Consider the following 56,466-nt stretch of genomic DNA (forward strand, 5'->3'; position numbering starts at 1 on the left):
CATCCGAGACTCCGTATTCGAACAGCGATGGGGCCGCGCGACCGCGCCGGAGCTCTTCCAGGACCGCTCCCGGGCCCTTCCGGAACGCTCCACTGGGGTCTTCGGGACGGTTCCCGCGTCGCTCGCGCGGCGCTGAGGATCGCTCTCAGGGAACGGCTGAGGGCGCCCCGGGAAGCTCCCGGGGCGCCCTCAGTGGTGCGTGAGCGGCCCGCAGCGGCCGTCCGTCAGCCGTTCTTGATGCGGTTCGTCAGCTCGGTCACCTGGTTGTAGATCGACCGCCGCTCGGCCATCAGCGCGCGGATCTTGCGGTCCGCGTGCATGACCGTCGTGTGGTCACGGCCGCCGAACTGCGCGCCGATCTTCGGCAGCGACAGGTCCGTGAGCTCCCGGCAGAGGTACATCGCGATCTGCCGGGCCGTCACCAGCACCCGGCTGCGCGAGGCTCCGCACAGGTCCTCCACCGTGTGCCCGAAGTAGTCGGCGGTCGCCGCCATGATGGCGGGCGCGGTGATCTCCGGCGAGGCGTCCTCGCCGCCCGGGATCAGGTCCTTGAGGACGATCTCGGTGAGCCCGAGGTCGACCGGCTGCCGGTTCAGGCTCGCGAAGGCGGTGACCCGGATGAGCGCGCCTTCCAGCTCGCGGATGTTGCGCGAGATACGGGAGGCGATGAACTCCAGGACCTCCGGCGGGGCGTTGAGCTGTTCCTGGACAGCCTTCTTGCGGAGGATCGCGATACGCGTCTCCAGCTCGGGCGGCTGCACGTCCGTGATCAGACCCCACTCGAAGCGGTTCCGCAGCCGGTCCTCCAGGGTCACCAACTGCTTGGGCGGCCGGTCCGAGGACAGCACGATCTGCTTGTTCGCGTTGTGGAGCGTGTTGAACGTGTGGAAGAACTCCTCCTGCGTCGACTCCTTGCTCGCGAGGAACTGGATGTCGTCGACCAGCAGGATGTCCATGTCGCGGTAGCGCTTGCGGAACGCGTCCGCCTTGCCGTCGCGGATGGAGTTGATGAACTCGTTGGTGAACTCCTCGGAGCTCACATAGCGCACGCGCGTGCCCGGGTAGAGGCTCCGCGCGTAGTGCCCGATGGCGTGCAGCAGGTGGGTCTTGCCCAGCCCCGACTCGCCGTAGATGAAGAGGGGGTTGTACGCCTTGGCCGGCGCCTCGGCGACCGCCACCGCGGCCGCGTGCGCGAAGCGGTTGGACGCGCCGATGACGAAGGTGTCGAAGAGGTACTTCGGGTTCAGCCGGGCGGTCGGCTCGGCCGAGCCCGCGGAGGACGCCGGCTTCGACACGAGCGGACCGGACGTGCCACCGGACGCGGGCGGACCGCCCTGGCCGCCCCGGCCGTGGGTCTCGGGCAGCTCACGCCGCTGCGGCGGCTCGTACGGAAGGCGCTCGGGCTGCTGGGGGCGGTAGTCCTGCTGCTGTTCGTACGGAGCGTGCTGCTGGCCGTTGTGCGAGGCGTACGGATCGCGCTCGGCCTCCTGGAAGCCGCCGAGACGGGGCTGCTGCCAGCCGTAGTCGCCGCGGTCCCCGCGGTCCGGCGCGGACGGCCCCTGATGGCGCGGCCAGGCGCCCGGCTCGGCGCGGGGCTGCTGGTAGTCGGGGTACGCGGGGCGGACGGACGGCAGCTCGTCGGCGGGCGACTGGCGGCCGTAGCTCTCCCGGCCGTCGTAGCCGCCGTGGCTGTCGTAGTTCTCGTAGGTGTCGCGTGCGTCACGGCTCTCGTACGCCTCGCGGCCCTGGCCGCCGGAGTGCGGGCCCGTGGGCTCCTCGTAGCGCGACTGCTGGGGGGCCTGCTGCCGCTCGGGGGGAGGCTCGCCGGCGGAGTCGTCGACGGTGATCGCGATCCGGATGGGGCGGCCGCACTCACGGCTCAGGGTCTCGCTGACGATCGGCGCGAGCCGGCCTTCGAGTACGCCCTTGGCGAATTCGTTGGGCACGGCCAGCAGCGCGGTGTCGGCGACCAGCGCGAGCGGCTGGCACCGCTTGATCCAGTGCTCGTCCTTGCCCTCGACGCCCTGGCCCCGGCCCTCGCCCAGGAGCTGTTCGAGCACGCGCGGCCACACTGCGGCAAGATCGGCAGGCAGGTCAGCCACAGGGCACGCTCTCTCAGTCAGCGGGGGGCGCCCCCCAGTCCCACGAAGGTGTGGTTCTCGGGACGGGCGGGAAGGATTCAGAGTTCAGCCACGGTAGTCAGGCCGAGGTGTGCGGTTCAAGTCGTTGTCCACAGGGTGTGTACAAATGTGCCATGGCGTGAGGCGTGGCACCTCCCCGGCCTGTGGGAGGCTACGGTGTATCCCTGGTGCACTGCCGGTTTGACCGAATGGCGTAGCCGCGCGTACCGTGACCAGGTCGAGTTGTCGATGGCTGCTGCCGCCTGCCTCCGATGGGCAACGGCTACGTTCCACCAGGATCGTGGTCATGAAGCGGTGCACTCGGGCGTATTGCGAGCTTCTCGTGGGCGCACGGTGACAGCCAGGCGATGTCCCGCCATCACACGATTCATTTCTGGAGCCCCCGAGTGAGCAAGCGCACCTTCCAGCCGAACAACCGCCGTCGCGCGAAGACCCACGGCTTCCGCCTGCGCATGCGCACCCGTGCCGGCCGCGCGATTCTCGCGTCCCGCCGTGGCAAGGGTCGCGCCCGCCTGTCGGCCTGACCAGCCCGACGTCAAGGTCCATGACGTGCTGCCTTCCGAGTCTCGGCTGAGGCGGCGCGAGGACTTTGCGACCGCGGTTCGCCGAGGGCGCCGGGCCGGCCGCCCGCTCCTCGTCGTCCACCTACGTACCGGTACCACGGACCCGCACACGCCTGGGGAGACTGCTCCCCCGGCGCGTGCGGGTTTCGTCGTGAGCAAGGCCGTCGGTGTAGCCGTCGTACGCAATCTGGTGAAGCGAAGGCTGCGCCACCTCATGCGTGAACGGCTGGATCTGCTGCCCGCCGGTAGCCTGGTGGTGGTACGGGCCCTGCCCGGAGCGGGTGAGGCGGACCACGATCAGCTGGCCCGCGACCTCGACACCGCACTGCAGCGGCTGCTGGGAGGGGCGCCGCGCTGTTCCGGTCCCCCGGGGGAGACTCCCCGGAACCCCGGCCGAGGCCCGGGAGGGAGCGCACAGTGAAGTATCCGCTGCTGTGGTTGATCAAGATCTACCAATGGACCATCAGCCCGCTCCTGGGCCCGGTCTGCAAGTACTACCCGTCGTGCTCGCATTATGGCTACACAGCCATTGACCGGCACGGCGCGGTCAAAGGAACGGCGCTGACGGCCTGGCGCATCCTGCGCTGCAACCCGTGGTCGCTCGGTGGCGTCGACCACGTTCCTCCCCGGAAGCGTCCGGTCTGGCACCAGCGGCTGAGGAGCCGACTGGGTGGGCATCCCGCCGTGGGTCCCGCCGCACAGCCCGAGACTCAGCCCAACGCCCAAGGAGCCTGATTCGTGGACACGATCCTCGGTCCTCTCTATACCGCTGTTTCCTGGATCATCGTCCAGTTCCACTCGTTCTACAGTCTGATCTTCGACAAGGACAGTGGCGCGGCGTGGGGTCTGTCCATCGTCTCGCTGGTGGTACTGATCCGTATCTGCCTGATCCCGCTCTTCGTGAAGCAGATCAAGGCGACGCGGAACATGCAGGCGCTCCAGCCGAAGATGAAGGCGATCCAGGAGCGCTACAAGAGCGACAAGCAGCGCCAGTCCGAAGAGATGATGAAGCTCTACAAGGAGACGGGCACCAACCCGCTCTCGAGCTGTCTCCCGATCCTGGCCCAGTCGCCCTTCTTCATCTCGCTGTACCAGGTCCTGAACCACATCGCTCAGGGCAAGGTCGTCGGTGTCATCAACACGGACCTGCTGAACAGCGCGCGTAAGGCGCACATCTTCGGTGCCCCGCTGTCCGTGAAGTTCATGGACTCCGCGTCCAAGGTCGAGGCGCTGGGCGCCACGCTGACCGACGTCCGGGTCGTCACGATCATCATGATCGTCCTGATGTCGCTGTCGCAGTTCTACACCCAGCGCCAGCTGATGACGAAAAACGTCGACCTCTCGGTGAAGACGCCGTTCATGCAGCAGCAGAAGATGCTGATGTACGTCTTCCCGATCATGTTCGCCGTCTTCGGCATCAACTTCCCGGTCGGTGTCCTCGTCTACTGGCTGACCACCAACGTGTGGACCCTGGGCCAGCAGATGTTCGTCATTCGCCGCAACCCGACCCCGGGCAGCATCGCCTTCAAGCAGCGCCAGGAGCGGCTGCGGGCCAAGGGCAAGCTCAAGGAGGACCCGGCGGAGGTCGAGGCGAAGAAGGCCGCCGAGGTCGCCCGCGCCAACCGGCAGCAGCCCAAGCGGCAGCCGAAGGCGAAGCGCCAGCTCGCGAGCACGCCGCAGGCCGAGCAGCAGTCCGGTGCCGAGGAGCAGAAGTCCTCGCCCTCGCTGGAGAAGCAGCAGCCCGGTGATGCCAAGCCCAAGCAGGGCGGCGGCTCCTCCCGCACCGCCAAGTCCGGGCAGCGCAAGGGCCCGCAGCGACCCAAGCACCCGTCCAAGAAGTAATGAAGGAGTCCACCGTGACGGACACGCAGCGTCAGACCAGTGAGGTCGCCGCCGAGGGCACCGACACCCTGTCCCGCCTGGAGCAGGAGGGCGAGATCGCGGCCGACTACCTCGAGGGTCTGCTGGACATCGCCGACCTCGACGGCGACATCGACATGGATGTCGAGGCCGACCGCGCTGCCGTGTCGATCATCAGCGACTCGAGCAGCCGCGACCTCCAGAAGCTGGTCGGCCGCGACGGCGAGGTGCTGGAGGCGCTCCAGGAGCTCACCCGGCTGGCGGTGAACCGGGAGACCGGTGACCGCAGCCGCCTCATGCTCGACATCGCCGGCTTCCGGGCGCGCAAGCGCGAGGAGCTGGCGCAGGTGGGTGCCAAGGCCGCGGAAGAGGCCAAGAGCACCGGCGAGGCCGTCAAGCTCGACCCGATGACGCCCTTCGAGCGCAAGGTCGTCCACGACGCGGTGGCCGCCGCGGGGCTGCGCAGCGAGTCCGAGGGCGAGGAGCCGCAGCGCCGCGTGGTCGTCCTCCCGGCCTGATCTTTACCCTTCTTCATCCCACTTCCAGGTGGGTACGGCCCCGTCTGCTCGCAGGCGGGGCCGATCCTTGTCAGCCTGATATTCAGACTCTGACTCTCAGAGACGTCGTACGGAAGGACGGTTCCCCGTGGAAGAGGCAGCGGAGCTCCCCCCGGCGCCCCCGGAGGCGCAGGCGGTTTTCGGCGACCGCCTGCCAGAGGCCGTCCGGTACGCGGAACTGCTCGCGGACGCGGGCGTGCGGCGCGGACTGATCGGCCCCCGTGAGGTGCCGAGGCTCTGGGAGCGGCACCTGCTGAACTGCGCGGTGCTCTCCGAGGCCGTGCCCGACGGCGTCTCGGTGTGCGACGTGGGCTCCGGTGCCGGACTCCCCGGCATCCCGCTGGCCCTGGTGCGCCCGGACCTCCAGATCACCCTGTTGGAGCCGCTGCTGCGACGCACGACGTTCCTCCAGGAGGTCGTCGAGCTGCTGGGTCTCGACCATGTGACGGTCGTCCGCGGCCGTGCCGAGGAGATGCTCGGCAAGGTGCAGCCCGTCCATGTGGTGACGGCTCGCGCGGTGGCCCCGCTGGACCGCCTCGCCGGCTGGGGCGTGCCGCTCCTGCGTCCGTACGGCGAGATGCTGGCCCTCAAGGGCGACACGGCCGAGGAGGAGCTCAAGGGCGCCCGCGCCGCACTGAGCAAGCTCGGCGTCGTGCGCACTTCGGTGCTCCAGGTCGGCGAGGGCGTGGTGGACCCGATGTCCACCGTCGTCCGGGTCGAGGTCGGGGAGAGCCCCGGCGGTGTGCGCTTCGCGGCGAAGCGGGCCAAGGCGGCCCGGGTCGGCCGGACCACGCGTCGGCGGCGCTGACCCGCAGGCCCGCCGTCCGGCAACCTGACCGTGCTCCATACAAGCTGCCAAAACTACCCATTACGGAGTGTCGTGACGCCGTAGCGGGGCGTCCGGTGCATCGTGTTTCACGTGAAACGTCGCTCCTTGCTGCTGGGAATCATCGGTCGTGGTCGCATGGAGGAGACTCCGCGCGACCATCCGGCTTCCGGAAGCCCAGGTTCATCCACAGGCTCGGTGGATTCATCCACAGGAGAACGGGCCTCGCTGGTTCACGACCCCGAAAGCATGGCAGGCTCTGTCTACTGCGAGCCTGATGTCGAGGAGAGTGAATCCTTGCGGTCCGACGCCAATATCGCGGGGCCGATGGCCGACCCGGTCCCCGGTCCCCGTCCTGCCGACACCGAGCCAGGGATCGACCCCGGTCCCCTGGCCACCGGTGAGGTCGTTTCACGTGAAACGCCACCGCCCCCGATGCCCCGGCCGGACCAGACCCGGGTGATGGTGGTCGCCAACCAGAAGGGCGGGGTGGGGAAGACCACCACGACCGTGAACCTGGCGGCATCGCTGGCGCTGCACGGCAACCGCGTGCTGGTCATCGACCTGGACCCCCAGGGCAATGCTTCGACGGCACTGGGCATCGACCACCACGCCGATGTCCCGTCGATCTATGACGTCCTGATCGACAGCCGGAAGCTCTCCGATGTGGTGCAGCCGGTGCGTGATGTGGAAGGGCTCTTCTGCGCCCCGGCCACCATCGATCTCGCGGGTGCCGAGATCGAGCTGGTCTCCCTGGTGGCCCGTGAGAGCCGCCTGGACCGGGCGATCCAGGCGTACGAGCAGCCACTGGACTACATCCTCATCGACTGCCCGCCCTCGCTCGGCCTGCTGACGGTCAACGCCCTCGTCGCCGGCGCGGAGGTGCTGATCCCGATCCAGTGCGAGTACTACGCGCTGGAGGGGCTGGGCCAGCTGCTGCGCAACGTCGAGCTGGTGAAGGGGCACCTCAACCCCAAGCTCCATGTGTCGACGATCCTGCTGACCATGTACGACGGCCGCACCCGGCTGGCTTCCCAGGTGGCCGACGAGGTCCGCACCCACTTCGGCCATGAGGTGCTGCGCACCAGCATCCCCCGGTCGGTGCGTATCTCCGAGGCGCCCAGCTACGGGCAGACCGTCCTCACCTATGACCCGGGTTCCAGTGGGGCGCTGTCCTATCTGGAGGCGGCCCGGGAGATCGCGCTGCGGGGGGTCGGCGTGCGCTACGACGGCAGCAAGGCCCACGTGGTGGGCCGTCAACCACAGCAAGACCAGCACAGCATGTCGGAGGGGCTTCAGTGAGCGAGCGACGTAGAGGACTGGGCCGGGGGCTCGGTGCGCTGATTCCGGCGGCGCCGAAGACCCCGGACAGCGCGGGGGCGACCGTGGGGCCCGGCGCGACGTCGCCGACCGCGGTGCCGGTGCTGACGGCAGAGCGCACCATGACGGCATCGAGGATGACGTCCCTGTCTGTGGAGGACGGCGCCGTTTCACGTGAAACGGAAGCGGCGCCGTCCAAGGCGGCCGCGTCGATGGAAGAGGGGACCGTGGCCGGTGCTCACTTCGCCGAGCTGCCGCTGGACTCCATCACGCCCAACCCCCGTCAGCCCCGCGAGGTGTTCGACGAGGACGCCTTGGACGAGCTGGTCACCTCCATCCGCGAGGTCGGACTGCTCCAGCCGGTGGTCGTCCGGCAGCTGGGCCCCGAGCGCTATGAGCTCATCATGGGTGAGCGTCGCTGGCGGGCGTGCCGTCAGGCCGGCCTGGAGAAGATCCCGGCCATCATCCGGGCGACCGACGACGAGAAGCTGCTGCTCGACGCGCTGCTGGAGAACCTGCACCGGGCCCAGCTGAACCCCCTTGAGGAAGCGGCCGCTTACGACCAGCTGCTCAAGGACTTCAACTGCACCCATGATCAGCTGGCGGACCGGATCGGGCGGTCGCGCCCGCAGGTCTCCAACACGCTGCGACTGCTGAAGCTGTCACCCGCGGTGCAGCGTCGGGTCGCGGCGGGCGTGCTGTCCGCCGGGCATGCCCGTGCCTTGCTGTCCGTCGACGACTCCGCGGTACAGGACGACATCGCCGCGCGTATCGTCGCCCAGGGGCTGTCGGTGCGTGCGGTCGAAGAGATCGTGACGCTGATGAGGTCGGAGGCCCGGAGCTCGGCGAAGCCCAAGGGGCCGCGTGCCGGCGCTCGGGTCTCCCCGGCGCTCAACAGCTTGGCCTCGCGGCTGTCGGACCGGTTCGAGACCCGGGTGAAGGTCGACCTCGGGCAGAAGAAGGGCAAGATCGTCGTCGAGTTCGCCTCGATGGAGGACCTTGAGCGGATCCTGGGCACGCTCGCCCCTGGCGAGGGCCGGGTGCTGGAGCAGAAGCTTGCCGCCCAGGACGAGGCTGATACGGCGTAGGCCGTCGGAGCGTGGTGACTTCGGGCGGGTTGTGTTTCACGTGGAACACAACCCGCCCTTTGCCTTCCTCCGCTTTTCGCCCAATCGCCGCCCGGATACGATGCGTTGGGTATGGCGCATCCACGTTGGACACAGTTCACGGAGGGCGGGTCCATGCGAACGGTGAGCCGGACCGGACTGGTGGCAACGGGCCTCGGCCTGGGGGCGATCGGCGGTTTCGTCGGCAGCCTCTTCAGGGAGCGCAGCGCGCTGAGCGCAGCCCGGGGTGTGGCACACGACGGAAGTGAGGATTTGGCTCCATGGGGCGTCGGCTCGTACCGCTCACGCTGGACAACCTCCCAGACCTCCCCACACGCTGTCGCTCCTGCGTCTTCTGGGAGCTGGATCCCGTCAGCGGCGAAGCCGCGCTGAAGGCCGGTCGCCCGGAGCTGGAGAAGGAAGCCTGGATCTCGGCCGTCCTGTTGGAGTGGGGGTCCTGCGGCAGGGTGGTCTATGTCGACGAGGTACCGGTGGGCTTTGTGCTCTACGCCCCGCCGGCTTACGTCCCCCGTTCGGCGGCGTTCTCCACCAGTCCCGTCGCCGCGGATGCCGTGCAGTTGATGACCGGCTGGCTGGCACCGGCCTATCAGGGCCAGGGGCTGGGACGGACCATGGTGCAGACGGTCGCCAAGGATGTGCTCCGGCGTGGTTTCAAGGCGATCGAAGCGTTCGGCGACGCCCATTGGAAGGAACCGGCGTGCGTGCTGCCGGCGGACCATCTGCTGGCGGTGGGCTTCAAGACGGTGCGGCCGCACCCTCGGTACCCGCGTTTGCGGCTGGAGCTCCGTACGGCCCTCTCCTGGAAGGAGGACGTCGAGCTGGCCCTGGACCGGCTGCTCGGCGCCGTGCAGAAGGAACCGGCGCTGCGACCGCTGTAGGCGGGAGCGGCTGAGCGGACTGTAAGAACATCAAGCGAACGGGCCCGCCCTCGGAAGAGGGCGGGCCCGTTTCACGTGAAACAGCGGGCCTCGATCAGGCGCCGATGAACGGGTCCAGGTCGCGCTCGAGGGCGGCCTTGGGCTTGGCGCCGACGATGGTCTTGACGACCTCGCCACCCTGGTAGACGTTCAGCGTCGGGATCGACATGACGCCGTACTTGGCGGCGGTCGCCGGGTTCTGGTCGATGTTCAGCTTGACGATCTCGATCTGGTCGCCGTGCTCGGCGGCGATGGCCTCCAGGGACGGGGCGATCTGGCGGCACGGGCCGCACCACTCGGCCCAGAAGTCCACCAGGACGGGCTTGTCGCTCTTGAGAACGTCCTCGTCGAAGGACGCGTCGGTTACGGCCTTGAGAGCCACGGAGGTCTCCTCATCTTCTGCGGGGTGTGGGGTGGGGGTCAGGCGGTCTTCTCGGGCTCCGCGACCTTCTCGCTGTCCGAGAGGGACGCGAGGTAACGCTCGGCGTCGAGAGCGGAGGAGCAGCCGGTACCGGCGGCGGTGATCGCCTGGCGGTAGGTGTGGTCCACGACGTCACCCGCGGCGAAGACGCCGGTCAGGTTGGTGCGCGTGGAGGGGGCGTCGACCTTGAGGTAGCCCTCGTCGTCCAGGTCGAGCTGGCCCTTGAACAGCTCGGTGCGCGGGTCGTGGCCGATCGCGATGAACAGACCGGTCACCGGCAGCTCGGAGGTCTCACCGGTCTTGAGGTTGCGCAGGGTCAGACCGGAGAGCTTGTTCTCGCCGTGGATCTCGGCGACCTCGCTGTCCCACACGAAGGAGATCTTCGGGTCCGCGAAGGCACGCTCCTGCATGGCCTTGCTGGCGCGGAGGGTGTCACGGCGGTGGACGACGGTGACGGACTTGGCGAAGCGCGAGAGGAAGGTGGCCTCTTCCATCGCGGTGTCGCCGCCGCCGATCACGGCGATGTCCTGGTCCTTGAAGAAGAACCCGTCGCAGGTGGCGCACCAGGAGACGCCACGGCCGGAGAGCTCGTCCTCACGCGGCAGGCCCAGCTTGCGGTGCTGGGAGCCGGTGGTGACGATGACGGCCTTGGCACGGTGGACGGTGCCGGCGGAGTCCGTGACGGTCTTGATCTCGTCGCTCAGGTCGACCGCGATGACGTCGTCCGGGATCAGCTCGGCGCCGAAGCGCTCGGCCTGGGCCCGCATGTTATCCATGAGGTCGGGGCCCATGATCCCCTCGCGGAAGCCGGGGAAGTTCTCCACGTCGGTGGTGTTCATCAGTGCACCGCCGGCGGTCACGGCGCCCTCGAAGACCAGCGGCTTCAGGGAGGCACGGGCGGTGTAGAGCGCGGCGGTGTAACCCGCGGGCCCGGAACCGATGATGATCACGTTGCGGACGTCGCTCACGGGAGTCTTCCTTGTCTGCCGACTGCTGTCTCGGGTCCTTGCGGGGTCTCACCCCACCCAACGGATCCTACGGGGCGAGCATTCCCGAGAGGTGCCGGCAGTGCTTGGGAGCGACTCAGTAGCGAGGCAGCGTCTGCTTCAGCAGGACCTTGCCCGGCGCCGTGGGAGTGGTGCCGACACAGGCCGAGGCCACGACATAGGCATCGACGAGCGATACGTCGGTGGGATGTGGCATGACCACCAGATAAGCGCTCTCGCCCTTATAGCTGTCCGGCTGTGCGGCGAGGGAGGGTTCCGAGCGGCCGATGCCCTGCTGGACGCAGGCGGGGGCGTCGGTGCCGTTGTCGCGCAACATCGTCTCGGGAGCGTTCTCCGAGCTCTTGCCCCGAGGCTCTGTGGCCTTGAAGGACACCTTCAGCAGATCGTGCACCCGGGTCTTGAGGTCACCCGAGGCGAGGGCGACCGGAGACGGGCTCTCCTGCTGTGCCTGGGGGCTGTGGTGGCCTTCGCCGCCTCCGGACGGGAGGAAGAGGCTGCCTACCCCGAGCACGGCGGCGGCACACGCGGTGCCGAGGAGAACCCTGGGCCACCGTCGGGAGCGACCCGGGCGGGGCCTGCCGGGTGACGGGGTCTGCCGGCCCGGCCCGGTCGCGGTCCGAGGGCGTCCGGCTGGGCGGCGGTCGCTGGTTTCACGTGAAACAGGCTCGGGAGCGGGCGCGGCGGTTTCACGTGAAACGTGCTGCGAGGTCCGTGCCGCCGTTTCACGTGAAACGGGCTCAGGGGTGCTTGTTCCACGTGAAACCAGAACGTCTTCGTCATCAATGACGGTCGCGGTGTGTGCGGTGGAGTCGAGGAGGGCCTCCGCGGCGAGGGCCGCGTCGATCCGTCCGGCGATGTCGTCAGGCATCCGAGGCGGACCGGGCAGGGTGCCCAGCAGCGTCCGGATCTCGTCCAGGGAGGTTCGGACGTCCTCACACAGAGGGCAGTCGGCCAAGTGCTCCCGTACGTCCGCCGATCGTGACGGCGACAGAGCGCCCTCGGCGAGCGCGGAGATCTCCGCGACCTCCGGGTGCTCATCCGTGCCGGTCGTCGAAGTCACGCTCGCCCACCTCCACCCTTCACTGGATCCGCGTCACTCTGTCCTGCCGGTGGTGGGACGGACGTCCCCTGCGACCGGTTCCTTCCCCCGTCGAGGGCCGGGCTACCCATGCCGTCGGCGCGCAGATGGGTGAGCATGGGCAGCAGTCTGGCCCGTCCTCGCGCGCATCTGCTCTTCACGGTGCCGACGGGGACGCCCAGCACCTCGGCCGCTTCGGCGACGGGATACCCCTGCATGTCGACCAGGACGAGGGCCGCGCGTTGGTCGGGTGGCAGCGTGGCCAGCGCCTGGAGCAGCTCGCGGTGCAGATCGCCGCGCTCCGCGGGCGCGGCCGCGGACTCATGGGGTTCGAGGAGCTGCTCGAGCCGCTCGGTCTCGGCGAGCGGCGAGGTGCGCCGGGAGGCGGCCTTGCGGGCCCGGTCCAGACAGGCGTTGACCGTGATGCGGTGCAGCCAGGTGGTGACGGCGGACTGGCCGCGGAAGGTGTGGGCGGCCCGGTAGGCGGAGACCAGCGCGTCCTGGACGGCGTCGGCGGCCTCTTCCCGGTCGCCGAGGGTACGGAGCGCCACGGCCCAGAGGCGGTCCCGGTGGCGCCGCACTATTTCCGAGAAGGCATCAGGATCGCCACCCACGTGGAGGGCGAGGAGTTCGGCGTCGCTCGTGCCGTCGCGCGTGACGTCGTCCAACGTCGAGACCCTCCCCCTGGACTCGGAGTGGTTAGCTGCCGAGAACCTTGATCTCTTTGATGCCGCCCCGGTAGGAGCCGCCGGTGGGTTCCAGCGGCAGGTCGGTGATGTGGATCAGTACGTAGCGCGTCTTCACCGGCTTGTCGGCGTTCGCCTTCAGCTCGGCGCCGACCTGGCCACTCCCGATGATCTTCGTCGGGAAGTCGTCGAGCTGCGTCGGCGCGGATGCCGAGGGGTCGGCGCCGAGCACCTCCACGGTCTGGCCCGCCGCGTACATGTTCACGTCGACGCCCGTGACGCTCTTGACGCTACCGAGGTCGACGACGATGCCGCTGCCCTTCGAGCGATTGTCGAGATTCCCGAAGTTCGAGTGGTTGTAGAACGCCCTGGTGATCCAGGCGGTATTGGGGTCACCGTCGACGGCCAAGGCGGCCTTGGCTCCGGCCATGGGGCTGTCCTTGGGCGAGAACTCGGTCGCCTGCTGGATGGGCAGCTTCTTTATGGCCGGCTTCTTGTCGCTCTCGCTGTCGTCGGACGGCGCGTGGTTCCCGCCGCCGGAGGAGTCCCCCTCCTTGAGCAGCGTGTCCGCCAGCTGCCAGCTGCCCAGCCCGAGCGCCGCGATGAGCAGGGCGGAGACGCACCACTTCAGTGCCCTCCCCGTGCGGCTCTGGAGCGGGGGCGGCGGGGGCACCGGGGCGGGCTGCACGGGCCGGCCCGCGCGCGTCGGCGGCCCTCCGTATGTGCCCTGCTGGTACGTCGTGCGGGGATAGCCGCTCGACGGGGTGGCGAAGGAGGGCTCCGGCGGCCGGATGCGCGGCATCGCGGCGACCGCCTTGGCCAGCTCCTCCGGCGTGGCGCACGGCTTTTCCTGTCGTGACGCGGTGGCCCCGTCGTTGACGAGCGCGCGCATGGCCAGCTCCGAGAGGCCCCGGTGGACCCCCGCCCGCACCTGGTCGGGAGCGATGAGGCCGGTGCCCTTGGGCAGGCCCGGCAGGCCGTACGCGTTGCTCTCATAGGGCCAGCGCTGGGTCAGCGCGGCGTACAGCAGGGCGCCGATGGCCTCGGTGTCGGTGCGCTGGGGGTGGTCGGAGGAGATGCCGCGGAGGGCGGCCATGACGGCGAGGCCGCGGATGCGGTACTGCCCGGACTCGGTGCGCAGCACGGAGCCGGGGTGGAGGCGGAGGTGGGCGAGGCCCTCGCGGTGGGCCGCCGCCATGGCCTGGGAGACCTGGCTGACGAGCTGGTAGGCGTCGTGCGGCTCCATGGGGCCGGAGGACAGCACGGAGCTGAGCTCGGTGGCGTCCGGCAGCCATTCGTGGACGACGTAGACGAGCTCGTTCTCCTCGACGGCGTCGAGGACCTGGACGAAGCGGGGGTCGCCGAGCAGGGCGGCGGAACGGGCGGCGGCGAGCACCGGACGTGCGCGGGGATGCTCGGCGGGAAGGATGTGGACGCCGACGGCGCGGCGGAGCTTCTCGTCGACCGCGCGCCAGCTGCTGAATCCCTCCAGACGGGTGACGCACTCCTCCAAGCGGTACCGCTTGGCGAGCTTGTGGCCGCTGTGGAGTTCGGGACTTTCGGCGTCGCGCGCGGTGCTCGGATCCTCCGTGCGCGCGGTGTCCTTGTGCGTACCGGTCTTGATCGCGGCCTGCGCCCCGTCGGTCGTGGCCTTGTCCGCCTTGGCGGTCAGCGGCTTGCCGCCGCTGGTGTCTGCCACGTCGACGGCAGCTGTGCTCCGTTCCGCCACCGTCGTTCCTGCCTCCCCATCCGTTGCACGCTGTCCACAGCCAAGACAATTGTGCCCACAGTCCGGCGCTATGCACGACACGCGGCGGCGGGCGATGGTTGTGCTCCGGTCAGCGTCCGAGCCGTCCGCGGACCATACCGACCATGGCGGTCAGTTCCTCTACGCGCATCCGCTTGGCGGCGATATAGAAGACGCCGATCAGGATGAGACCGCCGCCGATCAGAGCCGCGAGCGAACCGACAAATCCGTGACCGAGAACTTCACCGATGCCGTAGGCGACGGCCCCGCCGATGAGAGCGGCGGGGACGCACGCGCCGGCGAGGCGGGCGTAGGTACGGATGACGTGCGAGCCGTCCAGATCCCCGCCGAGGCGGGTACGCAGTCGGCGCCAGGCGACGACGACACCCACGGCGTAGGCCAGACCGTACGAGGCCGCCATGCCCGCCACGGCCCAGCGGGCCGGCAGGACGACGAAGCTGAGGGCGGCGCCGACCGCGTTGACGCCAGCGACGATCAGGGTGTTGTAGAAGGGGGTGCGGGTGTCCTCGTAGGCGTAGAAACCGCGCAGGATCACGTACTGCGCGGAGTACGGGATGAGGCCGAGGCCGAAGGCCATCAGGATGAAGCCGATGTTCGTGGCGCCGCCGGTGCCGGAGCTGGAGAACATCAGCGTGGCCATCGGCACGCCGAGCGCGAGGAACGCGAAGGCGCAGGGCACGATCGCGACGGCCGAGGTGCGCAGACCGTGGGAGAGGTCGTCGCGCACGGCCGCGACATCGCCGTCGTGGGCCGCGCGGGAGATCCGGGGGAGGACCGCGGTCATCACCGAGACCGTGATGATGGCCTGCGGCATCTGCCAGAGCTGGAGCGCGAAGTTGTACGCCGTGATGCCGGTGCCCTGGTGGTGCGCCTTCTCCGCGAGGGCGCCGGCCCGGGTGGCGAGCTGGGTGACGACGACCATGCCGAGCTGGTTGGCGAGGACGAAGAAGAACGTCCACTTGGCGAGTCCCATGGCCTTGCCGAGGCCGTGGCCGCGCCAGTCGAACCGCAGCCGCAGCCGGAAACCGGTCTCGCGGAGGTAGGGGAACATCGCCAGCGCCTGCACCACGAGGCCGAGCAGGGTGCCGATGCCGAGCAGCCGCACGCCCTCGGAGGGGATGTTGGCCGCGCTGACGCCGCTCTTGTCGAAGCCGCCGTAGACCCAGATGAAGGCGCCGAAGGTGGCGATGACGACGACGTTGTTGAGGACCGGGGTCCACATCATGGCGCCGAACTTGCCGCGGGCGTTGAGGATCTGGCCCATGACGATGTGCACGCCCATGAAGAACATGGTGGGCAGGCAGTAGCGGGCGAACGCCACAGCGACGTCGAACTGGCCGGGGCTGTCGCCGTTGTCCGGCATCATCATGCCGACCAGCAGCGGAGCCGCCAGGACACAGACGGTCGTGACCGCGCCCATGAGGACCACGACGAGAGTGAAGAGCCGGTTGGCGTACGCCTCGCCGCCGTCCTCGTCGTTCTTCATCGACCGCACGAGCTGCGGGATGAAGACGGCGTTCAGCGCGCCGCCGCCGACGAGGATGTAGATCATCGTCGGCAGGGTGTTGGCGACCTGGTAGCTGTCGTTGAGGGTGCCGACGCCGAGCGCCGCCGCCATCACGAGGTTGCGGGCGAATCCCAGGATGCGGGAGACGAAGCTGCCCGCGGCCATCACCGCGCTCGACTTCAGCAGGCTCGCCGCCTTGCCGCCCTTCGCCGGGGCCGACGGGGCCTCCGTCTCGGAGACGGGCGTGGGCTCGGGCACCGGCGGCGGGACCTGCGGGGCCGGTGCGGTGTACTGGCCGGGCGCCGGGATCGGCTGACCGGACGGGCGCTGCGGTTCGTACGGCTGCTGCTGGTCCCGGTACAGGTGCGCGAAGGCGTCCCGCTCCGGGCGGTCGTCGGGGGAGGACTGCCCGGCGAGCCCGGGGAACTGCGTGGTGGGCTCGTCGTCGTACGGACGCGCGGGCGCTCCGGGCTGTTGCGGCTCGGGGGCCCACAGGAGGGGGTCCGGGCCCTGCTGCGGGGCGGACTGCTGCTGGTGGAGCGGGAAGGTGTTCTGGTACGTGCCGGGCGGCGGCGGGGGATGCGCGGCACGGTCGTACAGCGCGTCGCTCACCGGGTCCTGGGCTGCCGGGTCGTGCTCAGGGTAGGGGTGCGCGGCGTAGGCGTCCCGGAGATAGGGGTCCTGGGCGTACGGGCCCGGACGGGACGAGTCCGGGGCAGGCGGAGGCGGCGGGTACGGACCCCGCTGTTCACCACCCGCGCCCTGCCCGCGGTCACCGTCGTACGGCGCGTTCATCGCTACCCCACCTCATCGTCCGCGGCCGGCCGGCCCCACTACACGTCAACGGTCCACTTTCTCACCTGCGCCGGATCGGTCAGTGCTTTCCGATCCGGTGTCCGGAGCCGGGTCGTCCGGCTGCTGGGGGCTGTCATCGCCCGGACCGCCGGCCCCGGAGTCTCCCCCGTCCGCCGTCCCACCCGCGGCGGACCGCTTGCGCTGGATGTAGATGCGCAGGCCCGCGAGGACCAGAAGGAGTACGCCACCGGCGATGACGACCAGCACCATAGGGGTGATGGACGTGACATGCACCGTGAAGTAGATGGGGTCGCCGTAGGGCTGGCCGTCGTCCGTGTACAGCCGCGCCGTCACCTGGACGGGGCCGTTGGCGTTGGCGTGCGTCTCGAACTTCACCGACTGGCTGTGTCCGCCGTCGATCTTGATCTGCTGGGCCTCGCCCACCTTGAGGCGGTTCGGCCGGCTGGATTCGAGGACGAGCCGGAGCCCGGAGATGCCCTGCAGGAGACCGTTGCGCACCGTCACGGGGATCGTCGCGCTCCGCCCGGACAGGGTGGCGTCGGACTTCGGGATGAGCTGCACCTGGCGCTTGAGCTGGTCCAGATACGACTGCACGGCGTTGCGGAACTCCGCCGCCCCCCGGCTGTCACCGCGCCAGGAGTTGGACATCTCCCGCATGATCGCACTGCCGAACGGGGTGACCACCCGGTCCTGCGAGGTCAGGATCACCTTGAAGCTGTCCAGGGTCTCCTGGGTCTTCTGGATCTCCTCGAACGCGTCGGTGGACAGCTCCTGCTTGCGCAGCGACTCGGGGTACGCGCCGGGGCCGGGCACCTGCTGATTGGCGGCCGGGTCGGGCTTGGCCTTGGCCGCGTCGCCGAGGTCGGCGGGCTGCGTCCAGCGCCCGTCCGTCAGGCCGCCCAGGGCCGCCGCCATCGCCTGCGCCTGGCTCGTGGTGGGCATGCGCTGCGGGGCGACGACGATACTGCGCTCGTCGTCCGGGGCCTGCTTGTTCACCAGCAGGCTCTGGGCCAGGAAGCGCTGCACGGCGAGCGAGGAGTCGTCGGCCCGGATCAGATCGCCCTGGAAAGCGGTGGACAGCCGGTCGTCCGCGACGACGGCCGTGTTGCCGCCGCCGATCTGGCGGGCCGCGCTGGGGGTGTACGAGGCGCGGTTCTCGCGGAGGCTGTCGCTGCGGGCGATGACGTTGTGGGCGCCCGCGGAGGTGGCCACGTCGATGATCGAGGAGTCGACCGCGCCCTCGTAGGGCCAGGTGAAGTCCGTGCGCGGCTTCACACCGAGGATGGTGTCCACGGTGGTCGCGGCGAGTTCCGTGGCGGACTGGAGGTGGCTGAGGCTGCCCGGGACCTCCTTGCCGTGGTGGGCGAGCGACGCGAGGTCCGGGTCACCGAACGGCAGCGCCACCACCTGATCGCCCGCGACGGCCGTCTGGAGCTGGCTGAGCCACTGCTTGGCGACCAGCTGGCCCTTGCCCGGCGTGCTCTTCCCGTCCGGGCCGTCGACCTTGTAGCTCTTGGTCATGGCCTCGACCGTGGCGAGCAGATCGGGGTCGATCACCCAGGTGATCGGCAGGTTCTTGCCCAGCGCCACCAGCTGCTGGAGCCGGCCGCCCGGCGCGAGGTCCGCCGCGAGGTCGTCGTTGGGGAAGATCGGCGTCTGCTGCTGATCGGACTCCGTGCGGGCGGTCAGATGCGTCGCGGAGACCAGCGGCCACAGGAAGGTGAGCCGTGTCTTCTTGCCCTCGGTCGCGGACGGCTGCCAGGGGAGCAGGGTCCGCTGGATGCCCAGGACCCGCTCGTACGGCTGGCCGGAGGTCTGTCCGGAGAGGGAGACGCCCAGCTGGTAGACGCCGTCCGCGCCGAGGTTCAGGTCCTTCGCGGGCAGGGAGACGCTGAATTCGCGGCTGACACCCGGAGCCAGCTTGTCGATCTTCTGCGTGTGGCCGCCGAGCTCGGCCCCGTCGGAGCCCTCCGAGAAGCCGGACCGGCCGCCGATGTCGTCGATGTCGCCGCGCCCGCTGACCCGCGGGCCCACCCGCAGGCCCACGTGGGCGTCGGTGACCGTGGAGCCGCCGTTGTTGGTGACCGTGCCCGACACGGTGACCGTGTCGTTCTGCGTGGGCGCGACGGGCGTCAGGGAGCCGATGGAGACATCGACCGTGCGGGAGCCCGCCGACTCGGCGTGGGCCCGCGGCGCCCCCGGGAGCTGCACCAGACCCACGAGCAGCAGCAGACCGACCAGCACCGTCGCGATGTGCCTGGCCCACCGGCAGGCAGGAGCGGAGGTCGTCCCCTGGAACTCTGCCGCCTCGGCCACGCGCTCGTCCGTCCCTCGTCGTCAGTGGTCGTCGGTGATGCGTCCACGAATGGTAACGAGACCCGCTGCGGCGAAGTGCCGCGGACCACTCCGCAAGATCGTTACCGCGCCCGATGTCCCGGCTGCGCCCGCTTTGTGCTGACCGGCGCCATGCGCCCGTAACGAGGAGGCCCTCGGGCGTGTGGCCACGTACCCTGTTCTGTTGTGCCGAACGCCAACAATGACAGCCACTCCCAGTCGTCGACGAACGAGCTCAGCCACGTGCAGCGCCGTGCCGTGAGCGAGCTCCTGCGGGTCTCCCCCGTGGCCGACGATCTAGCCCGCCGATTCCAGGAGGCCGGGTTCACGCTTGCCCTGGTCGGCGGGTCGGTGCGGGACGCGCTGCTCGGCCGGCTCGGCAACGACCTGGACTTCACCACCGACGCCCGCCCCGACGATGTACTGAAGATCGTCCGGCCGTGGGCGGACGCGGTCTGGGAGGTCGGCATCGCCTTCGGGACCGTGGGATGCCGCAAGTCCGACTTCGACATCGAGGTCACGACATACCGGTCGGAAGCGTACGACCGCACCTCGCGCAAGCCGGAGGTCTCCTACGGGGACTCCATCGAGGACGACCTGGTCCGTCGTGACTTCACGGTCAACGCGATGGCGGTGGCGCTGCCGCAGAAGGAGTTCATCGACCCGCACAACGGCCTGGAGGACCTGGCCGCGCGGGTCCTGCGCACCCCCGGCACCCCGGAGGAGTCCTTCTCCGACGACCCGCTGCGCATGATGCGGGCCGCACGCTTCGCCGCGCAGCTGGACTTCGAGGTCGCGCCCGAGGTCGTCACGGCGATGACGGAGATGGCCGATCGCCTGGAGATCGTCTCCGCCGAGCGGGTCCGGGACGAGCTGAACAAGCTGATCCTCTCGGCCCACCCCCGCGAGGGCCTCAAGCTCCTCGTCGACACCGGCCTCGCCGCTCTTGTCATGCCGGAGTTCCCGGCGCTGCGCCTGGAGCGCGACGAGCACCACCGGCACAAGGACGTGTACGAACACACGCTCACCGTCCTGGAGCAGGCCATCGACCTGGAGGCCCCGCGCGACGTGCCGGGTGGCGGCCCGGACCTGGTCCTGCGCCTGGCGGCGCTGCTGCACGACATCGGCAAGCCGCGGACCCGCCGCTTCGAGAAGGACGGCCGGGTCTCCTTCCACCACCACGAGGTGGTGGGCGCGAAGATGACCAAGGCCCGGATGACCAAGCTCAAGTACTCGAACGAGCTGGTGAAGGACGTCTCGAAGCTCGTAGAGCTCCACCTGCGCTTCCACGGCTACGGCACGGGCGAGTGGACCGACTCCGCCGTGCGCCGGTACGTCCGGGACGCGGGGCCGCTGCTGGAACGGCTCCACAAGCTGACGCGCTCCGACTGCACGACGCGCAACAAGCGCAAGGCCAACGCTCTGTCGCGCGCCTACGACGGCCTGGAGGAGCGCATCGCGCGGCTCCAGGAGCAGGAGGAACTGGACGCGATCCGCCCGGACCTGGACGGCAACGAGATCATGGAGACCCTCGGCGTCGGCCCGGGCCCGCAGATCGGCAAGGCGTACAAGCACCTTCTGGAGCTGCGTTTGGAGAACGGCCCGATGGAGCGGGACGCCGCTGTGGCGGCCCTCAAGGAGTGGTGGGCCACGCAGGACTGAGGCCCGAGGCCGCTGTTTCACGTGAAACAGCGGCGAGTGGTGTCGCCGAGGGGCGGTGTTTCACGTGAAACACCGCCCCTTCGCCTTGTCAGGAGCGGCGGAGTCCCGCGAGGGCGGCGGCGACCGTCGCGTAGATCAGGGCCACGGTCACCACCAGCGCGGGAGACCTGCCGTCGGGCGGCAGCATCAGGGCCGCCACGCCCGCGGCACCGACGAAAGCCGCGTTGAAAAGGACGTCGTAGAGCGAGAAGACCCGCCCCCGGAAGCCGTCGTCGACCGACGACTGGACCACCGTGTCCGTGGCGATCTTCGCGCCTTGTGTGGTGAGGCCCAGGACGAAGGCGGCGATCAGCATGGGGCCGCGTTCGAAGAGGAGGCCGAGCGCGGGTTCCAGGACGGCCGCGGCCAGCGCACAGACCAGCATCCAGCCGAGCCGTCCCAGCCGGCCCACGGCCCAGGGGGTGACGACCGCCGCTGCGAAGAACCCAGCCCCCGAGACCGCGACGGCGAGGCCGAGGAGGGCCAGTCCGCCTGACTCCGAGTCCGCCCACGCGTAGCGGCAGAGCATCAGGACGGTGACGGTCAGGGCGCCGTAGCAGAACCGCATCAGGGTCATCGCCGCGAGAGCGCGGGCGGCGGTGCGGCGCTCCGCGAGGTGCCGCAGCCCCGCGATCAGCCCGCCAGCGGTGGCCAGCAGCGTGGTGCGCAGCTCCGACTCGGGTGCGCGGACGCCCGGCCCCAGCAGGCCGACGGGGATGCTCAGGGAGCACAGGGCGGCGGCCATGTAGAGCAGCGCGCCGAAGAGGACGACCACGGCGTCGGAGCTCGTGCCCTCGGGGGCCAGCAGGCGCACGATGAAGGCGAGCCCGCCGCCTGCCGTGGCCGCGAGTGTGCCGGCCGTCGGCGAGAGGGCATTGGCCATGACCAGGCGGTCCGGCGAGTCGACGACACGGGGCAGGGAGGCGGAGAGCCCGGCGAGGACGAAGCGGTTGACAGCGGTGACCGACAGGGCGGAAGCGTAGAAGAGCCAGTCGGGGACGCGGGCGATGATGAGGAGCGCGGTGCCGGTGGCCAGCGCCGCACGCAGCAGATTGCCGTGCACCAGGACCTGGCGGCGCCGCCAGCGGTCCAGCAGCACGCCGGCGAACGGGCCGAGGAGCGAGTACGGCAGCAGCAGGACGGCCATGGCGGAGGCGATGGCGGCGGGGGATGCCTGCTTCTCGGGGGAGAAGACGACGTATGCGGCGAGCGCGACCTGGTAGACGCCGTCGGCTCCCTGCGACAGCAACCGGACGGTCAGCAGGCGCCGGAAGTCGGGCAGTTGGAGCAGGACGCGCAGGTCGCGCACAACAGGCATACGGCCCAGCCTCACACACCGCGTGGGCCCCCGGGAGTATTACCCGGGGGCCCACGATCAGCGCGGTGGATCAGGCGCGGCCGGAGTGGGGTGCGGCGTCCCGCACGGCGCTCCGCGGCCTTCGTGCGCTGCTTTAGCGCTCGACCTCGCCCTTGATGAACTTCTCGACGTTCTCACGGGCCTCGTCGTCGAAGTACTGCACCGGCGGCGACTTCATGAAGTACGAGGAGGCGGAGAGGATCGGGCCGCCGATGCCACGGTCCTTGGCGATCTTGGCGGCGCGCACGGCGTCGATGATGACACCGGCGGAGTTCGGGGAGTCCCAGACCTCGAGCTTGTACTCCAGGTTCAGCGGGACGTCACCGAACGCGCGGCCCTCGAGGCGGACGTAGGCCCACTTGCGGTCGTCCAGCCACGCCACGTAGTCGGACGGGCCGATGTGGACGTTGTCCTCGCCCAGCTCGCGGTCGCGGATCTGGGAGGTGACGGCCTGCGTCTTGGAGATCTTCTTGGACTCCAGGCGCTCGCGCTCGAGCATGTTCTTGAAGTCCATGTTGCCGCCGACGTTCAGCTGCATCGTGCGGTCCAGGATGACGCCCCGGTCCTCGAAGAGCTTCGCCATCACGCGGTGCGTGATCGTGGCGCCGACCTGCGACTTGATGTCGTCACCGACGATCGGGACGCCCGCCTCGGTGAACTTGTCCGCCCACTCCTTGGTGCCGGCGATGAAGACCGGCAGGGCGTTGACGAAGGCGACCTTGGCGTCGATGGCGCACTGCGCGTAGAACTTCGCGGCGTCCTCGGAGCCCACCGGGAGGTAGCAGACGAGGACGTCGACCTGCTTGTCCTTGAGGGTCTGGACGATGTCGACCGGGGCCTCGGCGGACTCCTCGATGGTCTGGCGGTAGTACTTGCCCAGGCCGTCGTGGGTGTGACCACGCTGGACGGTGACGCCGGTGGCGGGCACGTCGCAGATCTTGATGGTGTTGTTCTCGCTGGCGCCGATGGCGTCGGCGAGGTCGAGGCCGACCTTCTTCGCGTCGACGTCGAACGCGGCCACGAACTCCACATCACGCACGTGGTAGTCGCCGAACTGCACGTGCATCAGACCCGGCACGCGACCGTTCGGGTCGGCGTCCTTGTAGTACTCGACGCCCTGCACCAGCGAGGCGGCGCAGTTGCCCACGCCGACGATGGCTACGCGAACCGAACCCATTCCGGTTGCTCCCTGTTTGTACTCGACAAAGCCCTGCGGAGTGCAGAGCTCACTTGGCAGTGGGATCGGACGGATCGGTCCGGGAACTCCCCCGGTCCCGGTGCGTGCCGCCCGTATCTCCTGATGTGTCCTGCGGAGTGGCGCCCCGGCGCATGTCGCGCCCGGACCGCTCGCTCTCGATCAGCTCGTTCAGCCAGCGGACCTCGCGCTCCACCGACTCCATGCCGTGTCGCTGGAGCTCGAGGGTGTAGTCGTCCAGCCGCTCGCGGGTACGCGCCAGGGAGGCGCGCATCTTCTCCAGGCGCTCCTCCAGCCGGCTGCGGCGGCCTTCCAGCACCCGCATCCGTACATCCCGCGAGGTCTGCCCGAAGAACGCGAAGCGGGCGGCGAAGTGCTCGTCCTCCCAGGCGTCCGGGCCGGTGTGGGCGAGCAGCTCCTCGAAGTGCTCCTTGCCCTCGGCCGTCAGCCGGTAGACGATCTTCGCCCGGCGCCCGGCGAGGGACGCCGCGCGGGCATCCTCCGGGGCACTGCCGGGTTCCTCGATCAACCAGCCGTTGGCGACGAGAGTCTTCAGGCAGGGGTAGAGGCTGCCGTAGCTGAACGCCCTGAACACCCCGAGTGAGGTGTTGAGGCGTTTCCGCAGTTCATAGCCGTGCATCGGGGACTCGCGGAGCAGGCCGAGGATAGCGAACTCGAGGATGCCGGAGCGTCTGCTCAATTGTCGCCTCCTTGGTCCCTTAGGTCCCTTATGCCGAGCTGATGTATCGACTCGATACATCCAGACGATAGAACGAGCATCCTGATGCGACAAGAGGGGGCACGGTGAACGAGGTCACATCACCGATTCGTGGGACGCAACCTGCCTGAATTGGAGTGAACATCCGCAGTGGGAGCGATTTGACCGTGCGTAGTCTGTGCGCCATGCAGACCACCGGGAACCGAGTGACACCGTCAGGCGTCCTCGTCCCGGATGCAGTGCGCCCGGTTGCGCAGGGGGGCTACCGGACAGCGCATCGGGGGGAAAGCAAGCCACCTGCCGCTTCCAGGCGATCGTGCCTGCCCGAGGAGTAGTCGTTCGATGAGCGAGCACCGCCGCAAGCCGCCGCAGCCTCAGGGCGGCGGACGAGCCGCGGCCAGGCGCGCGGCCCAGCCGACGTCCGGCCGCCGTGCCGCACCACCAAGCAGTTACGCCGCGCCGGGTACCGGCCGCGGTGAAGGCTCCCAGTACGGCAGCCGTGCCGAGGCCCGCCGCGCGAACCAGCGCGGTGGCGGAGGCGGCGCCGGTGGTGGGGGCGGCGGGCGCAGACGCCCGGGAGATCCGGGCCCTTCGGGCGGCGGCCGGGGCCGCAGGGACGGCGGCCGGCCGGGGAAGAAGCGCTTCATCGACTATCCCCGGGCCGGAAAGACGGGCGCGTGGCGCTGGATGCCGTCCTGGAAGCTGGTCCTGGGCGCGTGCTTCACCTTCGTCGCGCTCATCCTCGGCACCGTGGGCATCGCGCTCGCGGTGGTGCAGGTGCCGAGCGAGCAGAAGGCCGCGGCCGTCCAGAAGAACGTCTATTACTGGGCGGACGGCAAGCAGATGGTCGTCGCGGGCGGTGGCGCGCTCAACCGCCAGATCGTGCCGATCTCCAAGATCCCCAAGTCCATGCAGGACGCGGTGATCTCCGCCGAGAACGCCAGTTTCCGCAAGGACTGGGGCGTCGACCCGATGGGCATCCTGCGCGCGGTCGTCAAGATGGCGCAGGGCGGCGAGGTCCAGAGTGGTTCCACGATCACCCAGCAGTTCGTGAAGAACACCTATCTCAGCCAGGAACAGACGCTCAAGCGCAAGGCCACCGAGCTGCTGATCTCCATAAAGGTCGGTGCCACCAAGGACAAGGACTCGATCCTCGCGGGCTATCTCAACACCGCCTATTACGGGCGTGGCGCCTATGGCATCCAGGCCGCGGCGCGGGCGTATTTCGACACGGACTGCACCCAGCTGACCCCCAGCCAGAGCGCCTATCTCGCGGCGACGCTGAACGGCCCGAACCTCTACGACCCGGCCGGCGGTCAGGGCCCGGCGGCGACGCCCGAGAAGAACCTCAAGAGGGCCTCGGACCGCTGGAAGTGGACCCTGGACCGTGAGGTCCAGGTCGGCCACATGCAGGCTGCCGAGCGCGACGACTGGGTGAAGAAGGGTTTCCCGAAGCCCCAGCCGCCCAAGCCCGCGACCAACCGCGCCGGCCAGATCGGCTATCTCACCGATCTCGCCGACAACTACATCGTCGCCCATTCCGGGATCAGCAAGAGTCAGCTGGACCGCGGTGGATATCAGATTCACACGACCTTCGACCGCGACAAGGTCGGCTATCTCTCCAAGGCCGTCGAGGACGTCCGCAAGGCCAACATCAAGCCCGATGTGCGGGACGTCGACAAATACGTCCAGTTCGGCGGGGCCTCCGTGGATCCGAAGACCGGCAAGATCGTCGCCATTTACGGCGGTGAGAACGCGCTGGAGCACTACACCAACAACGCCGACTACACCGGTGTGCAGGTCGGCTCGACCTTCAAGCCGTTCGTGCTCGCGGCCGCGATGACGCACGGCAAGCGGGACCCTTCACTCGGCCCGACGCAGGACGACAGCCAGCGCACGCTCGTCTCGCCGGAGAGCATCTACAACGGCAACAACAAGCTGACGCTCAGGACCTACGACGGCAAGATCTGGCACGACGACACCGACGGCAGCGAATGGCACCAGCCGAACGACGGTGACGAGGACAAGGGGCCCATCTCCCTCCGTACCGCGATGCAGTTCTCGGTGAATACGCCGTACATCCAGCTCGGTATGGACGTCGGCACCGACCTGGTCAAGGAAGCGGCTCTGAAGGCGGGCCTGGACAAGGACCAGCTCGCCTCGACGACCCCGACCTTCTCCCTCGGCACCTCGGCGCCGAGTGCCATCCGTCTCGCGGGTGCCTATGCGACCTTCGCGGCCAGTGGAAAGCAGATCGATCCGTATTCGGTCGAGAAGGTCGAGAAGGACGGAAAGCCGGTCTTCACGCACGAGGCGTCCAGCAAGCTGGCCTTCGATCCGAATGTCGCCAACAACGTCACCGATGTGCTGAAGACCGTCGTCGAGGCGGGTACCGGTACGTCGGCGCAACTCGGCGACCGCCCGGTGGCGGGCAAGACGGGTACGACCGACGGCAACCGCTCGGCGTGGTTCGCGGGTTACACCCCGCAGCTGTCCACCTCGATCGGTATGTATCGCGTCGACCCCAATGCCAAGAAGCAGGAATTCCTTTCCATGCGTGGCGTGGGCGGCAAGGAGACCATTCACGGTGCGTCGTTCCCGGCGGACATCTGGGCCGATTACATGGGCAAGGCGCTGAAGGGCCAGCCCGTCGAGCAGTTCGAGCCGGCGAAGCCGATCGGTCAGAAGGTTTTCGGGGACGGCGCGAGCCCCTCGCCCAGTGCGGTCCCGTCCACAATCCCCTCGGCGCCCCCGTCGCAGAGCCCGTCGGCGACCCCGTCGAAGCCCGCGTCGCCCAGCCCGTCGGCCAGCAAGCCCTGCTCGCCGTTCGACCGCCACTGCACGCCCGGCCACAGCGGCGGGACCGACGGCGGCCCGGGTGGTGGACCGGGCGGCAGCGGCGGCCCCGGCGGCAACCCCGGTGAGTCGCCGTCCCCGGAGCCCAGTTATGGGCGGCCCGGTGGGCTGTTCGCCGGAATGCGCGGCTGACCAGCCCAGACACAAGGCCGAGAGACCCGGCTGAGCCATCCGACCCGAGGGCCGTCCCGCGTTCGCGTGAGGCGGCCCTCGAGGTTATCCACAGGCTCCGACGGTGACCGGCGCCGTACGGCAGGATGGTCGCATGAGGAGCGAGCGGGACGATCAGCTTGTACGGCCCACCGTCGAGGACGGGGTGGCCGCAGCCGGCAGCGAGCTCATCGGCGGCCCGGTGGGGCGCCGGGCGCTGATCGGCGTGAGCTGGTGGACGCCGGTCCGGGTGATCGCGCTCGTGGCGATCGGGATGTTCGCCCTCGGCATGGTGCAGAAGATGCCGTGTTACAACTACGGCTGGTTCTTCGGCGCCACCACCCAGTACACCCACGCCTGTTACTCCGACATCCCGCACCTGTACAGCGGGCGCGGCTTCGACGCCGGGCTGATCCCGTACTTCGACCGCATTCCCCAGGCCGTCTCCGGCGGGATGGACTATCTGGAATACCCGGTCCTCACCGGCCTGTTCATGCAGGTCGCCGCCTGGCTCACGCCCGGCGGCGGCACTCTTCAGCACCGCGAGCAGCTCAACTGGTTCGTCAACGCGGGCATGCTGATGGCCTGCGCCGCGGTCATCGCGGTCTGTTCGGCGCGCACCCACCGGCGCAGGCCCTGGGACGCCCTGCTCATCGCCCTCGCCCCCGCCTTCGCCCTGACGGCCACCGTCAACTGGGACCTTTTCGCGGTCGCGCTCACCGCCGCCGCGATGCTGATGTGGTCACGCGGCCGGACGGCTCTGGCGGGCGTGCTGATCGGGCTCGCGGCCGCCGCCAAGCTGTATCCCCTGCTGCTCCTGGGCCCGCTGTTCGTCCTGTGCTGGCGGGCGGGCCGGCTGCGGGCCTTCCGTACGACGGCGCTGTCCGCGGTCGCGGCGTGGCTGGTGGTGAATCTGCCGGTCATGATCACGCACGACGGGAGCGGCTTCCATATCCGCGAAGGCTGGGCGAAGTTCTACACCTTCAGCCAGGAGCGCCCGATCGACTTCGGCTCGGTCTGGCTCCTGATCTCCCAGCGCACGAGCGACCCGCTGAGCGACGCCAATACGTATGTGACGCTGCTGATGATCCTGGGCTCGCTGGGCATCGGCGCCCTGGCGCTCTTCGCCCCCAGGCGCCCGCGCTTCGCGCAGCTGGCCTTCCTGCTGGTGGCGCTCTTCGTCCTCACCAACAAGGTCTATTCGCCGCAGTACGTGCTGTGGCTCGTCCCGCTGGCGGTGCTGGCGCGCCCCAAGTGGCGTGACTTCCTCGTCTGGCAGGCGTGCGAGGTGCTCTACTTCCTCGGCATCTGGATGTATCTCGCCTACACGGGCAGCGGCGACAAGCACCAGGGGCTGCCCACCGAGGGTTATCAACTGGCCATCGCCGTTCACCTGCTGGGGACGCTGTATCTCTGCGCGATCGTCGTGCGCGACATCCTGCTGCCGGAGCGGGACGTCGTCCGCGGGGACGGCTCGGACGACCCCTCGGGCGGGGTGCTGGACGGGGCGCCCGACATATTCGTCCTCGGCTCCGCGCGCCGGTCCCGGCCCACGGAGCACGCCCACGGCACGTATGTCCAATGGGGGACGGAGAGCCGCCCGCAGTAGGGCGGCTCCGGGCCCCGTACCCAGGGGGGTGGGTCAGTGGTCGAGAAGACGGTCGAACTGGGTGGTGGTGTTCCGCAGGTGGGCCACCAGCTCGTCGCCCACCTGCGGCGGGGCGACGTCACCCGGCACGAAGAGGATCGAGACCTGCATGTGCGGGGGCTCCGCGAACCAGCGCTGCTTGCCCGCCCAGACGAACGGCGAGAGGTTGCGATTCATGGTCGCGAGGCCCGCGCGGGCGACGCCCTTGGCACGCGGCATCATGCCGTGCAGCGCCTTCGGCGCCTCCAGGCCGACGCCGTGCGAGGTGCCACCCGCCACGACCACGAGGTAGCCGTCGCCGGCGGTCTTCTGCTGGCGGTAGCCGAAGCGGTCGCCCTTGGCCACCGGAGTGACGTCCAGGACCGCGCCGCGGTACTGGGTGGCGTCGTGGTCGCCGAGCCACAGGCGGGTGCCGATGCGGGCGCGGAAGCGGGTCTGCGGGAACTGCTGCTGGAGCCGCCCGAGTTCCTCGGCCTTCAGGTGGCTGACGAACATGGTGTGCAGCGGCAGCCGGGCGTTGCGCAGCCGCTCCATCCAGGCGCTGACCTCCTGGACCGCGTCGGAGCCGTCCGTGCGGTCCAGCGGGAGGTGGATCGCGAAGCCCTCCAGGCGCACGTCCTCGATGGCGGCGTGCAGCTTGGGGAGGTCCTCCTCGCTGATGCCGTGCCGCTTCATGCTGCTCATGACCTCGACGACGACCCGGGCGCCGACCAGGCCGCGCACCCCTTCGACCGAGGACACGGACCGTATGGCCCGGTCGGGCAGCGGAACCGGCTCCTCACCCAGCCGGAAGGGGGTGAGCACCAGCAGGTCGCCGCTGAAGAAGTCCTTGATCCGGGCCGCTTCGTAGGTCGTGCCCACGGCGAGGATGTCCGAGCCGAAGCGCGCCGCCTCGTCGGACAGCCGCTCGTGGCCGAAGCCGTAGCCGTTGCCCTTGCAGACCGGGACGATGCCCGGGAACTGCTGGAGGATGGACTGCTGGTGTGCCCGCCAACGCGCGGTGTCGACGTAGAGCGTGAGCGCCATGGCCGGTCCCGGAACCTTTCCCTGTGCCTGCTGGATGACGTGTTCGTGTGCCTGACGGCGGTACTGCGGGGTGGAACGGAGGGGTCAGCGGCGCGACATATACATGTCGAGGGCCTTGTGGAGCAGCTTGTTGAGCGGGAAGTCCCACTCGCCGAGGTACTCCGCGGCCTGGCCGCCGGTGCCCACCTTGAACTGGATGAGGCCGAAGAGGTGGTCGCTCTCGTCGAGGGAGTCGCCGATGCCGCGCAGGTCGTAGACGCTCGCCCCGAGGGCGTAGGCGTCGCGCAGCATGCGCCACTGCATCGCGTTCGACGGACGGACCTCGCGCTTGTGGTTGGCGGAGGCGCCGTAGGAGTACCAGACGTGGCCGCCGACGATCAGCATCGTGGCGGCGGCGACGGCCTCGCCCTCGTGCACCGCGAAGTACAGCCGCATGCGGTTGGGGTCCTCGGTGTTGAGGGCCGACCACATGCGCTGGAAGTAACTGAGCGGGCGCGGGCGGAACTTGTCGCGCTCGGCCGTGATCTCGTAGAGGTGCTGCCAGGTGGGCAGGTCCTCGTAGCCGCCCTGGACGACCTCGACGCCGGCCTTCTCGGCCTTCTTGATGTTGCGGCGCCACAGCTGGTTGAAGCCCTTGTGGACGTCCTCGAGGGAGCGGTTCGACAGCGGCACCTGGAAGACGTAGCGCGGCTGGACGTCACCGAAGCCGGCGCCGCCGTCCTCGCCCTGCTGCCAGCCCATGCGGCGCAGCTGGTCGGCGACCTCGAAGGCGCGGGGCTCGATGTGGGTGGCCTCGACGTCCCGGAGCCGCTTGACGTCGGGGTCGGCGATGCCGGACTTGATGGCGTTCGAGTCCCAGCGCCGGATGACGACCGGCGGGCCCATCTTCACGGAGAAGGCGCCCTGCTGCTTGAGGTGGGCGAGCATCGGGCGCAGCCAGTCCTCGAGGTTCGGGGAGAACCAGTTGATGACCGGGCCCTCGGGGAGGTAGGCCAGATAGCGCTTGATCTTGGGGAGCTGGCGGTAGAGCACCAGGCCCGCGCCGACGAGCTGGCCGTTCTTGTCGAACCAGCCCAGATTCTCCGAGCGCCACTCGGCCTTCACATCGGCCCACGCCGGCACCTGCATGTGACTCGCCGCGGGCAGGCTCTGGATGTAAGCCAGATGCTGCTCTCGGCTGATTGTCCTCAGGGTCAGGCTCATGCGGGGCGCTCCTCGGCAGGTGTGTCCCCAGGGTCGGGGCTCCGGCTCTCGCGCCGAAGCCTACTGCGACGAAGGAGCGCCTCGTCTGGGCGTACCCGGCGCTACCCGATCACACCACCGAAGAGTCCGCCGTGCGCCATGCCCAGGAAGAAGCCGACGGCGGCGGCCCCGAGCCCGATGATCAGCAGGAAGCGCTCGCCGGTCGTCGCCGATATGAACTGGCCGTACGCCCCCGTGAGGATGCCCACGAGGCCGCTCCAGGAGCTGAGCAGGTGGAGGTTGGTGAATGCCGAGCTGATGAAGGCCAGGGCGCCGAGCACGATGGTCACCGCGGCGAAGGTGTTCTCGAGGGGGTGGGGCTTGCCGTCGCTGTTGAGAGCGGAGTTGATCAGCGCCCGGGGGCCGCGGGGCTGGCGAGCTGCCTGTGTCATGGGGCTACCTCCTGAAGGCAGGCGGCGCACTGTAGCGCCGGTCACACCCGATGCGTCCAGATTGCGGTGCGGGACCGCTCGATTTCAACCGGAAGCCCGAGTGCGGGTACTGTGTACGGTCTGCACCGGTGTCTGCCCAGACCCAGCTTCGGTCCCAGGGGCGACCCAGGGACTCTCCGCTGAATGTCAGTGTCGGCCGATACCGTTGCTTACGCATCACGACCCTCCTGCCACGGAACGACCGTGGCCGCTGAGTCCAAAGGAGGTGGGTTCCACATGCGTCACTACGAGGTGATGGTCATCCTCGACCCCGATCTCGAGGAGCGCGCTGTCTCCCCGCTGATCGAGAACTTCCTCTCCGTCGTCCGTGAGGGCAACGGAAAGGTCGAGAAGGTCGACACCTGGGGCCGTCGTCGTCTGTCGTACGAGATCAAGAAGAAGCCCGAGGGCATCTACTCGGTCATCGACCTGCAGGCCACGCCTGCGGTCGTCAAGGAGCTCGACCGCCAGATGAACCTGAACGAGTCGGTCCTCCGGACCAAGGTCCTCCGTCCCGAGACCCACTGAACCCCAGCGGTTCAGAGGTAATCGGGCTGCATCGCAACGAGTAGCAAGCAGCCAGCAGCACACCCGCCGAGAGGTTCATCCATGGCAGGCGAGACCGTCATCACGGTCGTCGGCAATCTCGTCGACGACCCCGAGCTGCGCTTCACCCCGTCCGGTGCGGCGGTCGCGAAGTTCCGCGTCGCGTCCACTCCCCGCACCTTCGACCGCCAGACCAACGAGTGGAAGGACGGCGAGAGCCTCTTCCTCACGTGCTCGGTGTGGCGGCAGGCGGCGGAGAACGTCGCCGAGTCGCTCCAGCGAGGCATGCGCGTCATCGTGCAGGGCCGGCTGAAGCAGCGGTCCTACGAGGACCGCGAGGGCGTCAAGCGCACGGTCTACGAGCTCGACGTCGAAGAGGTCGGCGCCAGCCTGAAGAACGCCACGGCGAAGGTCACCAAGACCTCGGGTCGCGGTGGCCAGGGTGGTGGCTTTGGTGGCGGCGGTGGCGGCCAGCAGGGCGGCGGCTGGGGCAATGGCCCCGGTGGCGGCCAGCAGGGTGGCGGCGGGGCTCCCGCCGACGACCCGTGGGCGACCAGCGCTCCGTCCGGCGGCCAGCAGGGCGGCGGCGGAGGCGGCTGGGGCGGCGGCTCCGGCAACTCCGGCGGCGGCTACTCGGACGAGCCGCCCTTCTAAGCCCTTCGTGGGCCCGGGTTCTCGCGGACCCGAGGGCGAAGCACCACAACTTCTTGATCACACAGGAGAGAGACAATGGCGAAGCCGCCTCCGCGCAAGCCTAAGAAGAAGGTCTGCGCGTTCTGCAAGGACAAGACCGCTTACGTGGACTACAAGGACACGAACATGCTGCGGAAGTTCATTTCCGACCGCGGCAAGATCCGTGCCCGTCGCGTGACCGGCAACTGCACCCAGCACCAGCGCGACGTCGCCACGGCCGTGAAGAACAGCCGTGAGATGGCGCTGCTGCCCTACACGTCGTCCGCGCGATAAGGGAAGGGTGACCGAAAAATGAAGATCATCCTCACCCACGAGGTCTCCGGCCTCGGCACCGCCGGCGACGTCGTGGACGTCAAGGACGGCTACGCCCGCAACTACCTGGTCCCGCGCGGTTTCGCGATCCGCTGGACCAAGGGTGGCGAGCAGGACGTGGCGCAGATCCGTCGCGGTCGCAAGATCCGCGAGATCGCCACGATCGAGCAGGCCAACGAGGTCAAGGGCCAGCTCGAGGGCACCAAGGTGCGCCTGGCGACCCGTGCCGGCGAGGCCGGCCGCCTGTTCGGCTCCGTGACCCCCGCCGACATCGCCGCGGCGATCGAGGCTTCCGGTGGTCCGAAGGTCGACAAGCGCCGTGTCGAGGTGGGCTCGCCCATCAAGACGCTGGGCTCGCACCAGATCTCCGTGCGTCTGCACGCCGATGTCGTTGCCAAGCTCGGCATCGAGGTCGTCGCTGCCTGATCGCCCGGCGATCGGTAGCGTGAGAAGGGCCGCACCCCTCGGGGTGCGGCCCTTCCGCCGTTCCGGGCCGGGTGCGCGAGGCGCCGTCAGGCCCGTACGGCTCCGGTGACGATCCAGCGGCCGGAGCGGGCACGGAGCCACAGGCTGAGCATGCGCACGGTCATCATCAGCGTCATCGCCCACCACAGGCTCGTAAGGCCGCCCCCGAGGGTGGGCACGAGCAGCGCGACAGGTGCGAAGACGGCGAGGACGACCAGCATCGCCCAGGCGAGATACGGCCCGTCCCCGGCGCCCATCAGCACGCCGTCGAGGATGAAGACGACGCCCGAGACGGGCTGGCTCAGGGCCACGATCAGGAGCGTGGGCAGCAGAGCGTCCCGTACGGCGGCGTCGGAGGTGAACAGCGGGATGAAGAGCGGCCGCGCGGCCACCACCAGCACCCCCAGCACCACCCCGGACACGATCCCCCACTGCACCATGCGGCGGCAGGCCGCACGCGCCCCGGCGGCGTCCCCGGCGCCGAGATAGCGTCCGATGATCGCCTGGCCGGCGATGGCGATGGCGTCCAGGGCGAAGGCGAGCAGGCTCCACAGGGTCAGCACGATCTGGTGGGCGGCTATCTCCGTGTCACCGAGCCGGGCCGCGACCGCCGTGGCGATCATGAGGACGGCGCGCAGCGAGAGCGTGCGCACCAGGAGGGGCACTCCGGCCTGGGCGCAGGCGCGGATGCCCGCGGCGTCGGGGCGGAGCGAGGCGCCGTGCCGTCGCGCGCCCCGGACGACGACGGCGAGATAGGCGGCGGCCATGCCGCACTGGGCGATGACCGTGCCCCAGGCGGAGCCCGCGATGCCGAGCCCCGCGCCGTAGACGAGGCCCAGGTTGAGGGCGGCGTTGGCGGCGAAGCCGCCGATGGCGACGTACAGCGGCGTGCGGGTGTCCTGGAGGCCGCGCAGCACGCCCGTGGCGGCGAGCACGATGAGCATCGCGGGTATCCCGAGCGCGCTGATCCGCAGATACGTGGCCGCGTACGGGGCGGCGGTCGGCGAGGCGCCGAAGAGCTCGACGACCGGCCGCGCGGCGGGGAGGGTGACGGCTATGACGGCGATGCCGATGAGGAGGGCGAGCCAGATGCCGTCCATGCCCTGGCGGATCGCGGCCTGGAGGTCACCGGCGCCGACGCGGCGGGCGACGGCGGCGGTGGTGGCGTAGGCGAGGAAGACGAAGACGCTGACGGCGGTGGTGAGCAGGGCCGCGGCGACCCCGAGCCCCGCGAGCTGGGAGGTGCCGAGGTGGCCCACGATGGCGCTGTCGGCCATGAGGAAGAGGGGTTCCGCGACGAGTGCGCCGAAGGCGGGGACGGCCAGCGAGAGGATCTCGCGGTCGTGTCTGCGGGCGCTGTGCGGCTCCCGCACGGTGGCCTTGGTCATGCGCTCAACCTAATCTTCCACAGGTAATCAGTGCAAGCGTCGAGTGACCCTTACATTCGATGGGTTGCGGCGATCTTCTCTGCGTCGTTTGTCGCGATCTTGCGCCGAGCGGGAAAGTTTTTCTCCTCAACAGCCGGTGGATGGTGAAACCGCAGGTCAGATGGGTGAACAGGGCGTGATTGTGTGTTTGTCCACAGCGCTTTCCCCCGTGCCGTACACAGGATCCACGGGGTTCTCCACAGGATGGGGCCCATCATCCACATGCCCTGTGGATAACCAGATTGGCTGACGGTGCCCGCGGGCCTACCGTGGACCGGCGCCCGCCGCCTGTTCCGGCCTCGAAGACCTTACGAGATCGCCACGAACTCGACGCACGCCAACCGGAGTCGGGCGGGCTATTTTGTCAGAGCCGTGCCGTAAGAAAGAACAGCACGGCGAGGTCCGCACCGCGGACGGGAGGAGGTGGCGGGGTGAGCATCCCCGAGCCCATGGACGACCCCTGGGCGGACGCCGGCCCCGGCGACCGGCTCCCCGTCTCCCGCCCCCGCCGAGGCGACGGCCAGGCCCGCGGCGAGCGGCACGACCGCGGGGGTGACGACGGCGGCCCCTGGGACCGCGGCCCTTCCTCCCAGGGGGCGCAGGGCTTCGAGCGCGTCCCCCCGCAGGACCTCGACGCGGAGCAGTCCGTCCTCGGCGGCATGCTGCTCTCCAAGGACGCCATCGCCGACGTGGTCGAGGTGCTCAAGGGCATCGACTTCTACCGCCCGGCGCACGAGACGATCTTCCAGGCCGTTCTCGACCTCTACGCCAAGGGCGAGCCGGCCGACCCCATCACCGTGGCCGCGGAGCTCACCAAGCGCGGCGAGATCACCCGCGTCGGCGGCGCCGCGTATCTCCACACGCTGGTGCAGTCGGTCCCCACCGCGGCGAACGCGGAGTACTACGCGGAGATCGTCCACGAGCGCGCGGTGCTGCGCCGGCTGGTCGAGGCGGGCACGCGCATCACGCAGATGGGATACGCGGCCGACGGCGACGTCGACGACATCGTCAACAACGCCCAGGCCGAGATCTACGCCGTCACCGAGCAGCGCACCAGCGAGGACTACCTCCCGCTCGGCGACATCATGGAGGGTGCGCTCGACGAGATCGAGGCCATCGGCTCGCGCAGCGGCCAGATGTCCGGGGTGCCCACGGGCTTCACTGATCTCGACGCGCTGACCAACGGCCTGCACCCCGGCCAGATGATCGTCATTGCCGCCCGTCCCGCCATGGGTAAGTCGACCCTCGCGCTGGACTTCGCCCGCGCCTGCTCGATCAAGCACAACATGCCGAGCGTGATCTTCTCGCTCGAAATGGGGCGCAACGAGATCGCGATGCGCCTGCTGTCCGCCGAGGCGCGGGTGGCGTTGCACCACATGCGTTCCGGTTCCATGACCGACGAGGACTGGACGCGCCTCGCCCGCCGGATGCCCGACGTCTCGGCCGCGCCGCTCTACATCGACGACTCGCCGAACCTGTCGATGATGGAGATCCGCGCCAAGTGCCGCCGCCTGAAGCAGCGCGCGGACATCAAGCTCGTGATCATCGACTATCTCCAGCTGATGCAGTCCGGCGGCGCCAAGCGCGCCGAGAGCCGCCAGCAGGAGGTCTCGGACATGTCCCGAAACCTCAAGCTGCTGGCCAAGGAGCTCGAACTGCCGGTCATCGCGCTGTCCCAGCTGAACCGTGGCCCCGAGCAGCGCACGGACAAGAAGCCGATGGTCTCCGACCTCCGTGAGTCCGGCTCCATCGAGCAGGACGCCGACATGGTCATCCTGCTCCACCGCGAGGATGCCTACGAGAAGGAGTCGCCCCGCGCGGGCGAGGCGGACATCATCGTCGGCAAGCACCGAAACGGCCCGACGGCCACGATCACGGTGGCCTTCCAGGGCCACTACTCGCGCTTCGTCGACATGGCCCAGACGTAGGACCAGGAGTGCAGGGTCTCAAATTTCGTGGCCAACTCTCACGAACGATGGCCAAGCGATGGCCGAACGGCCACGAATCTGAGACTCCCCGGTCGGAGCTCTCGCTCGTTTGGGTGGCCCGATAGTGAGTTGAACTGTCCATGGGCAGTCCCCCGGCAACGTGGCTCTCTTCGGCAAACGCGTGGCCGCTGCCATCCGGAAATCCGTCCCCGGCCGGAAACGCTTTGCCCAGGCTGGGTAGGGGTTGCTAGCGTCACGCCAGCGCGAGAGGCGCGTGATCACGGGACAGGGAGGTTGATGCATATGGCCGCCGTCGGCCGTCTTCAGCATGCCCTTGTCCGGCCCGCGCGTTAGCGGCGATCGCAGAGCGCGGTCCGGGTCGTTCCAATGACCAGGAGTGACACGTGTCTTCCTCCACTTCAGCAGCCCGCGTTCAGCTGACCACCGACCGCCTTGTTCTTCGGCCCTGGACCATGGCCGAGGCCACCGCGGTCCTCGACGACACCAGGTCGGCCCACTGGGCGGACGATTTCCCCGCCGAAGGCGACCGCGTCATCGCGGGCCTCTTCGACCAGAACCCCGCCTGGCTCGGCGAACATGGCCACCGTCTGATCATCGAGCGTGACAGCGGCCTGGTGGTCGGCTCGATCGGCCTGTTCTGGCCGCCCAGCGAGGGAATCCTTGAGATCGGATACGGCATCGTGGCTTCCCGCCGCGGCCGGGGCTATGCCCCCGAGGCCACCCGGGCCCTGGCAGAGTTCGCCCTCACCGCGCCGGACGTCCACACCGTGTCCGCCAACGTGGAACTGTCGAACCCGTCCTCCGTCCGTGTTCTGGAGAAGGCCGGCTTCCACCGGTGGGCCACCGAGGAGAACACAGCCCGGTTCAGGCTCATGAGCCCGGACCACGACCAGCGCTGAACCCTGGGGCCCTGGAGGCATGGCCTCCAGGGCCCCGCCACAGTCGCGCAGCATGCGCGGGCGCTGAGGAAAAGACATGGCCGTGAGACGGACCGCTCTGGCCGAGCCGATGAGACAGCCTGAGAAACCGCACGTCACAGCGTTGCCGCATGACATGGAAGCGGAGAACCTACAAGGAGCAAGCGCCCCCTGCCGCCCGTCAGGTGTGGAAAACCCCGAACCCGCCCTCGCCGTCCCGGATCTGCACGCGGTGATGAGCCGTGCGGTGTGCACTGTTACCTGTACGCGGTGCTGAGCTGCACTGTTCTTGGGGAGTCGAACCCCATGCGTTGCTCTTCACGCGCCAGGAGTGGGCCGGAAACCGCCGGCCCTCGGTGTGTGCACGCCTCCGGAGCGGTTACCTGCTCCACATCCTCTGAGCCTGCCGGACCCATCAGTCCAGCAGGTCGATCTCCCAGTTCGCGCGCTGGATCCGCACATCGAGCTCACGGATCTCCCGCGCGAGCACGTCCGCCCGAGCGCGCAGCTCGGCGACCGGAAGCGCGGAGAGCATCATCAGCTCGGAGCGCAGCTGGCGGCCGTAACCCCGCTCGCCCGTGCCCGCCGCCGCGTCCGCCGCGGCGGTGACCACCGAGTGGCGCAGCCGCAGCACGTCCCGGCGTGCGAGGGCGTCGGTGAGGGTGCCGTCCTGGCCCATCTCCGCCGCGGAGTTGGTCCGGTTGATCCGGCGGATCAGCGTTTCGAGGGTGTTCAGCACCTCGTCGGTCTCGGCCAGCAGCTGGGCCGCGTCCTCAGCGGGCGTCTCGCCCTCCTGATAACGCGCGCTGCCGACCACGCGTGCTCGCAGCTGTTCCACGCGTCGCGTCGCTTCAGCGCGTTCCGCCAATGCCTCAGCAAGCTTCACTGTCTCCACCTCCCGTCCTCGTGAATCTCGTCCGGCATGAATCTCCCTGCCGTGAAACTCGCACGAGTATACGAATGTGAACGGGGTGGCCCGCAGCTGAATTTATTCGGATGAACCGCCGCACCAGAGGTGGCGGACTCACTCCGGTGCGATCCACGGGAGTTCGGCGGCGAGGTCCTGGCGGAGGCGGCGCAGAGGGCGGGCGCCGATCAGGGAGCGCACCGGGGTTCCGGCGCGGAAGAGGAGGAGGGTCGGCATGGAGAGGACGCCGTACGCCGCCCGCGTCCGCGGGTTGGCGTCCACGTCGAGCTGAACGACCTTGATCCGGCTCGCCTCCTGCCGGGCCAGCTCGGCCAGTACGGGCGTGATCATGCGGCAGGGAGCGCACCAGGCCGCGGTGAAGTCGACGAGTACGGGCAGCTCCGAGGCGAGGACCTCGGTGGCGAAAGTGTCGTCGGTGACGGAGGGGATCGACGTCGTGGACGCGTGACCCGTGGTGGTCGTCATGGCGTGCTGAGCTCCTCTTCGGGGCCGGGCGGGTTGAGGGCGCAGAGCGGGGGCGGGCCGCCGGGGATCTCCGCGGCGGCCTTGAGGGCGGCGGTCTCCCTTTCGGCCCGGGCGAGTTGGGCGGCGACCTCCTCCCGTACCCGCCGGAGGTGGCCGATGCAGTCGTCGAGCTCCGCCAGCTTGCGGCGGTAGACCTCCAGCGAGGCCGGGCAGGAGTCGCCCGCCGGATGGCCCGCGCGCAGACAGTCCACGAACGGCCGGGTCTCCTCCAGCCCGAACCCGAAGTCCTGGAGGACGCGGATCTGCTGGAGGAGGCGCAGGTCGTCCTCGTCGTACGTGCGGTAGCCGTTGCCGGCGCGCCGGGCCGGCAGGAGGCCCAGCGACTCGTAGTGCCGGAGGGTGCGAGTGGTGGTGCCCGCCCGCCGGGCCAGTTCCCCGATGCGCATGAGCACGACCGTAGACCTTGACGTGGACGTCAACGCCAGGGCCGGGGCACGGCGCGGTTGGCTAGGGTGCGGACATGACCGCATCGTACGAAGTATCCATGAATGGTCCCCAGTTCACCGAGTTGCTGCCTGGTACCCGGCGGGCTCTCCTGCACCGTCTCGCCACCGCGCAGTCCGAGGGCCGCACGCCCTCCTTGGTGGGTGCGGTGATGCGGGAGGGCCGGATGGTGTGGTCAGCCGGCCGGGGGGAGGTCGCCGGGCGGGTGCCGGGGGCCGATACGCAGTACCGCATCGGATCGATCACCAAGTGCCTGGTCGCGGTCCTGGTCATGCGGCTCCACGAGGAGGGGCGCGTCGATCTGGACGCCCCGCTCGCCACCTATCTCGACACCCCGGAGGCCGGTGAGGCCACCGTGGCCCAACTGCTGGCCCACACCTCCGGGCTGGCCTCCGAGGCGCGCGGCCCGTGGTGGGAGCGCACGGACGGCGCACTGCGCCCCGAGCTCGCGGACATCTTCGGCGAGCGCCCCCAGCGGCACCCGGCCGGCCGGACGTACCACTACTCCAACCCCGGCTACGCGCTGCTCGGTGCCCTCGTGGAGCAGCTGCGGGAGGAGCCCTGGGGAGAGGTGCTGCGCCGGGAGGTGCTGGTGCCGCTCGGCATGGACCGTACGACGCTGCTGCCCGCGGCGCCGCACGCGGAGGGCTGGGCCGTGCACCCGTGGGCGGACGCGCTCCTTCCGGAACCGGCGGTGGACACCGGGCGGATGGCACCCGCCGGGCAGGTCTGGTCCACGGCGGCGGACCTGTGCCGGTTCGCCGCGTTCCTGCTGGACGGCGACGAGCGCGTGCTCGGCCGGGAGGCGGTCGCGAGGATGCGGGTGCCGGAGTCGGGCCCGCAGGATCCGGGCTGGCAGTCCGGCTACGGCCTCGGCCTGCAGCTGAACCGCCGGAACGGCCGCACGCTGATCGGCCACACAGGATCGATGCCTGGCTTCGTGGCGATCCTGTGGGCGAGCCCGGAAGAGGCGCTGGCCGGGGTCGTCCTGACGAACCGGACCTCCTGCCCGGGGGCGGACGTGGCGGCCGCGGAGCTGGTGGAGACGGTCGCCCGCCACGAGCCGCGGATCCCCGAGACCTGGCGCCCGCTCGGCGAGGTGGACAGCGAGCTGCTGGAGCTGACCGGGCCCTGGTACTGGGGCGCCGCGCCGTTCGCCCTGCGCCTGCGCGCGGAACGGGGCCTGGAGCTGACCCCGCTCTCCGGCACCGGCCGCGGCTCGCGCTTCCGCGCGGAGGGCGACGGCATCTGGAGCGGCCTCGACGCGTACTACGCGGGGGAGACGCTCACCGTCGTGCGGACCGCGGAGGGCACGGTGAGCCATCTCGACGTCGGCACCTTCGTGCTCACCCGCGAACCGTACGAGCAGGGCGACGCGGTGCCCGGCGGGGTCGAGAAGGCGGGCTGGCGCTGAACGGGCCCGGCGAAGTCCGGTGCGGTTCGGCAGCGGCCGCAGGGGCGCGGGGAGCCGCGTGACCAGCCGCGACGCACTCCCGCGGAGGGGCGTACCGGACTTCCGGCGGCGCGCTCGGGCAGGCGCGCCGCGGACGTAGGGTCGGGGAGAGACTGGCGGGCGCCCGTACGCGGCGCGATACCACCCTGGAAGGCCACCGTGACTGCGAACACCGCACCGGTCCTGCTCGACCTCGCGCCGCTCGACGCGGCGCACTTCGCGCGCATCGAGGACAAGGTCGCCGCGCTGATGCGCACGCGCGAGAGCGTCGTCGCGATGCAGGGCGAGGCGCTGCTGCCCCTGGAGGCGTGCATCCGCTCCGCCGTGCGCCCCGGCAGCACCGCGCTGAACATCATCACGGGACCGTACGGGGAGACGTTCGGCGGCTGGCTGCGCTCCTGCGGCGCCGAAGTGGTCACGGTGGCGGCGCCGTTCAGCGGCGCGGCCGGCGCGGAGCAGGTGGCCGAGGCGCTGCGCGCGCACCCGGAGATCGACTTCGTGAGCCTGGTGCACGCCGAGGCGGCGACCGGCAACACCAACCCGGTCGCGGAGATCGGGGCCGTCGTACGGGAGCACGGCGCCCTGCTGATGCTGGACGCGGTGGCGTCCGTGGCCGCCGAGCCGCTCCTCACGGACGAGTGGGGCGTCGACCTGTGCGTCATCGGCGGGCAGAAGGCGATGGCCGGTCCGGCGGGCGTGTCGGCCGTGTCGGTGAGCGCCCGCGCGTGGGAGCGGATCGCGGCCAACGAGCAGGCCCCGCGCGGCTCGTACCTGTCGCTCCTGGACTGGAAGGAGCGCTGGATCGACGGGGGGCGCAAGGTGCTGCCGCACGCCCCTGCCCAGCTGGAGATGCTCGCCCTTGAGCAGGCGGTGGACCGGATCGACGGGGCCGGTCTGGACACCGTGATCCTCCGCCACCGGGCGGCCGCCGCGGCCACCCGCGCGGGCGCGCGGGCGCTGGGCGCCCTCTCCCCGTACGTCACGCGGGACGCGGACGCCGCGCCCGCGGCGACCACCCTGCGCGCCCCCGACGGCGTCGACGCCCGGGAGATCGTCGTGGCCGCCCTGGCCGCCGACCGCACCCGCACCGTGCCCGTGCAGGCGGCCGGCGGGGCGCTGGCCAAGGAGATGATCCGCGTGAACCACTACGGGCTCGCCGCGGACCGCGCCGTCGTCCTGGACTCCCTCTCGGCGCTCGGCGCCGCACTGGAGTCGCTGGGCATCGAGGCGGACAGGACGGACGAGGCCCGGGACGCCGCGGCCGTGGCCTGGGACGCCGTGACCGGGAGCTGACGCCCCCGTAGCTCCCCTCTCAAGGCAGCGTGAGCCGCTGTCGGTGCGTTATGCGCCGACAGCGGCTTTTTTGCGTCTTGTGCCCTGTTATGTTCGCCTGCCGCACCTCGCTCATCTGCCCGGATAGAATCGGAACGCCCAGCCCGTTTCGCTCGATCGCCCTCCGGAGGTCCCCCGCATGGTGCGCCGCAGGGACGCGACGGCGTCGACAGCAGCTTCGGCGGCCCTCCGCGCGGATGCCCGGCGCAACAGGGCGCTCATCCTGGACGCGGCCCGATCGGCCTTCGAGGAACGGGGATTGGGGGTGCCGCTGGGCGAGATCGCGCGCCGCGCGGGCGTCGGCACGGGCACGGTCCATCGCCATTTTCCTTCCAAGGAAGCGCTGTTCAGGGCAACGGTCGCGGACCGGATAAGACTTTTCACGGACACCGCGCGGGAGTTGGCGGACGCGGCGGAGCCCGGGACGGTGTTCTTCCGCTACCTGGCGGCGGTGGTGCGGCTCTCGGCGCGGAACAGAGCGCTCCTGGACGCGCTGGACGCGAGCGCCGAGGGTCTCTTCGAGCCGACCCCGGGGGCCGAGAAGGGCTTCCGGGAGGCCCTGGAGGTGCTGCTGACGCGTGCTCAAGAGGCGGGCACGGTACGAAAGGACGTCGAGGTCGAGGACGTCCTCACGCTGCTCTTCGGCTGCCTGTCCATGGAACGGCGGCGGGGCGCGACGGGAGCGCCTGGGCGGATGACGGCGCTGATGTGCGACAGCCTCCGGCCGAGCCGTCATGTGACGAAACTGCCCGCTGTGCCGGTTGCGCGTGACGAAACGGCCTGCGCGGAGTGCGGGCGGCCGGTGGCGATGGCGCGTACGGGCCGGCGGGCGCGGTACTGCGGCGGGGCGTGCCGACAGCGGGCGCACCGGTCGCGTCGGCGGTAGGGCACACGCCGGTCCGTACGCGGCGGGAGCGAAAACACCAGGGCAGCCCCGGACGCCCCGAAACGCCTGAGGGCAGCCGGGGGCGGCGCTCGTCCCCGGCTGCCCTCAGGAAGATCCGGCTACGCCAGCGACTCCACCGCCGCCACCAGCGGCGCCAGTTCCGGCCGCTTCGACGCCTCGTCCAGCGCCTCCCGCAGCGCCGTGTCGTTCGTGGGCCGGGCCTCCGCGAGGAGTGCCAGCCCTGCCTCCGTCACGTCCGTGTAGATGCCCCGGCGGTCGGTGAGGCAGAGGTAGCGCGTCAGCAGGCCGCGGTCCTCCAGGCGGTTGACCAGGCGGGTCGTCGCGCTCTGGCTGAGGACGACGGAGTCGGCGACCTGGTTCATGCGCAGGTGGCCGCCCTCGCCGCTGTGCTGACGGCTGAGCACGTCGAGGACGCTGAACTCGCGCACGCTCAGATCGTGCCCGGTCTGCAGGGCGCGCTCGATGTGGGCCTCGATCCGGCCGTGGAGCGCGGAGAGCGCACACCAGCCCTGTGCCAGTCCGAGCAGGGCGGGATCCGGGGGGCAGGACATGGGCGGGTCCTCCTTCGGGTGCGGAGTCTTCTGGCGAGCGGGCGAGCGGGCGTGCGTACGAGGCGTACGCGCCGGGCGGCCGGGACCACGCGCGGGGCGCGCGGCCCCTTGTGCTTCCCCTGTTGCCCGGGAGCTGCCCGTTTGCTGCCCGTACCGGACAGGATAGCCCTCCACCGCAATAGCCCGCGCTTGCAATTAACCCGCGTCTGCAATTATTGTCAACGCTCGTAAGGTTCGTCTGCAATCACGCGGCACCCCCCATCTCCTTGCTGAAGGACCCCTGTCATGCCCCTTGCACTGCTGGCGCTCGCCATCGGCGCCTTCGGTATCGGCACCACCGAATTCGTGACCTCCGGGCTCCTCCCCGAGATCGCGGAGGAGTTCGGCGTCTCCATCCCCACCGCCGGTTACCTGACCACCGGCTACGCGCTCGGCGTGGTCGTCGGCGCCCCGATCCTCGCGATCATCGGCAGCCGCGTGCCCCGCAAGCGGATGCTGATGGCCCTGATGGGGCTGTTCGTCGCGGGCAACGTGCTCTCCGCCGCCTCCCCCGTCTTCGCCCTGATGCTGGCCGGGCGGATCGTCGCCTCGCTCGCGCACGGCGCGTTCTTCGGCATCGGCGCGATCGTCGCCGCCGGGCTCGTCGCGCCGCAGAAGAAGGCGGGCGCGATCGCGATGATGTTCACGGGCCTGACCGTGGCCAATGTGGTCGGTGTGCCGCTGGGGACCGTGGTCGGCCAGAACGCGGGCTGGCGCCTCACCTTCTTCCTCATCGCCGGGCTCGGCGTGCTCGCGGTCCTCGGTATCGCCGCGCTCGTGCCCCGGCTGCCCGAGGAGCCGCGTGCCGAACGGGCGCCCGTCAGCGGCGAACTCGCCGCCTTCCGCAACCCGCAGGTCCTGCTCGCCATGGGGATGACCGTGCTCGGCTTCGGCGGCGTCTTCACGATGAACACCTACCTCGCGCCGATGATGACCGACGTCACGGGCTTCGCGCCGTCCTCCGTGACTTGGCTGCTCGTGCTCTTCGGCGTCGGCATGGTCATCGGCAACCTCGTCGGCGGGCGGTACGCGGACCGGGCGCTCATGCCCCTGCTGTACGTCTCGCTGAGCGCGCTCGCGATCGTCCTCGCGCTGATGCCGTTCGCCGCCCACAGCAAGATCGCGGCCGCCGTCGCCGTCCCCCTGATCGGGGCCTTCGGCTTCGCGTCCGTGCCTCCGTTGCAGAAGCGCGTCCTCGACCAGACCTCCGACGCGCCGACCCTGGCCTCCGCCGTGAACATCGGCGCCTTCAACCTCGGCAACGCCATCGCCGCCTGGCTCGGCGGGCTCGTCATCGCGGCCGGCTTCGACTACGCGGCCCCCACCTGGGTCGGCGCCGCGATGGCCGCCTCCGCGCTCGCCCTCGCCGTGCTGTCCGCCGCCCTGGAGCGGCGGGCGGGCGGGGGCGGCGGCCGGATCGCGGCACGGTCCGCCGCGGCCGTCACCCAGACCCCTCGGACCACCGAGGCACCGTACGCATCCCGCTAGGAGCACCACCTCATGACCGACACCACTGCCACCACCGTCCGCCCGCTCACCACGGACGAAGCGGACGCCCTCGTCACCGCCGCCCGCCGGGCCGCCGACGAGCAGGGCGTACGGATCGCGGTGACCGTCCTCGACGCGGGCGGCCACCTGCTGGCCTTCCGCCGCGACGACCGGGCCGTGCTGATCGCGGGGGAGACGAGCACGCGCAAGGCGTTCACCGCGGCGCAGCTGGACGCGCCCACCGCCGACCTGGTCGAGGCGGTGCGGCCGGGCGGCCTCTTCCACACGCTGCCGACCGCTCTGGACCGGCCGCTGCTCTTCATCGCGGGCGGGGTTCCCCTGCGGCGCGACGGCCGGCTGATCGGCGCGATCGGCGTGGGCGGCGGCGCGCCGGACCAGGACCACGGCATCGCGACCGGCGCGGCCGCGGCGGTGCTGGGCGGCTGACCGCCCGCCGGGGCCCCTGTCCGGGGCCCCGGCACCGCTTGGCGCGCCCACGTGGGATGCGGTGCGCGGGGTGCCGAGGACGCGGTCGGCCCACCCCGCCGCGCGCCCCCACGTGAGATAGCCCTCCACAAAGGTTGCGCGATCACGCAACCTTTTCCCTCGTCGCGGCCCTCCTTGAGTGAAGGAGAAGTGCGCATTCCCCGTCGCGAAGGCGGGGACGTCAGAGCCGAGGGAGACAGGATGAGCGCTGGTGGAAGGGCCACAGCCCGCACGGCGCGCAGCCGGAACGCGGAGTTGCTGCTGCTCGGCGGAGCGGTGCTGCTGACGCTTTTCGGCTATGCCTCGGTGGGGCTGGCCACGGCCGGTGAGCTGCCGGGCGAGCTGTTCGGCTATGCCCTCGGTCTGGTGGCCGCCGCCGCGCTGGCGCACTTCGCGGTGCGGCGCTTCGCCCCGCACGCCGACCCGCTGATCCTGCCGCTCGCCTTCGCGCTGAGCGGCCTGGGCCTGGTGCTGATCCACCGGCTCGACATCTCGTACGCCATCCGCTACCACTCCCCGCCGGCTGCCTCGAACCAGGTGATGTGGAGCGCCATCGGGCTGGCCGTCCTGCTGGCCGTGCTGGTCTTCCTGAAGGATCACCGCCACCTTCAGCGGTACGCGTACGTCACCGTCTTCGCGGCCCTGGTGCTGCTGATGGCACCGGCCTTCTTCCCCGGCGACTCCTACGGCGCGAAGCGGTGGATCCGGCTCGGGGCGCTGTCCTTCCAGCCCGGCGAGTTCGTCAGGATCGCCATCGCGGTGTTCTTCGCGGGCTACCTCACCATGCACAAGGACGCGCTGGCACTGGCCAGCAGGCGGGTGCTGGGCTTCTATCTGCCGCGCGGGCGGCAGTTCGGGCCGATCGCCGCGGTGTGGGTGCTGAGCCTGCTCGTGCTGATCTTCGAGCGGGACCTCGGCACGTCGCTGATCTTCTTCGGGCTGTTCGTCATCATGCTCTACGCCGCGACCGAGCGGCCGAGCTGGGTGGTGTCCGGCCTGGGCATGTTCGCCGTCGGGGCGTTCGTCGTGGGCTCCATGGAGCCGCATGTGCACGGCCGCATCGTCGCCTGGCTGCACCCCATGGACTACTACCTTCCGCACCCGCCGGCCGGTCTGACCTCCCCGCAGGCGGCGGAGGCGCTGTTCAGCTTCGGCAGCGGCGGCGTCCTCGGCACCGGTCTCGGACGCGGCCATTCCGATCTCATCGGCTTCGCCGGGCGCAGCGACTTCATCCTCACCACGGTCGGCGAGGAGCTCGGGCTCGCGGGCATGATGGCCGTGTTCCTGCTGTACGCGCTGCTGATCGAGCGCGGTCTGCGGACGGCGCTGGACGCCCGGGACTCCTTCGGCAAGCTCCTGGCGACCGGCCTCGCGGGCGCGCTGGCCCTCCAGGTCTTCGTGGTCGCGGGAGGCGTCACCGGACTGCTGCCGCTGACCGGCAAGGCCCTGCCGTTCCTCGCCGCGGGCGGCTCCTCCCAGGTGGCGAACTGGGTGCTGATCGCGGTGCTCCTGAAGATCAGCGACTCGGCGCGCAAGCCGCCGCCCGAGCCCGTCGGCGACCCCGACGAGCAGGCGACCCAGATGATCAGGCGCTGAGTTCCGCGGCGGTGCGCCTACCCTCGGGGACTGTGACCAGACTGCACGTTTTCGATATGGACGGGACCCTGATACGCGGGTCCGCGGCGGCCGTCGAGATATCCCGGCAACTCGGCCTGGAGCACGAGATCGCCGAGCTGGAGCGGGCGTTCATCGCCCGGGAGCTGACCCCGCCCCGCTTCGCCGACCTGGCGTGCGAGCTGTGGAGCGGGCTCACCGAGGAGCACGTCGCCGCCGCCTTCGAGGGCGCGCCCTGGATGGAGGGCATCCAGGAGGTATGGGCGGACATCCGCGCCCGCGGCGAGCGCTGCGCGGTGATCTCGCTGTCCCCGAACTTCTTCGTGGAGCGCCTGCTGACCTGGGGCGCGGACGCCGCCCACGGCTCCGGCTGGCCGGCCGTCCCCTTCCGCGACCCCGTCGACCCGACGGCGATCCTCGACGCGGCCGCCAAGGTGCGGATCACGGACGAACTCTGCGCGCGGTACGGGCTGGGCCGGGCGGACTGCGTGGCGTACGGCGACTCGATGTCGGACACGGAACTCTTCGCTGCCGTACGGGTGTCGGTGGCGGTCAACGCCGATCACCATGTGCGGGACGTGGCGGCGCACGCGTACGCGGGCACGGACCTCAGGGCGGCCTACGAGCTGGTGCGCTGACCTGCCCGCCGGCGCCCACCTGCCGGTCGGCCGGACGGCTCCGCCCCGGGTGCGGAAGCGGGTCAGCCTAGCCTCAACATCCGTGTGATTACCCGGAGTTCTCACTATTTCCCCGGGGTGCCACAGGAAAGTGACATGCTGCGCGGACGGCACCTTCCGGCCCGCCCGGAAGGGGGAGGACCGACCGAGACATGTTCGAGGCGAGACGATGAGGGACGCTGCGACCACCACGACGGGTGACGGCGGCAGCGACGCCGGCCGGGGTGACCGGGGCTGGTTCACCCGCCCCGCCACCGCGGGGCAGCGGGCGGGCGGCAGCCCTCCGGCCGAACGGCCGGCGGGCCCGGCCGACGATCCGCCGGACGGCACGCCGGCGCCCCGCGCCGCGCGCGCCGCGAAGTGGGTGCCCGTGCGGGCGGTGGTCCCCGACCGCCCCGTGGACCGCCCACCGGCGGACCCCGTACGCCGCCACTACGCGAACCCACCGGACGGCCATTCCGTGCGGCCGGAGCAGCGGCCGGAACAGCGGTCGGATCAGCGGCAGGAGGCGCGGCAGCAGGAACACCCGGCCGCGCCGCCCGAACAGCCGCCGGGCCTCCCGCACCGAGCGGACGAGCCGCTTCCGCACCAACTGGTCCCCGGACCACCGTGGTTCGCGCCGGGAGCCCAGGCCGAGCACCAGCGCCCGGCCGACGGCCCGCCGGATCGCCCCACCCGCCCCGCGCCGCCGCCCGCGGCCGGACGATCGCCCTCTCCCGACACCCTGGCGATAAGACGGACGCTGGCCGGGATCGAGCCCGTCGCCGACAAGGCGACCTCGTACTTCTACGCGTTGCTGTTCGTGCGCCACCCCGATCTGCGGGCCCTCTTCCCCGCCGCGATGGACCTCCAGCGCGACCGGCTGTTCAAGGCGCTGCTGACCGCCGCACGCCACGCCGACGACGGACCCACGCTCACCGCCTACCTCTCCGGACTCGGGCGCGGCCACCGCAAGTACGGGGCGCTGCCCACGCATTACCCCGCCGTCGGCGAGTGCCTGATCGCCGCGCTCGCCCGCTACGCCGGGGACTCCTGGGACGAGGCGGCCGAGGCCGCCTGGGTGCGGGTCTACACCGCGGTCTCACAGATCATGATCGACGCGGCCGCCGAGGACGAGGCGTGCTCCCCCGCCTGGTGGCAGGCCGAGATCATCGGCCATGAGCTGCGCACGCCGGACGTCGCCGTCGTGACCGTACGGCCCGATCAGCCCTATCCCTTCGTCGCCGGGCAGTACACCAGCCTGGAGACCCCCTGGTGGCCGCGCGTATGGCGGCACTACTCCTTCTCCGCCGCGCCCCGCCAGGACGGGCTGCTCTCCTTCCACGTCAAGGCCGTTCCCGCCGGGTGGGTGTCCGGTGCGCTCGTCCATCGCGCCCGCCCGGGCGACGTCCTGCGGCTCGGTCCTCCCACCGGTTCCATGATTGTGGACCACACCACTGACAACGGCCTGTTGTGCCTGGGCGGCGGCACCGGCATCGCGCCCATCAAGGCGCTGGTCGAGGACGTCGCCGAGCACGGCAGGCGCCGTCCCGTCGAGGTCTTCTACGGCGCCCGCCACGACGACGACCTCTACGACATCGACACCATGCTGCGGTTGCAGCGCTCGCACCCCTGGCTGTCCGTCCGCCCCGTCGTCGCCGAGGGCCCCACCCACCGGCTGGTCGGGCAACTGCCGTACATCGTCCGGCAGTACGGCCCGTGGAACGCCTACGACGCGTATCTCTCCGGCCCCCCGGGGATGATCCGCAGTGGTGTGGACACCCTCAGGCGCATCGGCGTGCCCTCGGACCGCATCAGACACGACGCGCTCGACGATCCGGGCATGCTGCCGGGCTGACGCGTCAGCCGAGGTCTTCCGCCAGGAGCGCCCGTACTCCCTCGATGTTCGCGTCGAGGTAGGCGCGCAGGGACGGCGGCACCAGCTCGACGGAGGCGATCCCCGTGCGGCTGAAGGGGATGCGCACCACCTCGTACGTCCCGCGGGGCTCGTCCACCTCGGGGCCGTGGCGCAGGGAGTAGTCCATGGAGGCGAGGCGGCAGACGAAGAAGTGCTGCACTTTGACGCCGTGGGCGGAGTGCGCGACGGTGTCGACGAAGGCCGGGACGATGTCGACGACCTTGGCGCCGAGTTCCTCGTCGACCTCACGGTGGAGGGCGGCCACGACGCTGGAGTCCTCGGGCTCCATGCCGCCGCCGGGAGTGATCCAGTACGGCGCCTCGCCGGGCTTGGTCCGCTTGATGAGGATCATTTCGAGATCGGAGTCGCCGGCGGATCCCGGTGCGGTGCTGTCGAGCAGGATGGCACGGGCGGTGCGCTTGACCACGGGACGTTCGGTCATAGGGGACATCTGCCGCGTGACCGCCCTGGTGAAACCCTTCCGTGCGGGACTTTCTCACCAGGAAACGGCAGCGCGCAGCAGCCACTCGTGTGCGCGGGCGAGGTGCGGGTGGGCCAGGCTGCCGGTGCGGACGACCAGGAAATAGGTGCGCAGCGGCGGGACCGGCGGGTCGAGCAGGGCCACGATCTCCCCGGTGTCGAGCGCGTCGGAGCACAGATAGCGCGGCAGCACGCCGAGCCCGGCTCCGGCGGCCACGCAGGTGAGGACGGCGCGCAGGTCGGGGGCGATGACGCTGCCGTCGGTGACGGGCTTGGTGTCGAAGACGGCCGTCCAGTAGCGGGTGACGAGCGGCAGGCTCTCGTGGACCTCGACGACGGGCAGGTGTTCCAGTGCCGGGGCGCCCTTGTCGCGGAGGACGGCCGCGCCGCCGAGGCGGGCCGCCCAGCGCGGTGCGGCGACCAGCACGTGTTCCTCGTCGCAGAGCGGGGTGGCGGTGAGCAGGCGCCCACGGGGGCGCGAAGTGGTGATCGCGAGCTCGTGGTGGCCCGCCGCGAGCCCCTCGAAGAGTTCCTCGGCGGTCCCGTGCGCGGCGCGGACCGCCAGGCCCTCGGTGATGAGCGGGGTGAGCGCGGGCAGGGCGCGCAGGGCGAGGAATTCGGGCGGGCCGGCGAGGTGCAGCGTGGTGGTGGCGGACGGGTCGTCCAGCCCGCCGGCCTCGGCGATCTCCAGGAGCGCGTCGATGTGCGGCGCGACCTTGTGCGCGAGCTCCTCACCGATGCCGGTGGGGGTGACGCCGCGCGCCTGCCGGAGGAAGAGGGGGCGCCCCAGCTGCTTCTCCAGCGCGCGTATCTGACTCGTGACGGCCGGCTGGGAGAGCCCGAGGAGCGCGGCGGCCCGTGTGAAGGACCCGGCCCGGTGCACGGTGACGAAAGTGCGTAACAGGGTCAGATCCATGCTGTCTCCCCTGGGCCGGACACCCCTTGGTACGGGAACTATAAATAAGTCGATAGGGCTGTGTCTCCCGCGTGATTGGACACTGACGCAGAGTCAACTAGCCTTGGTCGCGCGGCCCGCCGTGTGTTCTCCGGCCGGCCGTGACGGCTCAAGCCAAGAGGGGGGAGACTCGAGCCGTGGACCCTACCCGTACCGTCTGACCTGCGGGTTTGTGGTGCGGGTAGGGCTTCCAGATGTGCTCTGGGGAGAATCTGGGGAGTTTCAGCGCCGGGGGAGCAGTGGGCGGCACGGGCGGGACGTAGCCCATCATGCGGTCGACGGCGTCAGCCCCCTTCTTACCGGACTGCGGCATGAAGTGCGCGTAGTGCTCGAACGTGATCGTGGGCGTCTCGTGGCCGAGCCAGTGAGACAGCGTGACGATGTCCTCGCCGCCCTGGAGCACGGTGGAGGCGTACGTGTGGCGGGTGACGTGGAAGCCGTACTTGCGCGGCATCTTGAACGTCCCGCGCCGCGCTCCCGGGAGCGGAGCGGGGATCACGCCGGCTTTGACGAGGGCGGGTTTCCAGGTCCGGATGTTCCAGGTGTTGAAGTTGTTCGCCGCACCGTGGACCGTGGTCATCACCAACGCGTGGGCCTGCGTCTCCTCCGCCGTCGACTCGCCCCACGGAAGCTCCACCACGACGGGCGGAAACTTCGCCATGTGGTCAAGCACCTCCGCTTCGACCGAGGGAGCCATGGGTACAACGCGGGTCTTGTTCCCCTTGGGGAGCTTGTAGAAGATCCGGTTGTTGATCATCTGCACCTGTCGGCGCACATGGATCACATGCCGTTCGAAGTCGAAGTCACCTTCCGCGAGCCCGAACACCTCACCCTGCCGCAGGCCGCACCCGGTGCCGAGCACGACTGACAGGCGGTGGCGGGGGGAGATGGCTGCCAGGACACGCCGGACGACCGCTGCCGCCCACGCTTCCCGCTGCTCCTTGATCTTCTTCGACGGGAAGACGACTGACTTGGACCGGGTGGGGTTCTTCGCGAGCCGCTTGTCGTCCACCGCAACGTCGAGAATGTTGCGGAGGGTAGAACAGATGCTGTGCGCATAGGTGTTGGCGAGCTTGGCCTTCTTCTCCAACTGGACGATGAACTTGCGCACGGCCGCGGCATCGATGTTAATCAGCGGCAGGTGCCCGAGGAAGTTGTGTATGTGGTTGAGCTGGTGGCGGATGTTCCGCTCGCTCTTCTCCGTGCCGCCCTTCCCCTCCAACCACACGGTGGTGATGTATTCGGAGAGGGTGATCAGGCCGTCGCGCGGGTCGGCGAAGGTGCCGCGGCTTACGTCCGTCTGAGAGCTGGAGAGCCACGTCTTAGCGTCGCTCTCCAGCGCGAACGAACAGTCCGCGACACCGGGTATGCCGGCGACCCGGTAGCGTTTGCCTTTGCCGTAGCGGCTGGTCCGCCGACGCTTGCCGGTGACCGGGTCTTTCTTCTTGGTCAGCCAGCGATCCTCAATGTATCCGGGCATTCAAGGTCTCTTCTGTGAAGGCGGAGCCGCACCCGAAGCATGTGCTCCGTGACTTGCAGTTCCTGCGCCGCTTCTTCGTAGGAATGCGCCCAGCGCATCGCGGCCTCAAGGGCCGCGGTGGAGATCAGCCGGCGGGCCGCAGCCTCATCGGCGCGGCTCTCCTGACGGCGTCCCCACGTCCGGGCGGCGGGGTGTTCAACCACGCGGCAGTCGACGTCACCACGCTGCGCATGCTCAACCTCGTGGGCGAGCGCGCAACGTTCCTGGACGGCCGTAAGCCGGTTGGCAAGGATGATCAGACGACGGGACGGGACCCACCACGCCCATGAATCAGACAGCTCCGCGTACCGGACGTGCAGGCCAAGCTGCTCCGCCCGATCCAAGGGGGAGTAGGGCTCCCCGGCAGATTCGGGCACGCGGGCGCACACGGGGTCACTCGGGGAAAGCCGTGCCGTGGCGGCCTTCCGGTTGTAGGCATGGGTCATCATCCCGTCCCCCCATTTCAAGCTGTGAAGCGGCCGTCCGATCATGAATCGGCTGCACAGATGCGTGCAAGTGGCATTTACAGTGTTATTTGCTTGGAATGGGGTTGTGTTTGGGACGAACCTGCTACAGGTTTACAGGTTTTCGCTGTCAAACCGGCGGATGGCCTCATCCACCACGTGGCGGTCGCTCTCGGGGCCCCCGTCGCCCTTCGGGGAATGGGCGACGGCTTCAAAATGCTCTTGGGTCAGTCGCGGGCGTTCCGACTGCGCGCGCATGGTGGAGGCGAGGAGCCTTTGGGTAGCTGCCTCAAAATCTGCGATCGCCTCCGGCGGGGCTCCGTGCTGCTGGCATGCCATTTGGAACTTGAGTGCGCCGTACATGGCTCGGGCGACCTCATCGATCCCGCTCATGGCGGGCTTCACTTCCGCCTCCACCACGGGTACCTCGGGGGCCGAGGTCGGGGCAGGCATGCCGGATAGAACGTCGTCGATGCAACTGGGCGCCCATCCCAGCGCGTTCGCGATGACTGTCAGGGTGTACGGCCGCCGGCCTTTCGGGGCCACGCCCTTCTCGGCGTTCTTCACGCTGCCCACGGACACGTTGGCGCGGTGGGCGAGGTCCTGCTGACTCAGGCCCTGGCGCTCCCGTTCCTGGCGCAGGGCGGCGCCGAGTACCGGCCAGCGCTCTTGTGACACGTCGTTCACGATCCTTGCCCCGTCGTTGGCTGGCGGTTTTCCCGGTCGTGGTCAAAGTACGTCCCCCTTCTCTTGATCTGCAACGCGTCGAAACGCGCCGCAACGCCATGGAACGCCATGACGCCATCGATGTCAATCGAATGTCTTTTATCCCTTGTTTCGTTGTCCTTCGTTGTCTAGATTGATGGCGCGGGGGGCAACCAGGCCCCTGCTGAACCCAGGGGGGTTTTGTGATCACTGGCGCCGTCATCGCCTCATCCGCGGCCCATGCAGACGTCATCCGGCCCGCTGTCCTGCGCACCGCGCAGGCCGCCGCCTACCTCGGCGTGGCTGTCCCGACGCTGCGCACCTGGCGCCACCGCCGCCGCGGGCCTAAGTCCTTCCGCATGGAAGGTCACGTGGTCTACCGGCTCGTCGAACTCGATGCCTACTTGGACGCGTGCGAGGCGGCCGACTCCCGGTCGAACCCGGAGCTGAACCCGCTCAACCAGGCGGCGCGGCCGAAGCGCGACCGGTCCGGCCGCCGCGTGGGTGAGCGGTGGGCGGCATGAGCGCCTGGATCATCGTCGGGTCCCTGCTCGTCGGCGGGGCGACCGCGGCGTGGCTCACCCGTACCGAGGACATGCCCGGCCGTCGACGTGGTCGGCGCCGCGGGGGTGACACCCGATGACCACACCGCAGATACCCGCCGCCCGGCTCCTGGGGACCTTCGCCCCGGGCACGGCCGAGTGGGACCGCGCCCGCTCGGGTCTCGTCATCACCGCCACCGACGTTGCGGCCGTGATAGGACTCTCCCCCTGGCGGACCCGCGCGTCCCTGTGGCACCGGAAGGCCGGGACCACCCCGGCAAAGACGGTCGCATCAACGGCCGCCATGAAGTGGGGCACCCGCCTGGAACCAGTGATCGCCGACGTCTTCGCGGAAGCCCACCCGGACCTCGCCGTCCACACCACGGGCACGTGGGCCAACCGGGCCCGGGGCTGGCAGCGCGCCACCCCGGACCGCATCCTCACCCCCGCCGACGGCGGGCCGGCGGCCCTGCTGGAGATCAAGACCAGCCGCCGCGAAGAGGACTGGGCCGACGGCGTTCCCCTCTACTACCGCTGCCAGGTCCTGTGGCAGCTCGACACCCTCGGCCTCGACGTCGCACACGTCGCGGTCCTGGTAGCAGGACAGGACTACCGCGAATACACCGTCCCTTACGACGCTGCCGAGGCTGAAGTACTGCGGGAGTCGGCAGCCGAATTCCTGCGGAGCGTGGCCGCGGGCGAGCCGCCACCGTCGGACGAGCGCCCGGCCCCGCCCCCTTCCGGGCGCGTGCCGGAACCGGTGGGCGAAGTCGACATCGCCCCGGACCTCGCCGAGGCGTACCGGTCTGCGGTCCTCGACGCCCAGCGCGCCGCCGCCCGGAAGGCAGAGCTCGCCGCCGCCGTCCTGGCCGTCATGGGCGATGCCCGCCACTGCCGCGTGGCCGGGCAGAAGATTGCCACCCGCTCCCTGCGCGCCGACGGAACCATCCGGTCACTCATCCCCAACCGCACTTACATGAAGGCAGCAGCATGACCAGCTCGACGCAGGCCGCCGTCGTCCACACCGTTCGGGACGACGCTGCGACCACGACCGGGGAAGCCGCCCCGCCCGGCGCGGTGCACCTCGACCAGTTCCGCGCCCAGCGGCGTGCCAACCGCCTACTCGCCCGCATCCGCGCGGCGGCCGGTCGCGACCAACTCACCCTGGTGCAGGAACTCATCCTCGACCACGGCCTGACGGTCGGGGAGTTCTCCGCGAACGACTTCCGCCGTCAGCTTCCGGACGACCTGCCCCACGGACTCCTCGGCGCCGCGGTGCGCGGCCTGGCCGCCTCCGGCGCGATCACCGCCACCGGCCGGACGGTGCCGAGCACGTCGCCGGCGACGCACGGCCACCGCATCACCGTCTACCGCATCACCGCGGCACCGGGGGAGACAGCACCCGCGGCATAAACACGCCCGCCCGTCGAGCGGGCGGGCCGCGCGCAATCAGTCAGGACCAGGGGAGGGGAACAGAACATGTGGGCGCGGCTGGACGATGGCTTCCACTCACACCCGAAGATCATCCGGGCAGGCAACGCCGCCGCCGGGCTGCTCGTGCGAGTGATCTCGTATGCCGGGCAGCACCTGACGGACGGCGTTGTCCCGGGGGCGGTCGTGCGTGAATACGGGACCGCGCCGCAGATCCGCAAGCTGTTCGCCGTCGGGCTGCTGCACACCGCCGGGCACGAGTGCGCGCGCTGCCCGCAGCCGGACCCGGGCGACTACCTCGTCCACGACTTCCTCGACTCCAACCCCTCCCGGGCCCGTGTCCAAGCCGACCGCGACCGGGCCGCGGAGCGCCAGCGGCAGGCGCGAGCGTCGAAAACCGCCGCTGCTCCGGATGCGAACAGCGCGCGATCCGCAACCGGATCACGCGCGAAGCGCACGCGAAACGAC

Annotated in this window: 54 protein-coding genes and 2 pseudogenes (1 of these 56 cut by a window edge); 31 read left to right on the forward strand and 25 right to left on the reverse strand. The window is 70.1% G+C overall.

Going from position 1 to position 56,466, the window contains the following annotated elements; genetic code table 11:
• Window positions 1–224: 224 nt before the first annotated feature.
• The gene (gene dnaA / locus ACH427_RS13880) at window positions 225–2,102 is read right to left on the reverse strand and encodes a chromosomal replication initiator protein DnaA (protein WP_398869671.1); all 1,878 of its coding nucleotides are present in this window, start codon (window positions 2,100–2,102) and stop codon (window positions 225–227) included.
• Window positions 2,103–2,527: 425 nt separating this feature from the next.
• Here dnaA and rpmH point away from each other — a divergent pair, with 425 nt between their 5' ends.
• The 9 genes and pseudogenes from rpmH to ACH427_RS13925 all read left to right on the forward strand — a co-directional run bounded on the left by rpmH (window position 2,528) and on the right by ACH427_RS13925 (window position 9,272).
• Entirely contained in the window at window positions 2,528–2,665 is a 138-nt protein-coding gene (rpmH, locus tag ACH427_RS13885) for a 50S ribosomal protein L34 (RefSeq protein WP_003949374.1), read from the forward strand.
• 25 nt (window positions 2,666–2,690) lie between these two features.
• A pseudogene (gene rnpA / locus ACH427_RS13890) lies at window positions 2,691–3,059 on the forward strand (ribonuclease P protein component); the annotation flags it as partial.
• A gap of 62 nt (window positions 3,060–3,121) precedes the next feature.
• Window positions 3,122–3,439: a membrane protein insertion efficiency factor YidD gene (gene yidD, locus ACH427_RS13895; protein WP_398869672.1), complete on the forward strand. Its 318-nt coding sequence runs from the start codon at window positions 3,122–3,124 to the stop codon at window positions 3,437–3,439.
• A 3-nt stretch (window positions 3,440–3,442) separates the two neighbouring features.
• Complete coding sequence (yidC, locus tag ACH427_RS13900; RefSeq protein WP_398869673.1) at window positions 3,443–4,546, forward strand: membrane protein insertase YidC; 1,104 nt, start codon at window positions 3,443–3,445, stop codon at window positions 4,544–4,546.
• A 14-nt stretch (window positions 4,547–4,560) separates the two neighbouring features.
• Window positions 4,561–5,082 (forward strand): protein jag, encoded by a 522-nt coding sequence (locus tag ACH427_RS13905; RefSeq protein ID WP_398869674.1) that lies wholly within the window; start codon window positions 4,561–4,563, stop codon window positions 5,080–5,082.
• Between the two features lie 127 nt (window positions 5,083–5,209).
• Window positions 5,210–5,929 carry a 16S rRNA (guanine(527)-N(7))-methyltransferase RsmG gene (rsmG, locus tag ACH427_RS13910; RefSeq protein WP_361524960.1) on the forward strand — a complete coding sequence of 240 codons (720 nt, stop codon included), beginning with the start codon at window positions 5,210–5,212 and terminating at the stop codon, window positions 5,927–5,929.
• Window positions 5,930–6,196: 267 nt separating this feature from the next.
• On the forward strand, window positions 6,197–7,249 hold the full coding sequence (locus ACH427_RS13915) for a ParA family protein (protein WP_398869675.1): 1,053 nt from the start codon (window positions 6,197–6,199) through the stop codon (window positions 7,247–7,249).
• Window positions 7,246–8,355, forward strand: a complete 1,110-nt coding sequence (locus tag ACH427_RS13920) for a ParB/RepB/Spo0J family partition protein (protein WP_398869676.1) — start codon at window positions 7,246–7,248, stop codon at window positions 8,353–8,355. The genes ACH427_RS13915 and ACH427_RS13920 overlap by 4 nt, the downstream gene beginning before the upstream one ends.
• 299 nt (window positions 8,356–8,654) lie before the next feature.
• Complete coding sequence (locus ACH427_RS13925) at window positions 8,655–9,272, forward strand: GNAT family N-acetyltransferase (protein WP_398869677.1); 618 nt, start codon at window positions 8,655–8,657, stop codon at window positions 9,270–9,272.
• 94 nt (window positions 9,273–9,366) lie between these two features.
• Here the strand turns inward: ACH427_RS13925 and trxA (ACH427_RS13930) are convergent, their stop codons facing one another.
• The 8 genes and pseudogenes from trxA (ACH427_RS13930) to ACH427_RS13965 form a co-directional block, all read right to left on the reverse strand.
• A complete protein-coding gene (gene trxA / locus ACH427_RS13930) occupies window positions 9,367–9,693 on the reverse strand; it encodes a thioredoxin (protein WP_398869678.1) in 327 nt (108 codons plus the stop codon).
• Between the two features lie 38 nt (window positions 9,694–9,731).
• The gene (trxB, locus tag ACH427_RS13935; RefSeq protein WP_398869679.1) at window positions 9,732–10,700 is read right to left on the reverse strand and encodes a thioredoxin-disulfide reductase; all 969 of its coding nucleotides are present in this window, start codon (window positions 10,698–10,700) and stop codon (window positions 9,732–9,734) included.
• Between the two features lie 115 nt (window positions 10,701–10,815).
• Entirely contained in the window at window positions 10,816–11,250 is a 435-nt protein-coding gene (locus ACH427_RS13940; protein ID WP_398869736.1) for a hypothetical protein, read from the reverse strand.
• A 435-nt stretch (window positions 11,251–11,685) separates the two neighbouring features.
• Window positions 11,686–11,799 (reverse strand): annotated as a pseudogene (locus ACH427_RS13945) (hypothetical protein); the annotation flags it as partial.
• A complete protein-coding gene (gene sigM, locus ACH427_RS13950) occupies window positions 11,796–12,485 on the reverse strand; it encodes an RNA polymerase sigma factor SigM (RefSeq protein ID WP_398869680.1) in 690 nt (229 codons plus the stop codon). The pseudogene ACH427_RS13945 and the gene sigM, both read right to left, overlap by 4 nt.
• Before the next feature lie 31 nt (window positions 12,486–12,516).
• Window positions 12,517–14,232: a protein kinase family protein gene (locus ACH427_RS13955; protein WP_398869681.1), complete on the reverse strand. Its 1,716-nt coding sequence runs from the start codon at window positions 14,230–14,232 to the stop codon at window positions 12,517–12,519.
• Between the two features lie 109 nt (window positions 14,233–14,341).
• A complete protein-coding gene (murJ, locus tag ACH427_RS13960; RefSeq protein ID WP_398869682.1) occupies window positions 14,342–16,573 on the reverse strand; it encodes a murein biosynthesis integral membrane protein MurJ in 2,232 nt (743 codons plus the stop codon).
• Window positions 16,574–16,618: 45 nt separating this feature from the next.
• Window positions 16,619–18,910, reverse strand: a complete 2,292-nt coding sequence (locus ACH427_RS13965; RefSeq protein ID WP_398869683.1) for a DUF6049 family protein — start codon at window positions 18,908–18,910, stop codon at window positions 16,619–16,621.
• Window positions 18,911–19,114: 204 nt separating this feature from the next.
• Between ACH427_RS13965 and ACH427_RS13970 the strand changes: the two genes are divergently transcribed.
• Window positions 19,115–20,590: a CCA tRNA nucleotidyltransferase gene (locus ACH427_RS13970; protein ID WP_398869684.1), complete on the forward strand. Its 1,476-nt coding sequence runs from the start codon at window positions 19,115–19,117 to the stop codon at window positions 20,588–20,590.
• An 88-nt stretch (window positions 20,591–20,678) separates the two neighbouring features.
• Here ACH427_RS13970 and ACH427_RS13975 read toward each other — a convergent pair whose 3' ends face one another.
• From ACH427_RS13975 to ACH427_RS13985, 3 genes are all read right to left on the reverse strand, one after another.
• The gene (locus tag ACH427_RS13975) at window positions 20,679–21,947 is read right to left on the reverse strand and encodes an MFS transporter (protein ID WP_398869685.1); all 1,269 of its coding nucleotides are present in this window, start codon (window positions 21,945–21,947) and stop codon (window positions 20,679–20,681) included.
• A gap of 133 nt (window positions 21,948–22,080) precedes the next feature.
• A complete protein-coding gene (locus ACH427_RS13980; protein WP_361524994.1) occupies window positions 22,081–23,163 on the reverse strand; it encodes an inositol-3-phosphate synthase in 1,083 nt (360 codons plus the stop codon).
• 49 nt (window positions 23,164–23,212) lie between these two features.
• Entirely contained in the window at window positions 23,213–23,881 is a 669-nt protein-coding gene (locus ACH427_RS13985; RefSeq protein WP_398869686.1) for a helix-turn-helix transcriptional regulator, read from the reverse strand.
• 360 nt (window positions 23,882–24,241) lie between these two features.
• Between ACH427_RS13985 and ACH427_RS13990 the strand changes: the two genes are divergently transcribed.
• Together ACH427_RS13990 and ACH427_RS13995 are read left to right on the forward strand one after the other, a co-directional pair.
• Window positions 24,242–26,887, forward strand: coding sequence for a transglycosylase domain-containing protein (locus ACH427_RS13990; RefSeq protein WP_398869687.1), 2,646 nt, complete (start codon window positions 24,242–24,244; stop codon window positions 26,885–26,887).
• Window positions 26,888–27,020: 133 nt separating this feature from the next.
• A complete protein-coding gene (locus ACH427_RS13995; RefSeq protein WP_398869688.1) occupies window positions 27,021–28,514 on the forward strand; it encodes a glycosyltransferase family 87 protein in 1,494 nt (497 codons plus the stop codon).
• 33 nt (window positions 28,515–28,547) lie between these two features.
• Here ACH427_RS13995 and ACH427_RS14000 read toward each other — a convergent pair whose 3' ends face one another.
• The 3 genes from ACH427_RS14000 to ACH427_RS14010 all read right to left on the reverse strand — a co-directional run bounded on the left by ACH427_RS14000 (window position 28,548) and on the right by ACH427_RS14010 (window position 31,213).
• Window positions 28,548–29,579, reverse strand: a complete 1,032-nt coding sequence (locus ACH427_RS14000; RefSeq protein ID WP_398869689.1) for an alanine racemase — start codon at window positions 29,577–29,579, stop codon at window positions 28,548–28,550.
• A gap of 84 nt (window positions 29,580–29,663) precedes the next feature.
• Complete coding sequence (locus ACH427_RS14005; RefSeq protein WP_301894099.1) at window positions 29,664–30,782, reverse strand: peptidoglycan bridge formation glycyltransferase FemA/FemB family protein; 1,119 nt, start codon at window positions 30,780–30,782, stop codon at window positions 29,664–29,666.
• A 101-nt stretch (window positions 30,783–30,883) separates the two neighbouring features.
• Window positions 30,884–31,213 carry a hypothetical protein gene (locus ACH427_RS14010; RefSeq protein WP_398869690.1) on the reverse strand — a complete coding sequence of 110 codons (330 nt, stop codon included), beginning with the start codon at window positions 31,211–31,213 and terminating at the stop codon, window positions 30,884–30,886.
• Window positions 31,214–31,489: 276 nt separating this feature from the next.
• Here ACH427_RS14010 and rpsF point away from each other — a divergent pair, with 276 nt between their 5' ends.
• From rpsF to rplI, 4 genes are all read left to right on the forward strand, one after another.
• The gene (gene rpsF, locus ACH427_RS14015; protein ID WP_058045341.1) at window positions 31,490–31,780 is read left to right on the forward strand and encodes a 30S ribosomal protein S6; all 291 of its coding nucleotides are present in this window, start codon (window positions 31,490–31,492) and stop codon (window positions 31,778–31,780) included.
• 81 nt (window positions 31,781–31,861) lie between these two features.
• Window positions 31,862–32,452: a single-stranded DNA-binding protein gene (locus ACH427_RS14020; protein WP_398869691.1), complete on the forward strand. Its 591-nt coding sequence runs from the start codon at window positions 31,862–31,864 to the stop codon at window positions 32,450–32,452.
• Window positions 32,453–32,527: 75 nt separating this feature from the next.
• Window positions 32,528–32,764: a 30S ribosomal protein S18 gene (gene rpsR / locus ACH427_RS14025; protein ID WP_004950692.1), complete on the forward strand. Its 237-nt coding sequence runs from the start codon at window positions 32,528–32,530 to the stop codon at window positions 32,762–32,764.
• Between the two features lie 18 nt (window positions 32,765–32,782).
• Window positions 32,783–33,229 (forward strand): 50S ribosomal protein L9, encoded by a 447-nt coding sequence (gene rplI / locus ACH427_RS14030; RefSeq protein WP_398869692.1) that lies wholly within the window; start codon window positions 32,783–32,785, stop codon window positions 33,227–33,229.
• Window positions 33,230–33,315: 86 nt separating this feature from the next.
• Here the strand turns inward: rplI and ACH427_RS14035 are convergent, their stop codons facing one another.
• The gene (locus ACH427_RS14035) at window positions 33,316–34,656 is read right to left on the reverse strand and encodes an MATE family efflux transporter (protein WP_398869693.1); all 1,341 of its coding nucleotides are present in this window, start codon (window positions 34,654–34,656) and stop codon (window positions 33,316–33,318) included.
• A gap of 470 nt (window positions 34,657–35,126) precedes the next feature.
• Here ACH427_RS14035 and dnaB point away from each other — a divergent pair, with 470 nt between their 5' ends.
• Together dnaB and ACH427_RS14045 are read left to right on the forward strand one after the other, a co-directional pair.
• Window positions 35,127–36,623, forward strand: a complete 1,497-nt coding sequence (gene dnaB / locus ACH427_RS14040) for a replicative DNA helicase (protein ID WP_398869694.1) — start codon at window positions 35,127–35,129, stop codon at window positions 36,621–36,623.
• A gap of 404 nt (window positions 36,624–37,027) precedes the next feature.
• Window positions 37,028–37,543 (forward strand): GNAT family N-acetyltransferase, encoded by a 516-nt coding sequence (locus ACH427_RS14045; protein WP_398869695.1) that lies wholly within the window; start codon window positions 37,028–37,030, stop codon window positions 37,541–37,543.
• Window positions 37,544–37,976: 433 nt separating this feature from the next.
• On the opposite strand, the gene ACH427_RS14050 is transcribed toward ACH427_RS14045, so the two are convergent.
• The 3 genes from ACH427_RS14050 to ACH427_RS14060 form a co-directional block, all read right to left on the reverse strand.
• The gene (locus ACH427_RS14050; RefSeq protein ID WP_398869696.1) at window positions 37,977–38,447 is read right to left on the reverse strand and encodes a DIP1984 family protein; all 471 of its coding nucleotides are present in this window, start codon (window positions 38,445–38,447) and stop codon (window positions 37,977–37,979) included.
• A 138-nt stretch (window positions 38,448–38,585) separates the two neighbouring features.
• The gene (gene trxA, locus ACH427_RS14055; RefSeq protein ID WP_398869697.1) at window positions 38,586–38,954 is read right to left on the reverse strand and encodes a thioredoxin; all 369 of its coding nucleotides are present in this window, start codon (window positions 38,952–38,954) and stop codon (window positions 38,586–38,588) included.
• Window positions 38,951–39,400: a MerR family transcriptional regulator gene (locus ACH427_RS14060; protein ID WP_398869698.1), complete on the reverse strand. Its 450-nt coding sequence runs from the start codon at window positions 39,398–39,400 to the stop codon at window positions 38,951–38,953. Before ACH427_RS14060 ends, trxA (ACH427_RS14055) begins: the two co-directional genes overlap by 4 nt.
• 98 nt (window positions 39,401–39,498) lie before the next feature.
• Between ACH427_RS14060 and ACH427_RS14065 the strand changes: the two genes are divergently transcribed.
• The 3 genes from ACH427_RS14065 to ACH427_RS14075 all read left to right on the forward strand — a co-directional run bounded on the left by ACH427_RS14065 (window position 39,499) and on the right by ACH427_RS14075 (window position 43,129).
• Window positions 39,499–40,872 (forward strand): serine hydrolase domain-containing protein, encoded by a 1,374-nt coding sequence (locus ACH427_RS14065; RefSeq protein WP_398869699.1) that lies wholly within the window; start codon window positions 39,499–39,501, stop codon window positions 40,870–40,872.
• Between the two features lie 198 nt (window positions 40,873–41,070).
• Window positions 41,071–42,204: a pyridoxal-phosphate-dependent aminotransferase family protein gene (locus ACH427_RS14070; protein WP_398869700.1), complete on the forward strand. Its 1,134-nt coding sequence runs from the start codon at window positions 41,071–41,073 to the stop codon at window positions 42,202–42,204.
• Window positions 42,205–42,382: 178 nt separating this feature from the next.
• Window positions 42,383–43,129 (forward strand): TetR/AcrR family transcriptional regulator, encoded by a 747-nt coding sequence (locus tag ACH427_RS14075; RefSeq protein ID WP_398869701.1) that lies wholly within the window; start codon window positions 42,383–42,385, stop codon window positions 43,127–43,129.
• A gap of 119 nt (window positions 43,130–43,248) precedes the next feature.
• Here ACH427_RS14075 and ACH427_RS14080 read toward each other — a convergent pair whose 3' ends face one another.
• Window positions 43,249–43,701, reverse strand: a complete 453-nt coding sequence (locus ACH427_RS14080) for a MarR family winged helix-turn-helix transcriptional regulator (RefSeq protein WP_398869702.1) — start codon at window positions 43,699–43,701, stop codon at window positions 43,249–43,251.
• 285 nt (window positions 43,702–43,986) lie between these two features.
• On the opposite strand from ACH427_RS14080, the gene ACH427_RS14085 reads away from it, so the two are divergent.
• The 5 genes from ACH427_RS14085 to ACH427_RS14105 all read left to right on the forward strand — a co-directional run bounded on the left by ACH427_RS14085 (window position 43,987) and on the right by ACH427_RS14105 (window position 49,842).
• On the forward strand, window positions 43,987–45,228 hold the full coding sequence (locus tag ACH427_RS14085) for an MFS transporter (RefSeq protein ID WP_398869703.1): 1,242 nt from the start codon (window positions 43,987–43,989) through the stop codon (window positions 45,226–45,228).
• Between the two features lie 12 nt (window positions 45,229–45,240).
• A complete protein-coding gene (locus ACH427_RS14090; RefSeq protein ID WP_398869704.1) occupies window positions 45,241–45,675 on the forward strand; it encodes a heme-binding protein in 435 nt (144 codons plus the stop codon).
• Between the two features lie 240 nt (window positions 45,676–45,915).
• On the forward strand, window positions 45,916–47,310 hold the full coding sequence (locus ACH427_RS14095; protein WP_398869705.1) for an FtsW/RodA/SpoVE family cell cycle protein: 1,395 nt from the start codon (window positions 45,916–45,918) through the stop codon (window positions 47,308–47,310).
• Window positions 47,311–47,342: 32 nt separating this feature from the next.
• A complete protein-coding gene (locus tag ACH427_RS14100) occupies window positions 47,343–47,966 on the forward strand; it encodes an HAD family hydrolase (protein WP_398869706.1) in 624 nt (207 codons plus the stop codon).
• A 208-nt stretch (window positions 47,967–48,174) separates the two neighbouring features.
• On the forward strand, window positions 48,175–49,842 hold the full coding sequence (locus tag ACH427_RS14105) for a globin domain-containing protein (RefSeq protein WP_398869707.1): 1,668 nt from the start codon (window positions 48,175–48,177) through the stop codon (window positions 49,840–49,842).
• Window positions 49,843–49,846: 4 nt separating this feature from the next.
• Here ACH427_RS14105 and ACH427_RS14110 read toward each other — a convergent pair whose 3' ends face one another.
• The 5 genes from ACH427_RS14110 to ACH427_RS14130 form a co-directional block, all read right to left on the reverse strand.
• Window positions 49,847–50,344, reverse strand: coding sequence for an NUDIX domain-containing protein (locus ACH427_RS14110; protein WP_398869708.1), 498 nt, complete (start codon window positions 50,342–50,344; stop codon window positions 49,847–49,849).
• A 54-nt stretch (window positions 50,345–50,398) separates the two neighbouring features.
• A complete protein-coding gene (locus tag ACH427_RS14115; protein ID WP_398869709.1) occupies window positions 50,399–51,298 on the reverse strand; it encodes a LysR family transcriptional regulator in 900 nt (299 codons plus the stop codon).
• Between the two features lie 148 nt (window positions 51,299–51,446).
• Window positions 51,447–52,817: a tyrosine-type recombinase/integrase gene (locus tag ACH427_RS14120; protein ID WP_398869710.1), complete on the reverse strand. Its 1,371-nt coding sequence runs from the start codon at window positions 52,815–52,817 to the stop codon at window positions 51,447–51,449.
• Entirely contained in the window at window positions 52,787–53,305 is a 519-nt protein-coding gene (locus ACH427_RS14125) for an ImmA/IrrE family metallo-endopeptidase (protein WP_398869711.1), read from the reverse strand. Before ACH427_RS14125 ends, ACH427_RS14120 begins: the two co-directional genes overlap by 31 nt.
• A 129-nt stretch (window positions 53,306–53,434) precedes the next feature.
• Window positions 53,435–54,007 carry a helix-turn-helix domain-containing protein gene (locus tag ACH427_RS14130; RefSeq protein ID WP_398869712.1) on the reverse strand — a complete coding sequence of 191 codons (573 nt, stop codon included), beginning with the start codon at window positions 54,005–54,007 and terminating at the stop codon, window positions 53,435–53,437.
• Between the two features lie 221 nt (window positions 54,008–54,228).
• Here ACH427_RS14130 and ACH427_RS14135 point away from each other — a divergent pair, with 221 nt between their 5' ends.
• The 5 genes from ACH427_RS14135 to ACH427_RS14155 all read left to right on the forward strand — a co-directional run.
• Window positions 54,229–54,549 (forward strand): helix-turn-helix transcriptional regulator, encoded by a 321-nt coding sequence (locus ACH427_RS14135; protein ID WP_398869713.1) that lies wholly within the window; start codon window positions 54,229–54,231, stop codon window positions 54,547–54,549.
• A complete protein-coding gene (locus ACH427_RS14140) occupies window positions 54,546–54,668 on the forward strand; it encodes a hypothetical protein (protein ID WP_398869714.1) in 123 nt (40 codons plus the stop codon). Before ACH427_RS14135 ends, ACH427_RS14140 begins: the two co-directional genes overlap by 4 nt.
• Entirely contained in the window at window positions 54,665–55,561 is an 897-nt protein-coding gene (locus ACH427_RS14145) for a YqaJ viral recombinase family protein (RefSeq protein WP_398869715.1), read from the forward strand. The genes ACH427_RS14140 and ACH427_RS14145 overlap by 4 nt, the downstream gene beginning before the upstream one ends.
• Window positions 55,558–55,980 (forward strand): hypothetical protein, encoded by a 423-nt coding sequence (locus ACH427_RS14150; RefSeq protein ID WP_398869716.1) that lies wholly within the window; start codon window positions 55,558–55,560, stop codon window positions 55,978–55,980. Before ACH427_RS14145 ends, ACH427_RS14150 begins: the two co-directional genes overlap by 4 nt.
• Before the next feature lie 66 nt (window positions 55,981–56,046).
• Window positions 56,047–56,466: the 5' end (the start) of a mucin-2 gene (locus tag ACH427_RS14155; protein ID WP_398869717.1), read on the forward strand. It continues 558 nt past the right edge of the window; only the first 420 of its 978 coding nucleotides appear in the window; its start codon is at window positions 56,047–56,049; its stop codon lies beyond the right edge, outside the window.

The organism is Streptomyces sp. NPDC020379, assembly GCF_044387105.1.
Lineage (GTDB): Bacteria > Actinomycetota > Actinomycetes > Streptomycetales > Streptomycetaceae > Streptomyces.

Bases quoted from the DNA above. Each gene is read 5' to 3' on its own strand.
- ACH427_RS13915 (WP_398869675.1), top strand. From the start codon at position 6,197: ATGGCAGGCTCTGTCTACTGCGAGCCTGATGTCGAGGAGAGTGAATCC.
- ACH427_RS13925 (WP_398869677.1), top strand. From the start codon at position 8,655: ATGGGGCGTCGGCTCGTACCGCTCACGCTGGACAACCTCCCAGACCTC.
- murJ (WP_398869682.1), bottom strand. From the start codon at position 16,573: ATGAACGCGCCGTACGACGGTGACCGCGGGCAGGGCGCGGGTGGTGAA.
- ACH427_RS13975 (WP_398869685.1), bottom strand. From the start codon at position 21,947: ATGCCTGTTGTGCGCGACCTGCGCGTCCTGCTCCAACTGCCCGACTTC.
- ACH427_RS13980 (WP_361524994.1), bottom strand. From the start codon at position 23,163: ATGGGTTCGGTTCGCGTAGCCATCGTCGGCGTGGGCAACTGCGCCGCC.
- ACH427_RS13990 (WP_398869687.1), top strand. From the start codon at position 24,242: ATGAGCGAGCACCGCCGCAAGCCGCCGCAGCCTCAGGGCGGCGGACGA.
- ACH427_RS13995 (WP_398869688.1), top strand. From the start codon at position 27,021: ATGAGGAGCGAGCGGGACGATCAGCTTGTACGGCCCACCGTCGAGGAC.
- ACH427_RS14000 (WP_398869689.1), bottom strand. From the start codon at position 29,579: ATGGCGCTCACGCTCTACGTCGACACCGCGCGTTGGCGGGCACACCAG.
- ACH427_RS14005 (WP_301894099.1), bottom strand. From the start codon at position 30,782: ATGAGCCTGACCCTGAGGACAATCAGCCGAGAGCAGCATCTGGCTTAC.
- ACH427_RS14010 (WP_398869690.1), bottom strand. From the start codon at position 31,213: ATGACACAGGCAGCTCGCCAGCCCCGCGGCCCCCGGGCGCTGATCAAC.
- rpsF (WP_058045341.1), top strand. From the start codon at position 31,490: ATGCGTCACTACGAGGTGATGGTCATCCTCGACCCCGATCTCGAGGAG.
- ACH427_RS14020 (WP_398869691.1), top strand. From the start codon at position 31,862: ATGGCAGGCGAGACCGTCATCACGGTCGTCGGCAATCTCGTCGACGAC.
- rpsR (WP_004950692.1), top strand. From the start codon at position 32,528: ATGGCGAAGCCGCCTCCGCGCAAGCCTAAGAAGAAGGTCTGCGCGTTC.
- rplI (WP_398869692.1), top strand. From the start codon at position 32,783: ATGAAGATCATCCTCACCCACGAGGTCTCCGGCCTCGGCACCGCCGGC.
- ACH427_RS14035 (WP_398869693.1), bottom strand. From the start codon at position 34,656: ATGACCAAGGCCACCGTGCGGGAGCCGCACAGCGCCCGCAGACACGAC.
- trxA (WP_398869697.1), bottom strand. From the start codon at position 38,954: ATGACGACCACCACGGGTCACGCGTCCACGACGTCGATCCCCTCCGTC.
- ACH427_RS14060 (WP_398869698.1), bottom strand. From the start codon at position 39,400: ATGCGCATCGGGGAACTGGCCCGGCGGGCGGGCACCACCACTCGCACC.
- ACH427_RS14065 (WP_398869699.1), top strand. From the start codon at position 39,499: ATGAATGGTCCCCAGTTCACCGAGTTGCTGCCTGGTACCCGGCGGGCT.
- ACH427_RS14075 (WP_398869701.1), top strand. From the start codon at position 42,383: ATGGTGCGCCGCAGGGACGCGACGGCGTCGACAGCAGCTTCGGCGGCC.
- ACH427_RS14080 (WP_398869702.1), bottom strand. From the start codon at position 43,701: ATGTCCTGCCCCCCGGATCCCGCCCTGCTCGGACTGGCACAGGGCTGG.
- ACH427_RS14085 (WP_398869703.1), top strand. From the start codon at position 43,987: ATGCCCCTTGCACTGCTGGCGCTCGCCATCGGCGCCTTCGGTATCGGC.
- ACH427_RS14090 (WP_398869704.1), top strand. From the start codon at position 45,241: ATGACCGACACCACTGCCACCACCGTCCGCCCGCTCACCACGGACGAA.
- ACH427_RS14095 (WP_398869705.1), top strand. From the start codon at position 45,916: ATGAGCGCTGGTGGAAGGGCCACAGCCCGCACGGCGCGCAGCCGGAAC.
- ACH427_RS14105 (WP_398869707.1), top strand. From the start codon at position 48,175: ATGAGGGACGCTGCGACCACCACGACGGGTGACGGCGGCAGCGACGCC.
- ACH427_RS14110 (WP_398869708.1), bottom strand. From the start codon at position 50,344: ATGACCGAACGTCCCGTGGTCAAGCGCACCGCCCGTGCCATCCTGCTC.
- ACH427_RS14115 (WP_398869709.1), bottom strand. From the start codon at position 51,298: ATGGATCTGACCCTGTTACGCACTTTCGTCACCGTGCACCGGGCCGGG.
- ACH427_RS14120 (WP_398869710.1), bottom strand. From the start codon at position 52,817: ATGCCCGGATACATTGAGGATCGCTGGCTGACCAAGAAGAAAGACCCG.
- ACH427_RS14125 (WP_398869711.1), bottom strand. From the start codon at position 53,305: ATGATGACCCATGCCTACAACCGGAAGGCCGCCACGGCACGGCTTTCC.
- ACH427_RS14140 (WP_398869714.1), top strand. From the start codon at position 54,546: ATGAGCGCCTGGATCATCGTCGGGTCCCTGCTCGTCGGCGGGGCGACC.
- ACH427_RS14145 (WP_398869715.1), top strand. From the start codon at position 54,665: ATGACCACACCGCAGATACCCGCCGCCCGGCTCCTGGGGACCTTCGCC.
- ACH427_RS14150 (WP_398869716.1), top strand. From the start codon at position 55,558: ATGACCAGCTCGACGCAGGCCGCCGTCGTCCACACCGTTCGGGACGAC.